We start from the raw sequence: 57671 nt of genomic DNA, 5'->3' as shown, positions 1-57671 counted from the left end.
TCAGCACGGTGTTGTTGCCGCCCTGCACTGCCGAACGCAGCTCGGCGTTGGCCAGCGCGTCGACGAACTTCGACGGGGCAACGATCTGCTTGCCGGCGACACTGAAGGCGAAGTCGAAGTCCACCGGATTGACGACGTGGATCTTCGCGCCCTTGGTGGTCTGCGCCTTGCGCAGGCGAGCGTGCAGCAGCGGCAGTTCGTGGCGGATGTTGCTGCCCAGGACCACGATGCGGTCGGCGCCCTCGATCTCGGCCAGCGGCAGGCCGAACACTTCGGCGGTTGCGGCGTCGGAGAAATCGCGGTTGTTGATGCGGTGGTCGATGTTGCCCGAGCCCAGGCCCTTGGCCAGGCGGGCCAGCAGTGCGCCTTCCTCGTTCGAGGTCGACGGGTGCACCAGCACGCCCAGGTTGTCGCCCTGGTTGGCCTTGAGGATTTCGGCGGCCGCGGCCAGGCCTTCGGCCCAGCTCACTTCCTTCCACTCGCCGTTGACCTTGCGCAGCGGCTTGACCGCACGGTCTTCGCTGTACAGGCCCTGGTGCGAGTAGCGGTCACGGTCGGACAGCCAGCACTCGTTCACGGCTTCGTTGTCGCGCGGCACGGTGCGCAGCACTTCGCCGCGACGCACGTGCAGGAACAGGTTCGAACCCATCGCGTCGTGATAGCCCAGCGACTCGCGCGCGGTCAGTTCCCACGGGCGGGCGCGGAACTGGAACACCTTGTTGGTCAGCGCGCCGACCGGGCAGACGTCGACGACGTTGCCGGACAGCTCGGTGGTCAGCGGCTTGCCGTCGAAGGTACCGATCTGCAGGTTCTCACCGCGGTACATGCCACCCAGTTCGTAGGTACCGGCCACGTCGGCGGTGAAGCGGACGCAGCGGGTGCACTGGATGCAGCGGGTCATCTCGGTGGCAACCAGCGGACCCATGTCCTCGTCAGGCACCACACGCTTGCGCTCGTTGAAGCGGCTGACCGAACGGCCATAGCCCAGCGACACGTCCTGCAGCTCGCACTCGCCGCCCTGATCGCAGATCGGGCAGTCCAGCGGGTGGTTGATGAGCAGGAACTCCATCACCGAGCGCTGGAACTTCAGCGCCTTCTCGCTGCGGGTGGCGACCTTCATGCCGTCCATCACCGGGGTGGCACAGGCCGGCGCCGGCTTCGGCGACTTCTCCACGTCCACCAGGCACATGCGGCAGTTGGCGGCGATCGGCAGCTTCTCGTGATAGCAGAAGCGCGGAATCGGAATGCCGGCCTTGTCGGCCGCCTGGATGATCATCGAGCCCTTGGGCACGACCAGCGACTTGCCATCGATCTCGATGGTGACGTGATCGGGTGGGACGCTCGGATTTACGGGTTGCGCGCTCATGCAGCGGCTGCCTCCACCTTCTTGCCGTCAACCATCGAATGACCGTTGACGATGTAGTACTCGAACTCGTCCCAGAACTGGCGCAGGAAGCCCTGGATGGGCCATGCAGCCGCTTCGCCGAACGCACAGATGGTGTGGCCTTCGATCTGCCCGGCCACTGCCTTCAGCTGGTGCAGGTCTTCCATCGTGGCCTTGCCGGCGACGATGCGCTCCAGCACGCGGTGCATCCAGCCGGTGCCTTCACGGCACGGGGTGCACTGGCCGCAGGATTCCTTGTGGAAGAACTGGCTGATGCGGCAGGCGAACTTGACGCAGCAGACGCTGTCGTCGAGCACGACGATCGCACCCGAGCCCAGGCCGGAGCCCAGCGCACGGATGGTGTCGTAGTCCATCGGCAGGCCCTTCAGCTCGGCCGCGGTCAGCACCGGCATCGACACGCCGCCCGGGATCGCGCCCTTGAGCTTGCGGCCCGGACGCAGGCCACCGGCCATTTCCAGCAGGTCGTCGAAGGTGGTGCCCAGCGGTACTTCGAAGTTGCCGCCGTTCTGCACGCAGCCGGACACCGAGAAGCACTTCGGGCCGCCGTTGGCGGTCAGGCTCAGGCCCTTGAACCACTCCGGGCCGTTGCGGATGATCGCCGGCACCGAACCGTAGGTTTCGGTGTTGTTGATCGTCGACGGCTTGCCGTACAGGCCGAAGTTGGCCGGGAACGGCGGCTTGTAACGCGGCTGGCCCTTCTTGCCTTCCAGCGATTCCATCAGCGCGGTTTCTTCGCCGCAGATGTACGCGCCGGCGCCCAGCGCGCCGTAGATGTCGATGTCCACGCCGCTGCCGAGGATGTTCTTGCCCAGCCAGCCGTTCGCATAGGCGTCGGCCAGGGCCTGCTCGAAGTGCTCGAACGGCTCGTGGTGGAATTCACCGCGCAGGTAGTTGTAGCCCACGGTCGAACCGGTGGCGTAGCAGGCGATCGCCATGCCTTCCACGACCGAATGCGGGTTGTAGCGCAGGATGTCGCGATCCTTGCAGGTGCCCGGCTCGGATTCGTCCGAGTTGCAGAGGATGTACTTCTGCATGTTGCCCTTGGGCATGAACGACCACTTCAGGCCGGTCGGGAAGCCGGCGCCACCGCGGCCGCGCAGGCCCGAGGCCTTGACCATCTCGATGACCTGCTCCGGCGGGATCTTCTCTTCGAGGATCTTGCGCAGGGCGGCGTAGCCACCGGTCTTCAGGTAGCTTTCGTACGACCACGGGGTGTCGTAATGCAGGGTGGTGTAGACCACCTGGTGCGGCAGCGGCGCGGGGCCGACCGGACCCTTGGATTCGTGGTGATGTGCCATGCCCTTACTCCAGCCCGTCCAGCAGCTCGTCGACCTTTTCCAGGGTCAGACGCTCATGGTAGTGACCGTTGATGACCATCATCGGCGCGCCACCGCAACCGGCCAGGCACTCTTCCTCGCGCTTGAGGTAGACGCGGCCGTCCGGGGTCGATTCACCGTGTTTGATGCCCAGCTTCTTCTCGCAATGGCGGACGATGTCCTCGGCGCCATTGAGCCAGCAGCTGATGTTGGTGCAGATGGCCACGTTGTTGCGGCCCACCTTCTCGGTCTCGAACATCGAGTAGAAGCTGGCGACCTCGTAGGCCCACACCGGCGGCAGATCAAGGTACTTGGCCACGCCGGCGATCAGCTCGTCGGTCAGCCAGCCCTCGTTCTGTTCCTGGGCCGCATGCAGGCCCTGCAGCACGGCAGAGCGCTTGCGGTCCGGCGGGAACTTGGACAGCCAGTGATCGATGTGAGCGCGGGTCTTGTCGCTCAGCACCACCATCGGGTCGACGTCGCGCGCCGCCTCGAAATTACCTGTCGCCTTCATCGGCCGACCTCAGCGAAATGCATAACGTGAAATTCCAGAAACTGCGGCGCCGGCTTGCGCCGGCTGCCTGCAGCGGGCGTTGGCGTGGCGGACGGCATTACCGGTCAACCTCGCCGAACACCAGGTCGTAGGTACCGATCATCGCCACCACGTCGGCCAGCATGTGGCCGCGCACGACCGAATCGATCGAGGACAGGTGGGCGAAGCCCGGTGCGCGCAGGTGCACGCGGAACGGCTTGTTGGCGCCATCGGAGACCAGGTAGCAGCCGAACTCGCCCTTGGGCGCTTCCACTGCCGCATAGGTCTCGCCGGCCGGCACGCAATAGCCTTCACTGAACAGCTTGAAGTGATGGATCAGCGCTTCCATGTCGTCCTTCATGTCCTCGCGCTTGGGCGGAGCGACCTTGAAGTTCTTCACCATCACCGGGCCCGGGTTGGCCTTCAGCCACGCCACGCACTGCTTGATGATGCGGTTGGATTCGCGCATTTCGGCAACGCGGACCAGGTAACGGTCGTAGCAGTCGCCTTCCTTGCCCAGCGGGATGTCGAAATCGACGGCATCGTACTTGGCGTACGGACGCTTCTTGCGCAGGTCCCAGGCAATGCCCGAGCCGCGCAGCATCACGCCGGTCATGCCCCACTGGTGGGCCAGTTCCGGAGTGACCACGCCGATACCGACGGTACGCTGCTTCCAGATGCGGTTGTCGGTCAGCAGGGTTTCGTATTCGTCGATGCGCTTGGGGAACTCGACGGTGAAGTTCTCCAGGAAGTCCAGCAGCGAGCCTTCGCGCGAAGCATTGAGCTGCTTCAGCGCCTTGCCCTTGTGCCAGCGCGATTCCTTGTACTTCGGCATGTGGTCCGGCAGGTCGCGGTAGACACCGCCCGGACGGTAGTACGCCGCGTGCATGCGCGCGCCGGAGACCGCTTCATAGCAGTCCATCAGCTCTTCGCGCTCGCGGAAGGCGTACAGCATCACCGCCATCGCACCCAGGTCGAGCGCGTTGGAGCCCAGCCACATCAGGTGGTTGAGGATGCGGGTGATTTCGTCGTACATGGTGCGGATGTACTGCGCACGCTCCGGCGCCTCGATGCCCATCAGGGTCTCGATCGCGCGCACGTAGGCGTGCTCGTTGCACATCATCGACACGTAATCCAGGCGATCCATGTAGCCGATCGACTGGTTGAACGGCTTGGACTCGGCCAGCTTTTCGGTACCACGATGCAGCAGGCCCACGTGCGGGTCGGCGCGCATGATGGTTTCGCCGTCCATTTCCAGGATCAGGCGCAGCACACCGTGCGCGGCCGGATGCTGCGGGCCGAAGTTCATGGTGTAGTTGCGGATTTCCTGCCGGCTTTCGGCGGCGTTGCTGGCGAATGCTTCGCCGGCCTGGTGTACGTGGCTCACTTCACTGCCTCCTGCGCGCGCTCACCTTCTGCGGTCTGCAGACGGGCGTCGTCGCGGATCACGCGCGGCACGCCGACGCGCGGCTCCACCGAGGTGACCGGTTCGTAGATCACGCGCTTCTTTTCTTCGTCGTAGCGGACTTCGACATTGCCGATCAGCGGGAAGTCCTTGCGGAACGGATGGCCGACGAAACCGTAGTCGGTCAGGATCCGGCGCAGGTCCGGGTGGCCTTCGAAGATCACACCGTACAGGTCGAACGCTTCGCGCTCGAACCAGTTCAGGCCCGGCCAGATGCTGGTCAGCGAGGACACCACCGGCAGCGCTTCGTCAGGGGCGAAGCACCGCAGGTGCATCATCAGGTTGTGCTGGTACGAGCGCAGCTGGGCGACCACGGCGAAGCGCTGGGTCGGCATGTGCTGAGGGCGGGCACCGTCGGCGCCGTTTTCCTCGGTGGGGAACTCGCCCCACGCGAAGCGGCCCTGGGCCTTGCCTTCGACGCCGCGGCTGAAGCCCTGAGAAGACACGTCGGCGGTGTCCCATTCGTCGGAGCCATAACCAAGGTAGTCGACGCCGCAGAGATCCACGGCCTGTTCGAAACCAAACTCGTCACGCAGCGCCAGGGCGGTGGCGTGCCACTCGGCGGCAGGCACTTCCAGCGTCACTTCGCCGCGGGGTTCGACCACGATGACTTTCGCACCAGCGAAACGTGCGGACAGTCGGTCGATGAAGGATGCTTGCTCTGCCATGGGGGCTTGGCGCGCTCTTGTCAGGTGAAGGGGTCAGCGGGCGATGGTCTGTGTACGCCAGATCTTCTTCTGCAGCTGCAGGATCCCGTACACCAGCGCCTCGGCGGTCGGCGGGCAGCCCGGGACGTAGACGTCCACCGGCACCACGCGATCACAGCCGCGCACCACAGAATAGGAGTAGTGGTAATAGCCGCCACCGTTGGCGCAGCTACCCATCGAGATGACCCACTTCGGGTCCGGCATCTGGTCGTAGACCTTGCGCAGCGCCGGGGCCATCTTGTTGACCAGGGTACCGGCCACGATCATCACGTCGGACTGACGCGGCGACGGGCGGAACACCACGCCGTAGCGGTCAAGGTCCAGGCGCGCGGCGCCGGCGTGCATCATCTCGACCGCGCAGCAGGCCAGACCGAAGGTCATCGGCCACATCGAGCCGGTGCGCGCCCAGTTCAGCAGTGCATCGACGCTGGTGGTGACGAAGCCCTTTTCCAGCAGCGGGTTGTCGCCTTCCGGCCGCAGGATGTCATCAACCCGGCCTTCCGGCGTGGGGTTGTTCATGAGGCCATCGAGAGTCTGAATCACTCCCATTCCAGCGCTCCCTTCTTCCAGACGTAAATGAAACCGAGGAACAGCATGCCGACGAACAGGCCCATGGTGATGAGCGAACGGGCACCCAGCTCCATGAAGACCTGGGTCCACGGCACGATGAAGATGATTTCCAGGTCGAAGACGATGAACTGGATCGCGATCAGGTAGTAGCGCACGTCGAACTTCATGCGCGCGTCTTCGAAGGCCTCGAAGCCGCACTCGTACGGCGACAGCTTTTCCAGATCGGGGCGGCGGGGACCGAGGAATCGACCAACCAGCATCAGCGTAACGCCGATACCGGTGGCAACGATCAGAAACAGCAGAGACGGCAAATATTCGGCCAGCACAGCGATTCTCTCTTGCCTCTGCCGCCGCGCCTGCAGGCGCTTTGGCATGGGGGAGTGGACGGGAATCTGCCTGGCGCCTTGCGCGCCAGACGAACCCGCTTTACTTACAAATGGTGCCCAAGAGGGGACTCGAACCCCTACGACTTGCGTCGCTACCACCTCAAGGTAGTGCGTCTACCAATTCCGCCACCTGGGCAAACGATCACATCAGACTATCTTCCCGATGCGCCGCGTATTGTAACCGGCTTCAGTCTTTCTGGGAGCCTTCCGAAGGCTTTTCTTCACCAGAAACCGAAGATTCCGCCTGAGCCGGCACATTCGCGGCCGGAACCGGGGCGACCGGGACCGCATCGGCCTTCGGAACGGCCGGCAGCTCGCCCGCCGGAGCCGCCGGAGCGACGGCCGCCGGAGCGGACATCAGGCCCAGATCCTGGTCGGCCGCCGGGCGGCTGCCATGACCGGCATACCAGGCCATGAAGAGGCTGATGCCGAAGAACACGACAGCCAGCCACTTGGTCGATTTGGACAGGAAGTTCGAGGCGCCACGCGCACCGAACACCGTACCCGAGGCACCGGCACCAAAGCCCGAACCCGCCGCCGCACCCGAACCACGCTGCATCAGGATCAGCGCGATCATGGCCACAGCGACCAGCACGTAGACGACATTGAGGATCAACATCAGCATTGGAAACCGCCCTCGGACAAAACTTCTAGGATTAGTTCGCGGCCGCCGCCCTTGCGATGGCCAGGAAGTCCGCGGCCACCAGGGAGGCGCCGCCGACCAGCCCACCATCGACATCCGGCTGCGCGAACAGTTCCCCGGCATTGTCGGGCTTCACGCTACCGCCGTAAACAATGGGCAGTGAATCAGCGATTCTAGCATCGATGCGCGCGACTTCGCCACGGATGAACGCGTGCACCTGCTGCGCCTGCTCCTTGGTGGCGGTACGGCCGGTACCGATGGCCCAGACCGGCTCGTAGGCGACCACGGCCTTGGCGAAACCGGCCGCGCCGACCAGCTCCAGCACCGGCGCCAGCTGGCTGGCGATGACCGCTTCAGTCTGCCCGGCCTCGCGCTGTTCCAGGGTCTCGCCCACGCACAGCACCGGCACCAGGCCGGCGTGCTGGGCGGCGGCGAACTTGCGTGCGACCAGCTCGCTGCTTTCATGGTGGTACTGGCGACGCTCGGAATGGCCGACCAGGCCATAGCGGGCCCCGACCTCGACCAGCATGGCCGCGCAGACTTCGCCGGTGTAGGCGCCCTTCTCGTTGCTGCTCACGTCCTGTGCGCCAAAGGCCAGGCCGGCCTCGCCGAAGTCCTCGACCAGCTCCCCCAGGTAGGGCAGCGGCGGCAGGATCACCACGTCCACTCCCTCCAGCGGCAGCCCAGCGGCCACCTGCCCCAGCAGTTCATTGGCGAATTGACGGCTGCCATGCAGCTTCCAGTTTCCGGCGACGATCTTGCGGCGCATGAGCGGGTGGCTCCTGTGTGAAGTCAGCCGGTCATGATACCCGTTGCGGCAAAAATCCGTTTCCTTGTAAGCGGTTACATGGATTTTCAGCCAACGGCGCGGCCCCTCGTGGCGGGGCTTGGTTAGGTTGGTCGCCGAGAGCCCGGTTGGATGGGTGGGCTTGGCCGGGCGGGTGGGGATGGCGGGGGACGCCGTAAACCCTTCCCTGGGGGCTTGTCCGCGGCATCCATGCCGCGGACACCCCCGCCAGCCCCGCCCGCCCGGCCCCTGACACATTCCGGCGGTTCCGCCCGCCACGGAAAGAAAAAGAAGATCAAAAGCAAAAGCGGCATTGCGGGTGGCTGCCGGGCTGGACCAGCCCCCTACCCCGCTTCGATCTGACAGATCTCCTCCACGCATGGCGTGGATCTACCGTGTCGACCAAGGTCGACACCTACCCACCGTCACCGGGAGACTGTCGAAGGCGGGGCGGTGTGGGTTGGCAGGACCGTTGGCGCCATGGATGGCGCCGTCGAGCCCCCATGGACGGGTTCACGGCGTGTCCTGCCAACCCACGCCGCCCCGCCCAACACACAGAAACCCAGAGCCGATTTGGCTTTGGGCCTTGGCTTTGGCTTTGGCCTCGGCGGGTGCAGCGCGCAGCCCTGCAAAGAAGAAGGCCGCCTTTCGGCGGCCTTACTTCTCTTTACTTCAGCTTGATCTCGCGCAGGCGCTCTTCGAGGAAGCCGTGGGCGGTGATCGCCTCCGGGTACCGGCTCGGGTTCTCCGGGGTAATGCAGGACGGCAGCACGTCGATCAGGAAGTCCGGGTTCGGGTGCAGGAAGAACGGCACCGAGTAGCGCGGCTGGCGCGCCAGCTCACCCGGAGGATTGACCACACGGTGGATCGTCGACGGATACACGTGGTTGGTCAGGCGCTGCAGCATGTCGCCGATGTTGACCACGATCGTGTCCGCGTCTGACGTAAACGGCACCCACTCGCCCTCATGCGACTGCACTTCCAGGCCCGCGGCGCTGGCACCGACCAGCAGGGTGATGAAGTTGATGTCGCCATGGGCACCGGCACGCACGTTCGGGATGTCGTCGGTGGTGATCGGCGGGTAATGGATCGGGCGCAGGATCGAATTGCCGAAGTTGGTCTTGTCGGCGAAGAAGTCTTCCGGCAGGCCGATGTGCAGGGCCAGCGCCGACAGCACGCGCGAACCCAGATTATCCAGCGCCTGGTACAGCCCGTAACCGCGCTCACGGAAGCCCTCGACCTCGGTCGGCCACAGGTTCGGCGCCATCACGTCACGATACTTGGAGTCGTCGGCGATCTCGCGACCGATGTGCCAGAACTCCTTCAGGTCGAAGTGCTTGGAGCCCTTGGCGGTCTCCACGCCGAAGGGGGTATAGCCGCGGGCGCCGCCGCTGCCGGCCACGTGGTACTTGCGCTTGACCTCCTCCGGCAGGGCAAAGAAGGCCTTGAAGGCATCGTAGGCAGCGTCGATGTCGGCCTGCGGGATGCCGTGGTTGCGGATGCCCGCGAATCCCCATTGGCGGTAGGCCGCGCCCAGCTCGGCCACGAAGGCCTCGCGGTCGCTGTCAAAACGGGTGATGTCGAGGGTGGGGATCTGGCTCACAGCGGTTCCTGGCTTGTCGTTGGGTCTGGGAGGGCCAGCGCATTCATGGCCCACCTGAACATTGTGACAGATCGCCCCGGGGACGCCACTCGATACGAAGAAACAAACCGATACAATGCGCAACCCGCGCGCGGATTAACGATTCCGTCACAACCGGGACTCCCGCCCTGTTCCACCTGCCCCCTCCGTCCTTCATGCGTCCTGCTGCTCCTTCTGCCGACACCTCCCTGCCCTCCGGCCCGGCACGCCATTGGCAACGACTGGCCTGGTGGTCGCTGTTCGTGGCCGGCAACGCATTGCTGGCCATGGCGATCACGCTCGGCAACGTGCCGTTGGCCGACAACCCGGGTGGCAGCGTGGGCCTGGCCTATCTGGCCGTCGCCCTGCCCGGCCACCTGCTGGCCTTCGGCGCCCTTGCCGGCCTGCTGCCTCTGCTGCTGGGCCTGTGGCCGCGCAGCGCACGCACGCTGAGCATCAGCGCCGTGCTGCTGCAGGGCCTGTGGCTGTGCCTGTTGCTGGTTGATGCGAAGGTTTTCACTCTGTATCGGTTCCACCTCAATGCCATGGTCGTGAACATGGTGTTCGGCGGTGCGCTGCAGGACCAGGTCGCGTTGTCGTGGAAAACCTGGCTGCAGGCCGGACTGCTGGTAGCCGCCATCTTCGCTGCCGAAGGCTTGTTGGCCTGGGCCTGCTGGAAGCTGCTGCCTGCCCCGCCGCACCGCCGCCGGGTCCTGCAGGCCTGGGCCGTGGTTGCACTGCTGATGGCCGGCGGCCAGGTCGCCACGGCCTACTACGATGCCCGCGGCGACCGCGACGTCATCGCGCAGTGGAACTACCTGCCCTGGGCACAGCCGATCACCGCCAAGAGCTTCATGCGCAGGCTCGGGGTCATCAGCGAACAGCAGGCCGGCCTGCCCGACCCGCGCCATGCGCAGCTGCTGTATCCGCTGCACCCCCTGCGCTGCCAGAACCCACACCGGCCGAATGTGCTGATGGTGGTGCTGGAGTCGCTGCGTCAGGACGCCATGACCCCCGAGCTGATGCCCAACACGACGGCACTGGCCCGGACCGCGCGCGTGTACGACCAGCATTTCAGCACCGGCAATGCCACCCGCTACGGCCTGTTCGGCCTGCTCTACGGCCTCCCCGGCGGCTACTGGCAGAGCATGCTGGACGAACAGCGCGGCTCGCAGCTGTTCCAGGTGCTTGGCCAGCAGGGCTACGACCTGCACCTGTACGGCAGTGCACCGCTGTACAGCCCGGAGTTCGATCGCACGGCCTTCGCCGACGTGCGCGACCAGCTGCACCAGGGCCCCTCCGCCCTGACGCCCGACAAGCGTGACGCAGCCATCGTCGCCGCACTGCAGACCGACATCCGCACCAGCCAGGCCGCGCAGCGCCCGTGGTTCGGCTTCGTGTTCCTCGACTCCACCCACGCCGGCTACCACCTGCCCACCGGCTACCCGCCGGTGGCCACACCGATGGCCAAGGAGATCGACTTCCTGTCCTTCGGACCGGACCACGACCCGACGCCGGAGCTCAACCGCTACCACACCGCCGTGCACTACGCCGACAGCCTGATCGGCTCGCTGCTGGACGACCTTCGCGCGCAAGGCCTGGCCGACGACACCATCGTGCTGGTCACCGGTGACCATGCCGAAGAGTTCAACGACCTCAAGCTGAACTACTGGGGCCACAACGGCAATTTTTCCGACTACCAGTTGCAGGTGCCGTTCGTGCTGCACTGGCCCGGCCAGGCCAGCGGCCATGAGGCGCGCACCAGTTCGCATGAGGACTGGGTGCCGACGTTGATGCGCCACGCACTGGGCTGCGAGAACGCATTGAGCGACTTCAGTACTGGCCAGGACCTGCTGGCGGCACCCACCACCGGCAAACGTGCGCTGGTGGTGGAGAGCTGGTCGCAGCGCGCGGTACGCCATGGCGATGCCATCTACGTGTTCGACAAGTTCGGCAACGCCACCGCGCTCGACCGGCACTACCGCCCGCTGCCGCAGCAGGCTCCGGACGCTGCCGCCATCCGCTCCGCATGGGAAGCGCTGACCCGCTTCCGCAACCGCTGATCTTCAAGGACCGATCCTGCATGAACCGTCCGCTGCGCATCCTGCACACCGAAGCCGCCAAGGGAATGGGTGGGCAGGAGATCTACATCTTCCGGCACATGCAGGTGATGCGCGCGCGTGGCCATGAGGTGTCGTTGCTGTGCCAGCCCGATGCGCGCCTGGCCACACTGGCACGCGACGACGGCTTCACCGTGCATACGCTGCGCATGGGAGGCCTGGCGCGCCTGCTGCGTGGCGTGTGGTCGGTATCGAGACTGGTGCGCCGCGAGCATTACGACGTGGTCAACACCACCAGCCGCCGCGATGCGCTGATCGCCGCCGCCGGTGCACGCCTGGGCGGCACGCCGCTGGTGGTGCGCTCGCGCCATCTGATGAGCCCGGTCAATTCGCTGCTGACCTATACCGGGCTTCCACACCGGGTATTGACCGTCAGCAGCTTCGTCAAGCAGCTGCTGGCCGACCGCGGCATTCCGACCGAGCGCATCGGCATCGTGCCGCCGATCGCGGTTCCGCCGCGCTGGAGCGAGATCCGCAAGGCCGATCCCTGGCAGTGCCTGCAGGAGGTGCGCACGCAAGTACGTGCCGAGCTCGGCTTCGGCGAACAGGACATCGTGGTCGGCTGCGTGGCGGTGCTGCGCGAGCCCAAGGGCCACGCCGACCTGATGCAGGCGATGGTGCCGTTGTGCAAGGCCAACCCGGACCTGCACCTGGTGATCGTCGGCGATGGCCAGGCCGTGACGGAACGACTGCAGGCGATGTGCGCCGAGCACGGGCTGCAGCGCCAGGTGCACCTGCTCGGCTACCGCGATGGAGCCTGCCGGCTGATGGCCGGCTTCGACATCTTCGCACTGGCCTCGCACAAGGAAGCAGCCGGCACCGTGTTCCTGGAAGCGGCTTACGTGGGCGTACCGATCGTGGCCACGCGAGTGGGTGGCGTGCCGGAGATGGTGGTCGATGGCAGCAATGCGATCCTCACCCGTTTGGGTGACAATGCCGCCCTGACAGGTGCATTGCGCCTGCTGGTGGACGACCCGGAACGGCGGCGGCAGATGGGGCGCGCTGGCTGGGACTGGATGCACGGCGCACATCGCTTCACGCCGGACGGCCACGGTGAAGCCACCGAACACTACTACCACCAGTGGCTGAAGGAGCTGGGACATGGCTGATGCGCGAACCGTTCCGGTGCTGATGCACCACCATGTCAGCCCCTCGCCGGGCATGATCACCGTGTCGCCGGAAAACTTCGAAAGCCAGATCGCGTGGCTGGCAGGCAATGGCTGGACCTCACTGACGCTGGACCAGTACGCAGGCTTCCTGGCCGGCAAGCCGGTGCCGCGCAGGTCGATCGTCATCACCTTCGACGATGGCTACCTCGACAACTGGGTGTATGCCCATCCGATCCTGCAGAAGTACGGCATGCATGCGGTGGTGTTCGTGGTCACCGGCTGGATGGGCGAAGGCCCGGAACGTCCGCACGCGGGCATTGCCGGGGCGACGCTGCCGCCGACGCCGGACCATCGTGGCTGCGAAGCAGCGATCTACGAGCAGGACCGCAGTGACGATGTGATGATGCGCTGGAGCGAAGCACGTGCGGCCATCGCCGCCGGCACCTTCGAAGTGCATTGCCACACCCATACCCATACCCGCTGGCTGCGCCGCGACGATCTGGACCGTGCGCAGCGCCGCGCAGGCCTCAGCCGGGATCTGGCGATCTCGCGCGAAGTCCTGCAGGACAAGCTCGGCGACGTGTCCGATACGCTGTGCTGGCCGTACGGTGATTTCGACCAGGATCACATCGAAGTGGCGCGCGAGCAGGGCTTCCGCTACCTGCACACCACCCATCCGTTCGGCCGCAACGTGATCGGCGGCGACCCGGAACGCATCTATCGTTTCGCGATCCGCAACCGGCCGGCCAACTGGCTGCGCAAGCGCATCCGCCTGAGTTACAACCCGCTGATCGCGCCGCTGTTCAATGGGTTCAAGGCACGCCAGAAAAAGATGGTGCCGGGGCCGTAGGCGCGACACAGCCCTGCCCGCAAACAGAGAACGCCCCGGGATTTCGGGGCGTTTTTTTTTTCCTGTACCGACGAGCAGGCGCCTCAACTGGCGGCATCACGCACCGCAGCGGACAAGCGGTCCAGCGTCTGCTGCATCAGCGTGGCGTCATCGGCCTCTACGGTGACCCGCACCACCGGTTCGGTACCGGACGGACGCAGGAACGCGCGGCCACGGCCGGCTACGGCCTGCTGCGCCACAGCCAGCGCGGACTGCACGCTTTCAGACTGCACCGTGGCCTTGGCCGAGACATTGCCCAGGCGCACGTTGACGGTCTTCTGCGGCACCCGTACCAGGCCCTTCAGTGCCTGGCGCAGGGTCTGCCCACTGTTGCGCAGCGCGACCAGCACCTGCAGGGCGCTGACAATGCCATCGCCGGTGGTGGCCCGGTCCAGGCACAGCAAGTGGCCCGAGGCTTCGCCACCGAGTACACCACCGCCCTCGACCAATGCCTGGTGCACGTAGCGGTCACCGACGTTGCTGCGCACGAACGGGATCTGCAGATCGGCGAAGGCCTTCTCCACACCGTAGTTGCTCATCAGCGTGCCGACCACCGGGCCGCGCAGGCGGCCTTCGTCCTTCCAGGCGCGGGCCAGGATGTACAGCAGGTCATCGCCGTCGACCGGGTTGCCCTGGTCGTCGGCCATCAGCACACGGTCGCCATCACCATCGAAGGCGATGCCAAGATCGGCGCGGGTCTCGCGGACCTTGGCCGCCAGGTTGTCGATATGGGTGGAGCCCACGCCGGCGTTGATGTTGACGCCATTGGGCTCGGCCCCGATGCCGATCACTTCGGCACCCAGTTCGCGGAACAGCAGCGGTGCGATCTGGTAGGTGGCGCCGTGTGCGCAATCCAGTACCAGGCGCACGCCACGCAGGTCGAACGCGCGCGGCACGCTGGCCTTGCAGAACTCGATGTAGCGGCCGACCGCTTCGCGCGCGCGCGACGCCTTGCCCAGCTTCTCCGATTCGGCGGTGGTGAACGGAATGTCCAGCGCCGCTTCCAGGGCCAGTTCGGTGGCGTCGTCGAGTTTCTCGCCCAGGGCGGAGAAGAACTTGATGCCGTTGTCGTAATGCGGGTTGTGCGAGGCGCTGATGACGATGCCGGCGTCCACACCCAGCGTACGGGTCAGGAACGCCACCGCCGGGGTCGGCATCGGGCCGAGCAGCTGCACGTCGGCACCGGCGGCCACCAGGCCTGCTTCCAGAGCCGCTTCGAACATGTAACCGGAAATGCGGGTGTCCTTGCCGATCACCACGATCGGCCTGCGCCCGTCCTGGCCGCGCTGGGCGACCAGGACACGGCCCAGGGCGTTGCCCAGGCGCAGCACGAAGTCGGCCGAGATCACGCCCTGGCCGACCCGCCCACGGATGCCATCAGTACCGAAGTACTTGCGGCCTCCCATCAAGCCACCTCCGGCGCCGGCTGACGGCCCAGCATCGCCAGCAGATCGGACAGGCGGTCGCGCATCTCGCGGCGGTCGCAGATCTGGTCGATGGCACCGTGCTCCAGCAGGAACTCCGAACGCTGGAAGCCTTCCGGCAGCTTCTCGCGCACGGTCTGCTCGATCACGCGCGGGCCGGCGAAGCCGATCAGCGCCTGCGGTTCGGCGATGTTGATGTCGCCCAGCATCGCGAACGAGGCCGACACGCCACCGGTGGTCGGGTGGGTCAGCACCGAGATGTACGGCAGGCCAGCTTCACGCAGCTTGCCCAGCGCGGCCGAGGTCTTGGCCATCTGCATCAGCGAGAACAGGCCTTCCTGCATGCGCGCGCCGCCACTCTGCGAGAAGCACACGTACGGGGCACCGATCTCGACTGCGGTTTCGGCGGCCAGCGCGAAACGCTCCCCCACCACCGAGCCCATCGAGCCGCCCATGAAGGCGAAGTCGAACGACGAGGCCACCAGCGCACGGCCCTTGAGCAGGCCGCGCATGGCGATCAGCGCGTCATATTCGCCGGTGTTCTTCTGCGCGATCTTGATGCGCTCGCTGTACTTCTTCTGGTCCTTGAACTTGAGCAGGTCGGTCGGCCCCAGGCGCGCACCGATCTCGGTGGTGCTGTCGGCGTCGAACAGGGCGGCCAGGCGCGCGCGCGCGCGGATCGCCATGTGGTGGCCGCACTTCGGGCAGACCTCCAGATTCTCTTCCAGTTCCGGACGGTACAACGCGCTGCCGCAGTTGCTGCACTTTTCCCACAGGCCCTCGGGGACACTGCGCTTCTTGCTGGGGGTGTTGTCGGTGCGGATGCCGGACGGCATCAACTTGCTGAGCCAACTCATGCGGGAGGACACTTCCGTTCAGGGCGGCCCAAGGGCCGCAAAGGCAGACAGTCTAGCTCCGCTTTCCCCGCCCGTGCACCCCCTTGCCGGCCACGGGGCAGCCTGAAAAAACCATGCTGGGACGTACGTTTAGGTGCTGGGTCGTGCCGGCCGCTGGCCGGCAGCCCTTGCATGCGAGCCGTCAGGAGGATGCCGGCCAGCGGCCGGCACCACCGTTACGCATCCAGCGCCTGCCGCAGCGGGGCCAGGAAGGCTCCAGCGCGCTGCGCGGCCTCTTCAGCCGAGCCCGCTTCGGCCAGCACCGCCACCAGTGCACTGCCGACCACCACGCCATCGGCCTGGCGCGCCATCGCCGCCGCACTGGCCGCATCCTTGATCCCGAAGCCAGCCACCACCGGTACCGAAGCGCGCGCACGCAGGGCCTGCAGGCGGGCGCTGGCAGCATCACTGTCCAGCCGCTCGGACGCGCCGGTGACACCGGCAAAGCTGACGTAATAGAGATAGCCACGGGCCAGCGCCAGCAGCTTGTCGGCACGTGCCTCGCTGGTGGTCGGCGAGGCCAGCAGCACCAACGCCAGGCCGGCCGCATCGAAAGCCTGCTGCGCTTCACCGGCTTCTTCCGGCGGCAGGTCGACCAGCAGTACTCCATCCACACCGGCCTCCACGGCCGCCTTGGCGAAGGCGGCGTAGCCGTGGATCTCCACCGGGTTCAGGTAGCCCATCAGTACTACCGGCGTCTGCGCGTCACGCTCTCGGAACTGCGCCACGGCCTGCAGCACGTAGCGGCTGCCCGCCCCGCGTGCCAGTGCACGTTCGGAGCTGCGCTGGATGGTCGGGCCATCGGCCATCGGGTCGGAGAACGGCACGCCCAGTTCGATCACATCGGCGCCGGCATCGACCAGTGCATGCATGACCGGCACGGTGGCCTCCAGCGAGGGATCACCGGCAGTGATGAAGGGAATCAGCGCCTTGCGCTGCTGCTCGCGCAGTCGCTGGAAACAGGCATCGAGTCGGGATACAGGCATCTCAGGCACATCCTTCAATCAGTTCAATCGCATCGCTGGTCCCCCAGTACATCCGGGTGACCTTCCCTTCAAACAGTTCCAGGCGGATGCCCAGGTCCGAACCCGGGTCCTGCCAGGTGAGGTACTCGCCCTGGTCACCGTCGTAGGCATGCGGGCTGGACACCGGCGGTTTCGGGAACTGGGCCACGGCCTGGGCTCGGGTCATGCCGATGCGCAGGCCGAACGGCCCCGGCTGTTCGACCGGCAGTTCCGGCTCATCGCCCGGCTTAAGATCAAAACGGACCACGCGGTCGTCGTCGGTCATCATCGACACGCCCGGCGGCAGCCCCTTGCCGTCGTAGTACTCGCAGTCGCCTTCGAAGAATTCCTTCGCGCCCTGCGCCTTCCAGGGACCCAGCGCCTTCAGGTCAGTCATGTGCTGGCCAACCAGCACGTCACCGGCATGGTCCAGTGCCACCGAAGCCACCGCAGGCGCGTCATCGCCGCTCGTCCCTTCTTCGGAGGGGGCATCGACAATGGGCGTACGCGCCATCGGGTCAAGATCATCGTTGGCAGCCTGCTGCACAGGCTGCGTGGTGGCCTTGGCGGCCGGTGCCAGCACCGGCGGCTCCGGCGGCTGGCACGCGGCCAACCCCAGTGCCAGCAGCAGCACGCCACTGTTCCGCAGCAGCGCGCTCACAGCACCAGCCCTTCGCGCGCGGCGATGGTATGCACGTCCTTGTCGCCACGGCCGGACAGATTGCAGAGCACGATCTGGTCACGCGGACGCTCACGTGCCAGCTTGATCGCCTGCGCCAGCGCATGGCTGGATTCCAGTGCCGGCAGGATGCCTTCGGTGTGCGCAAGCAGGTGGAAAGCCTGAAGCGCTTCCTCGTCAGTGATGCCGAGGTACCGTGCACGACCGGTATCGGCCAGGAATGCGTGCTCCGGGCCGACGCCCGGGTAGTCCAGGCCGGCCGACACCGAGTGGGTCTCGATGATCTGGCCGTCGTCGTCGCACAGCACATAGGTGCGGTTGCCGTGCAGCACGCCGGGGCGACCCGCCGCGATGGAGGCGGCATGGCGACCGGTGCTGATGCCATCACCGGCAGCTTCGGCGCCGACGATATCGACCTGGCGATCGTTGAGGAAGGCATGGAACAGGCCGATGGCATTGCTGCCACCGCCCACGCAGGCGGTGATCGCATCGGGCAGGCGACCGTATTCGGCCAGCATCTGCTCACGCGCTTCGCGGCCGACGATGGCGTTGAAGTCACGCACCATGCGCGGGTACGGATCGGGGCCGGCCACGGTGCCGATGATGTAGAAGGTGTCCTGCACGTTGGTCACCCAGTCGCGCATCGCTTCGTTGAGCGCGTCCTTCAGGGTGGCCGAGCCGGAAGTGACCGGTACCACCGTCGCGCCCAGCAGCTTCATGCGGTAGACGTTGATCTTCTGCCGCTCGATGTCGGTGGCGCCCATGTACACCACGCATTCCAGGCCCAGGCGCGCGGCAACCGTGGCACTGGCCACGCCATGCTGGCCGGCACCGGTCTCGGCAATGATGCGCTTCTTGCCCATGCGCGCGGCCAGCAGCGCCTGGCCGATGGTGTTGTTGATCTTGTGCGCGCCGGTGTGGTTTAGGTCCTCGCGCTTGAGCAGGATCTGCGCGCCGCCGACGTGATCGCTCAGGCGCTGGGCGTGATAGATCGGGCTCGGCCGGCCCACATAATGCGCCAGGTCGCGGTCATAGGCCGCCTGGAATTCGGGGTCCTGGCGGGCCTGGTCATAGGCCTGGGCCAGTTCCTGCAGCGGGCCGACCAGGGTTTCGGCAACGAAGCTGCCGCCGTAGCGGCCGAAGTGGCCCTGGGCATCCGGGAAGGCGTGGTAGTCGGCAATGGGGGAGGCAGACATGGATACGACCGGTGGTTCAGACAGGTGGATACTCTAGCGCACGGGTCGTGACCGGAAAATGGATATTATCTGGCGCATATCGTCAGGAAATCTCACATGAGCCGTTCCCTGCTTCCGCCGCTCAATGCACTGCGCGCGTTCGAGGCCACCGCACGCCTCGGTGGCGTGGGCCGCGCCGCACAGGACCTGCACGTCACCCACGGTGCGGTCAGTCGGCAACTGAAGCTGCTGGAGGATCACCTGGGCCTGGCACTGTTCCAGCGTGCCGGCCGCGGGCTGCGCCTGACAGCGGCTGGCACCCGCCTGCAGGCGGCGTGCAGCGAGGCCTTCGGCGGGATCGAGGACTGCGTGCGCGAACTGCGCCGGCCAGCGGCCTCCCCAGCACTGGTACTGGGCTGCAGCGGCAGCGTGCTGGCGCGCTGGATGATTCCGCGCCTGCCCGTGCTGCAGGCCGCCCTGCCCGGCGTGCGCCTGCAGTGGTCGGCGCTGGATGGCAGCTTCACCGAAGCACAGGCGGCGCTGGACGCCGTGCTGCTGCTGGCGCAGGGTCCGTGGCCACGGGGCTGGCAGGTCCGCGAGCTGGCACCGGAGCGGGTGGGCGTGGTGGTGGCCCCGTCACATCCGGCGGCGCAGCGCCTGCGGCAGGCACCGCCCTCGGCACTGCTGCAGGAAACAGTGCTGCACACCAGCTCGCGGCCACAGGCGTGGCCGGCATGGGCGCAGGCACATCGCCTGGACCCAGCAAAGCTGCAGCTGGGCACCGCTTTCGAACATCTCTATTACCTGCTGGAAGCAGCAGTCGCCGGGCTGGGCCCGGCGATCGCGCCCGAGCCGCTGGTAGCCGAAGATCTGGCAGCAGGCCGGCTGGTCGCACCGTGGGGGTTTGCCGCCACCGGCGGCTTCTGGGTGCTGGCGCGGCCGGATGGCCCGGCCGATGCACGGGTGGACGCCCTGGCCGAGTGGGCAGCAGCGCAACTGCGATGAGACGAGGCCCCGGGCGGCATTCACCTCCCGGAGCCGGCAACGCAGGCCTCAGCGACCGCCCATCGCGACCCGCTGCTGCTCCTCATGCACCTGCTGCTGGTGCGACGGATCTGCCAGCAGCTTGGCACTGGTCTGCTCCAGCGACGGCGGCGCCTGGGCCAGATCGACAGCGGTGCGGAAGCCCGGCGTCGTGCCCATCACGAACGCCTTGCCATCCTGCACCGTGATGCTCTGCAGCTTGTCGGCCGCGTCGATACCGTTCTGCTTTGCATGCAGGGTGATATTGGCCGCAGCCTCTTCGGAAAACACGCTGGGAAGCTTGCTGCGGACGGCGTTGTGCAGTGCGTGGTCCGGATGCGATGCATCGTTCAGCGACGGCCCCTTCGGCGCAGCCGCTGCAGGTTCATGGCCCTGCGCACGGCCCGCCGCCAGTGCGGCAGTGGTCTGGCGACCGACAATTCCATCGGCCGCCAGCCCCTGCTGCTTCTGGAACGCGATCACCGCTTCGCGGGTGTGGTCACCGAAACGGCCATCCTCCGACAACCGATGGCCCTGCGCATCACGCACGCCGAGCTGATTGAGGGTCTGCTGCAACGCCTGCACGTCGGTGCCACGCTGCCCCTGCTTCATCACCTCGCTGGCCGCAGGGTGTGATGCAGCCGGCTGCACGGTGGCGCCAGGCCGGGACAGCGCAGGTTCGCCATTGCCATGCAGCGGCGCGCGCACCTGGAATTCCGGCTTCGGTGTCAGCGCACCAACGATGCGGGTGCTTCCGCCATCCCAGTACCCACCCGGCCGGATGGTGACTTCGGCCGGCCCCGTGCTTCCCTGCGAACCGATGAACTGGATGTTTCCCTGCGCGTCGTAGCCTTTGAAAATACCGACATGCTGGCCCTGCGACGAGGAGAACATCAGGATGTCGCCCTGCTTCAGCGATCCGTTCGGCTTGCGTGCTTCGGCAGCCGAGGTCACGTCGAAATGCTCGCGTGCGTAAGCGGTCGTGTTCGCGCCATTGAACAGCGTCGAGGTAGTGAACCCTGCGGCGTTCTCGCCACGCACGTCGTAACCCGCGTTCTTCAGGCCACGCCATACGAATGCCGAGCAATCCACGCCCAAGCGTCCGTCACCATCGAGATCACGCTCCAGCCGGCTGCTGTCGCGACCGGGACGCGGATGGTCGGGGCGCCCGTATTCGTACTGGCGGCCCGAGGCCATGAAATGCTGATAGGCCTCGTTGTAGAGCGCGGCACTGCCGACTGCAGCCGCGGTCTGGCCCGCCGCGGGCGCAGCTGCCGAAGGCGTCTGTACCTGCGTTTGGGCCTGGGCCTGCACGGGCGTGGCCGCCTGTGCGCGCGTGGGTGGCTGCTGCGTGGCAACCTCACCCGGCTGCCAGCCCTCGAAACGGCGAATGCCGTCGGCCAGCACTTCACGCTCGCGCACGCTCATCTGGCCGACGGTCTTCGAACGCAGATCGACTCCCTGGCGATCGCCTTCGGCATAGATGGTGGCCGCCTGCTCCTTGTGGTGGGTGGTGCCGCTGTAATCCTTCGTGGAGTAGCTCGGCAGCATTTCCTCCACGGTCTTGTCGCCGAACCGGCGTTCGAGCAGCTGGATCTTCGCCACCCGGCCCGCTTCATAGCTTTCGAAGACCGCGTTGCCCCATTGGTCGAGATCGACCACGCCCTTGTAGCGCCCCTGCGCCGATTCCAGCGCCTGCTCGCGGGTACGCGGATTGGTCACCGTCTTGTCCGCGCTGCCGGCGAATTCAAACTTGAGATTGCCAGGATTGTTGTTGCGCCACGAGACGCTGCCACCTGATCGTTCGATGACACTGCCATCGTCCATTTCCAGCGTGCGCGTGGTACCTACGCTGCTGACCAGCCGGGTGATTTTTGGATCCGACATGAGCTGTTCCTTTGCCAGTGGTTGATTGGACCGCTCCCCTGGCGGTGATTACATTCCGTTGGAAAACACGTCGAGCACGTCCGCACTGACCCAGCCCTGTGCGCAGTTCCCGGCGTAACGTCCCGGCGCCGCCGCATGGCAGGCCTCGCCCCCTGTGCTGGCCAAGCCAGTGATCGGCCTGTCGCCATAGGTGTCACACAACGTGTTGCCCTTGCACTTGCCGACCGTCGCGGCGGGAACCGCAACGACGTAATAGAACAGGGGATTCTGTCCGGTGCGCCCGATGCCCTGCACGCAGACCAGCTGCCCCTTCGACAGCTTCGCGGTCACGCTGGCCTTGCTGCCGGTGGATGGCACCGCATTCAACGTTTCCACGCCTTTGGCGTCGGCTACGCCGGCGAAGAAACCCTTGTCGCCACAGTCCGGCGACAGTTCAACATCGTAGAAATCGCCGCTGTCCACATCACCGGCCGTGCAGCCGCTGCCCGTACTGGCGTTGCTGCATTTCACGCCACTGGCCTGGATCAGCGCAGCCAGGCCGTCGGCAGCCGGAGCCGTGGCCGGCGCTGCGGCAGGTGCGGCCGCCGGTGTTGCAGCGGCCGGTGCCGACGCTGTCGGGACGGATGAGTCACCGGCCGCACATGCGCCCAAGGCGAGCAGCAGGCCGGGCACGAGCGTCAGGCGGGCCAGGCGGAGACGGTGGGAAGAAAGATGGGGCATATCCATTGCGTCCTCGTTCGAAAGGTAGGGCATATCTCAAGGGTGCGGCCAGCGACACGCACACGGCATCGCACCCGGCCAGGTAAGGCTGGGCGCATTGTGTCCGATCAGATGTTCGGGGGGTGTCGACTTTTTGGCGCTGGAACCTGAATTACCCGGAAGCGTGACTCCCATCACACTCAGGTGACGCGGATCACTCCAGAACGGTGCAATCCGCGCGACGCACTTCCTCGACGAAGGTGCGCATCCTGTAGCCGTCCTTGATGCCCGGCTCCAGTTCGATGCCACTGGAGACGTCCACGCCCCACGGCAGCGTCGCCAGCACGGCGTCGTAGACATTTTCCGGGTTCAGGCCACCGGCCAGCAGGAACGGCCGGTGCAATCCGGTCGGAACGCGGCCCCAGTCGAATGCCACGCCGGTGCCGCCGCCACCACCCGGGGCGTGGCTGTCGAACAGGAAGCCGGCAGCGCTGGGATAGCGTAGCTGCAGGGTGCGGGCGTTGACCTCTTCACGGCCCCCCATGGCGATCGCCTTCAGGTAAGGCATGTTGAAGCTGCGGCAGAAGCTCTCGTCTTCCTCACCGTGGAACTGCAGCAGGGTCGGCCGCACCGTGCGCAGGACCTCGCGCACTTCTTCCTTGCTGTTGTTGCGGAACAGCGCCACCACGTCGACCATCGGTGCGATCGCCTGGCGCATCGCGCGGGCCTCAGCCGGTGCGACCCGGCGGCTGCTCTCGCGGGCAAAGATGAAACCCACTGCGTCCACGCCCAGCTCACCGGCCAGGCGGACGTCGCCAGCACGGGTCATTCCACAGAACTTGATGCGCGTACGGTAGTAGGAACGGCTCATAGCGTGACCTCGGCGGGCAGATGCCAGTTGTCGGGGTACAGGGGCCCAAGGAACACCAGGCCCTGCGGCGGTGCGGTGGGACCAGCTACGGTGCGGTCGCGCCCGGCCAGCAGTTCGGCGATCCATTCCACCGGTTTTTCACCGCTGCCCACCAGGATCAACGATCCGACGATATTGCGGACCATGTGATGAAGAAATGCATTGCCACGTACTGCGACTTCGATCACTTCGCCATCGCGGCTGACCTGCAACGACTGCAGTTCACGCCGCGCATGCAGCGCCTGGCACTGCACCGAACGGAACGCGCTGAAGTCGTTCTCGCCAAGCAGGGCCTGGCCGGCGGCGTGCATCAGGGTCTCGTCCAGCGCCCGGCGCTCCCAGCTCAGGGTCTGCCGGTCCAGTGCCGGCCGTACCTCACGGTTGAGCAGCCGATAGCGGTAGCGGCGCGCACGTGCGGAGAAGCGGGCGTGGAAATCATCGGCCACCGGCACGCACCAGCGCACCGCGATCGAGCGCGGCAGGCGGGTGGTGGTGCCGAGCATCCAGGCGCGCGGATCGCGCACCACGTCGGTATCGAAATGCACGACCTGGCACTGGCCATGCACGCCGGCATCGGTGCGGCCGGCGCAGACCACCTGCAGCGGCGCATCAGCCACCGATGACAGGGCCTGCTCGAGGCTGGCCTGCACGCTGGGACCACCCTCGCCCAGGTTCTGCCAGCCCCTGAAATCGCTGCCGTCGTACTCGACGCCAAGCGCATAACGCATGTGCTACCTCGATGTTGCGGATGGGGCGGCGCTCAGGCCGGATCGCGTTCGGACCAGACCGCCAGTTCGTTGCCACCGGGCTCGACGAACTGGAAGCGGCTGCCACCGGGGAAGGAGAACACCGGGCGCACGATCTCGCCGCCGGCGTCGCGCACGGCGGCCTCGACCGGTGCCAACTGGTCGGCATACAGCACCAGCAGCGGTGCACCGCTGTCGCTGGCCCGCTGCGGCTGGCCACGGAAGAAGCCGCCTTGCAGGCGGCCATCGTCGAACGCCGTGTAGTCGCTGCCGTAGTCGACGAACGACCAGTCGAACACCTTCTCGAAGAAGGCGCGGCTGGCGGCCGGGTCGCTGGACGCGAATTCAACGTAGTCGATGCGGCGTTCGCGGCTCATGGCAAGGCCCTTGTCGGCAGGTTCGGTCACGGCAGGCGCGCCAGCAGTTCGCGGGCCTGGGCCTGGCTGTGCAGGTCGCCGCCTTCGGCGACTTCCAGCAACAGGGTGCGCGCGGTCTGTGCGTCGCCCAGATCGAGGTAGGCAATGGCCAGTTCCAGGCGCTCCTGGCCGGCACGTGGCGACCAGCCCGCGTCGCCGGCAGGCGCAGCCGCGCTCGACGCGATGTCGTCGGAATGAGAGGCCTCGACGGCGCCATGGTCGATGCCGTCGATGGCTTCGCGACGGGCGGCGTCCACCGGAGCCTCGTTCTCATGCGCGTCGGCCGGCAGATCGAACACGCCGCGGAACTGCGGCTGCTGTTCGGCATGCAGTGCGTAGTCCGGCACCACCACTTCGACCGGCGCCTGCGGTGCAACGCGCTCGTCCTGCAGCGGCTCGGCGACGACACCCTCGTCGCCGGTGGTTGCGGGATCGTCCCAGCGCGGCAGATCGGTCACCGCTTCGGGCAATGCCACCGCGTCCTCCTCGCGCAGCGTGTCGGTCTGCCAGCCGGCCCGCGCCAGGTCCTCGGCAACGGGTTCGGCGACCACCACGTCATGCACTTCGGTTTCGGTGGCCCAGGCGGGCATCGCCGGTTCCTGGCGGCCATTGTCGGCAACAGCCGACGACCATGAGGACTGCTCGGCCAGCGTATCCAGCGCCGCACCCGCCGGCACCGCCGCGGTCAGGCCGGCGGCATCGTCTTCCTCACGCAGCGGCGGCAGCGGCGACGGCTTGCGACGACGCAGCAGCCAGGCCGCGCCCGCCGCCAGCAGCAGTACCGGCAGCCCCAGCCAGTACCACGGCGTTGCCGCATCGCGGGCATCCGGTGCCTGCGCCAGGCGCTGCTGCGCGGCGGCCAGGTCGTTGTCCTTCATCGCGATCAGCGACTGCTGCTGTTCCTTGAGTTTCTCAAGGTCGGCCACGCGCTGCTTCAGCTCGCCGATCTCGGCATCGCGGGTGGCGATGTCCTCACGCGCCTGGCGCAGTTGTTCGTTGCCCAGCATGTCACCCTCGCTGCCGGCAGCGGTGCCGGTGGTTGTGCCCGCGTGCGCGGCGTCGGACGCCAGCGCCGGAGCGATCTCAAGTCGTGCCCCGTTGGCGGCAGGCGGGGAAGAAGCGTTCGTGGTTGCGGCCTTGGCGACCGGGGCGACGGTACCCGCGGGTTGCGGCACGGTACGCGCCTGCCGCCATTGCGCAGCGTGCTCGCGCACGAGCGTCGCCGCTTCGGCAGCGTCGACCGCAGCAAGCGCATCGCTGCCTGGCATGCGCAGCACCGCCCCCTGCTTGAGCAGGTTGACGTTGCCCCGGATGAAGGCTTCGGGATTGGCACGCAGCAGGGCGATCATCGCGCGGTCGCGACTGACCTGGTTGCCACGTGCCACTGCACTGGCGATCTGCGACAGGGTCTGCCCGCGCTGCACGGTGATGCTGCCATCGGCCGCCGGTGCAGCAACCGGCGCGGAGGCCGCACGCGGGCGTGCCGGTGCAGGCACCACCGCAGATGGCGGCGTAGTGGGCGTCTCTGCTGCCGGCACCGTTGCCGAAGCCGGTGCAGGTTCGCGCACGATGGTATTGGAGAGCGTGCCGGCCGGTGCGACGATCTCTGGCTCGGCCACGGCCAGCGCACTGGGCGGCGCATCGACCAGCGCCGAGTACTCACGCACCAGGCGGCCCTGACCCCAGTCGGCTTCGATCAGGAAGCTCAGCGACGGCGTCTCCACCGGCGCCTGCGAGGTGACGCGCACCACTGCCCTGCCCTGCGTGTCGCGGGTCAGTTCGAACTGCAGTTCACTGACCAGTCCGGTTGGCCGCTGCAGGCCGACACGTTCGAAGGTGACCGGTGAGGCAAGCGCCACGCGCAGGTTTTCCAGCTCGGACGGATCGGCCGAGACCACCGGGATTTCAGCCAGCAGGGGCTGGCCCGGCTTGGACAGGACCCGGATGTCACCCAACCCCAGGGCGAGCGCCGAACTGCTGGCCAAGGCGAGCAGTGCGGCGGACAGATAGGTGAGCGGGCGCTTTGCGCCCTTGGCCCGTTTATTCATGGGCGACACTATAAAGCGTGCGGACCGGGGTCCGCATCCATGTAGAGCCGAGCCCATGCTCGGCTGCATGGCCTGAGCCGAGCGTAGGCTCGGCTCTACAGAAAAGGCCGGGGATTGCCCGGCCTCTCCATCAGCGCGGCTCGGCGGCGACCAGCTCGGCCAGCTGCACGGCATTCAACGCCGCGCCCTTGCGCACGTTGTCCGACACGATCCACAGGTTCAGGCCGCGCGGATGCGACAGGTCTTCACGGATACGGCCGACATACACCGCATCGGTGCCCGAGGCATGGGTGACCGGAGTCGGATAACCACCGGCTTCATGGCGGTCCACCACTTCAACGCCCGGCGACTGTTCCAGCAGCGCGCGCGCTTCGGCCACGGTCACCTTGTCGCGGGTTTCGATCGCCACCGATTCGGAGTGGCCGTAGAACACCGGCACGCGCACCGCGGTCGGGTTCACCAGGATGCTGTCGTCACCGAGGATCTTGCGGGTCTCCCAGATCAGCTTCATCTCTTCCTTGGTGAAACCGTTGTCCTGGAAGTCATCGATGTGCGGGATCAGGTTGAAGGCGATCTGCACCGGGAAGCGCTGCGGATCGATCTCCTGGAAGCTCAGCAGCTGGCCGGTCTGCTTGCCCAGTTCCTCGGTTGCCGAACGGCCGCCGCCAGACACCGACTGGTAGGTGGAGACGTTGATGCGCTCGATGCCGTACTTGCGGTGCAGCGGTGCCAGTGCCACCAGCATCTGCATGGTCGAGCAGTTCGGGTTGGCGATGATGCCGCGCGGACGGTTGGCGACCTGCTCCGGGTTGACCTCGGACACCACCAGCGGCACGTCATCGTCGTAACGGAAGGCCGAGGAGTTGTCGATCACCACAGCGCCCGCTGCTGCGAACTTCGGCGCGTATTCCTTGGACACGCTGCCGCCGGCCGAGAACAGGGCGATCTCGACGCCGCTCGGATCAAAGGTAGCCAGGTCCTGGACCTTGACCTTCTGGCCGTTGAACTCGATCTCGCCGCCGGCCGAACGCTCGGAAGCGAGAACGCTCAGGGTACCGACCGGGAAATCACGCTCGGCCAGGATCGACAACATGGTCTCGCCGACCGCACCGGTGGCACCGACGACGGCGACGTGGAAACTGCGCTGTGCATTGCTCATGGGGGAAACTCTCACGAAAACGGGAATGGGGAAGAAACACGCACGACAGCTGGGTTCGGGGAACCTCCTCAAGCGGGGCGCGCGGAGGTTCCCTATCGTTTCCCGGTTTTTTTGCCCAGAGTCACGCGCGCGGCCATCGCCGCGTCAGCGTTGATCGCGCTCGGCATGCGCGACAGGCCGCCGTCCAGGCCGAGCCCGGCAACCAGATTATCCACGGCCAGCTGTACCATCGCCGTGCGCGTGGCCAGCGAGGCGCTGCCGATATGCGGAGTCAGCACGACATTGCGCAGCGCCAGCAGTTCGGGGCGCACCTTCGGCTCGCCTTCGTACACATCCAGGCCCGCTGCGGCAAGGCGACCGTTGGCCAGCGCATCGGCCAGCGCGATCTCATCAACCAGGCCACCACGGGCGATGTTCACCAGCGTTGCCGACGGCTTCATCTTCGCCAGCGCGACGGCATCGATCAGATGGTGCGAGGCCGGCGTGTACGGCAGCACCAGCAGCAGGTGGTCGGACTGTGCCAGCAGCGTATCCAGGTCCACATAGGTGGCGCCCACTTCCGCTTCGGTCGCGGCCGGCAGCTGCGAGCGGTTGTGGTACAGCACCTTCATGCCGAACCCGTGTGCACCGCGGCGGGCAATGCCCTGGCCGATGCGGCCCATGCCGAGGATGCCCAGCGTGCTGCCGTGGATGTCGGCACCGAGCATGGTCTGGAACGACCACTGCTGCCACTGCCCTTCGCGCAGCCAGCGCTCGGATTCAGTGATGCGGCGTGCAGTGGCCATCAGCAACGCGAAGCCGAGATCGGCGGTGGTCCCGGTCAGGACGTCCGGCGTGTTGCTGGCGAGAATGCCGGCGGCGCTGAGCGCGTCGACATCCAGGTTGTTGTAGCCGACGCCGACATTGGCGATCACCTGCAGCTGTGCGGCGTCGGCCACCTGGGCCGCACCAATGCGCTCGTTGAGCGTGATGATGGCGCCGTCGGCGCTGGCCAGCTGTTCGGCGATCTGATCGGGCGACCAGGCGGTGACAGTGTCGGTGCTGCGCAGCTGTACGCGATCGCGCAACGGCGCGATGGCCGCGTCGATCAGCGGCTGGCTCACCCACACCGTCGGCCGCGTGTCAGCCATCGATCTGCCCGGGAATGCGCGGGGTGATCGTGCCGACATCGCCACACTGCGCGCGATGACGCAGCGCCTGGTCCATCAGCACCATCGCCACCATCGCCTCGGCGATCGGGGTGGCACGGATGCCGACGCAGGGATCATGGCGGCCGGTGGTGACCACCTCGACCACGTTGCCGGCCGTGTCCAGCGACGGGCCCGGCAGGCGCAGGCTGGAGGTCGGCTTCAACACGATCGAGGCGACCACCGGCTGGCCGGTGGAAATGCCACCGAGGATGCCGCCGGCATGGTTGCTGGCGAAGCCCTGCGGGGTCAGCAGGTCACGGTGCTCGGTGCCCTTCTGCGCTGCGCTGGCGAAACCGTCGCCGATCTCCACCCCCTTCACCGCGTTGATGCTCATCAGCGCAGCGGCCAGTTCGCCATCGAGCTTGCCGTAGATCGGCTCGCCCCAGCCCGGCGGCACGTTGTCGGCGACCACGTCCACGCGCGCACCGACCGAATCACCGGACTTGCGCAGCGCATCCATGTACGCCTCCAGTTCCGGCACCTGTGCGGCGTGCGGCCAGAAGAACGGATTGTCTTCCACCGCCGACCAGTCGAAACCGGCCGGCGTGATGTCGCCCAGCTGCGACAGGTAGCCACGCACGGTCACGCCGAAGCGCTCGGCGAGCCACTTCTTGGCGACCACGCCGGCGGCCACGCGCATGGTGGTCTCGCGTGCCGAGGAACGGCCGCCACCGCGCGGGTCGCGGATGCCGTACTTGTGCCAGTAGCTGTAGTCGGCATGACCCGGCCGGAACTGCTGGCCGATGTTGGCGTAGTCCTTGCTGCGCTGGTCGGTGTTGCGGATCAGCAGCGCGATCGGCGTGCCGGTGGTCAGGCCCTCGTACACGCCGGACAGGATCTCGACCTCATCGGCTTCGCGACGCGCCGAGGTGTGCCGGCTCTTGCCGGTTGCGCGACGCTGCAGGTCGTGGGCGAATTCGGCCGCGTCCAGCGCCAGCCCCGGCGGGCAGCCATCGATCACGCAGCCGATGGCCGGCCCGTGCGACTCGCCGAACGTGGTGACGGTGAACAGCTTGCCGAACGAATTGGAGCTCACGGGCGCTGCGCCGCCAGTTCGGTGATGCGGGCGCTGTGGGCGATCAGTTCGCGGCACTCGACCGCGAAGATGCCCATCTGGCCAACCTTGAACTCGATCCAGGCGAAATCGACTTCCGGCAGCAGCTTGACCAGATGCTGTTCGGACTCGCCCACTTCACAGATCAGCAGACCGTCTTCGCTCAGGTGCAGCGGGGCATCGCGCAGGATCTTCAGCACCAGGTCCAGGCCGTCATCGCCGGCACGCAGACCCATCTCCGGCTCGTAGGAGTATTCCTGCGGCAGGGCATCGGTCTCGTCGTTGGTGACGTACGGCGGGTTGGTGACGATCAGGTCGTAGTGGCGGCCGGTCAGGCCGTTGAACAGGTCCGACTTGAGCAGGGTGACGTTGTGCGCCTGCAGGCGTTCCTTGTTCTCTTCGGCCAGCGACAGCGCGTCGTCGCTCAGGTCGACGCCATCCACTTCCCAGTTCGGGTAGTAATGGCCCATGGCGATGGCGATGCAGCCCGAACCGGTGCAAAGATCCAGCGCGCGGCTGACATCGCGGCCGGCCAGCCACGGCTCGAAGCCGCATTCGATCAGTTCGGCGATCGGCGAACGCGGCACCAGGGCGCGCTTGTCGCTCTTGAAGCTCAGGCCGGCGAACCAGGCCTCACCGGTCAAGTAGGCGGCCGGGATGCGTTCATCGATGCGACGCTGGAACAGTTCCAGCACGCGCAGCTTTTCGGCCTGCAGCAGGCGCGCCTGGCCATAGGCCGGGCCCAGATCGTGCGGCAGGTGCAGGCTGTGCAGCACCAGCTGGGTGGCCTCGTCCAGCGCATTGTCGTAGCTGTGACCGAAGGTCAGCCCGGCTTCGTTGAAACGGCTGGTGCCGTAGCGGATCAGATCGATGATCGTGTGGAGTTCGGCGGCCGTTTCAGCGGTCATGGCGGTACTGCGGGCAAAGTGGCCCCCGATTATAGGGGCTGGCGCCCGTGGCGGCATCCGTTGCGGCAGAAACGATCGGGCCGCAGCCGGTATGATGGAGCCCACTTCGCGCGGGGGCTCCCATGTTCAATCGCAACGCCGGCATCATCCTGCTGATCGCCCTGGCGGCGGGCCTGGGCCTGCTGGCCGCCCAGCAGGTGTTCGCGCCGAAGCCACCGGCCAACGCCCCGGCCACCGAAGCGATCACGCTGTACCCGCAGCCGCGCGAACTGCCCGACTTCAACCTGGCCCAGTCCGACGGCACCCGCCTGATTCCGGGCGAGCTGAAGGGCCACTGGACCCTGGTGTTCCTGGGCTTCACCTTCTGCCCCGACGTCTGCCCCACCACTCTGGCCGAGCTGGCCGGCGCGCAGAACCAGTGGGAGGCCCTGCCCGACAGCCTGCGCCCGCGCGTGCTGTTCATCTCGGTCGACCCGGACCGTGACAGCGCCACACGCCTGGGCGAGTACGTGCACGGCTTCCACAAGGACACCCTGGCCGCCACCGCCGATATCCCGTCGCTGGAGCGCTTTGCCACTTCGCTGGGTTTCGTGTTCCAGAAGGTGCCGGGCAAGCACTTCGACGAGAACCCTGAGGATTACACCGTCGAGCACTCGGCCAGCCTGGCCGTGCTCGACCCGCAGGGCCGCCTTGCCGGCCTGGTGCGGCCCCCGTTCAACGCGCCGGCCATTGCCCGCGACCTGCAGAAGCTGACCGAGAAAACCGCCCCATGAGCCTCACCACCGCCCTGACGTACGCCCTGCCCCACCGCCTGCTGTCCTCGATGGCGCGTTCGCTGGCGTACTCGGACGATCCGCGCGTGTCGCGCTGGCTGATCGACACCGTCACCCGCAAGTTCAACGTCAACCTGGACGAAGCGGCCAACCCGGACCCGCGCAGCTATGCCACCTTCAACCAGTTCTTCACGCGTGCGCTGAAGCCGGGGGCGCGCGTGGCCGATGCCGATCCGCGCAGCCTGGTGATGCCGGCCGACGGCCGCATCAGCCAGCTGGGGAAGATCGAGGCCGGCCGGATCTTCCAGGCCAAGGGCCAGTCGTTCACCGCCGCCGAACTGCTGGGCAGCGACGAAGACGCCAAGCCGTACAACGACGGCCTGTACGCCACCGTGTACCTGTCGCCGCGCGATTACCACCGCGTGCACATGCCGTGGACCGGCACCCTGCGCGAGACCGTGCACGTGCCGGGCCGCCTGTTCAGCGTCGGCCCGGCCGCGGTGAACGGCGTGCCGCGCCTGTTCGCCCGCAACGAGCGCCTGGTCTGCCACTTCGATACCAGCTTCGGCCCGATGGTGAGCGTGATGGTCGGTGCACTGCTGGTGTCCGGCGTGGAGACCGTATGGAGCGGTGAGGAGATCCCGGCCTACGGTGACCGCATCACCCGCAAGGATTACCGCGGCCAGGGCATCCAGCTGGAGCGCTTCGCCGAGATGGCGCGCTTCAACTACGGTTCGACCGTGATCGTGCTGCTGCCGCCGGGCGTGGCCGAGTTCGCGCCGCAGCTGGGCGCCGAAAGCCCGGTGCAGCTGGGCCAGGCGCTGGCGACGCTGCGCTGAGGTACATGTAGAGCCGAGCCCATGCTCGGCTGCTGGCTGCAACCGGTCATGCATTTCTGTGGGCAAAGGAAGCCGAGCATGGGCTCGGCTCTACAGCCAGAAGCGCGCTACTGCAGGGCCGGGGCTGGACCTACGTCCATGCCGTCGTAGTCTTCCACGCCCTTCTCCGCGGCCAGCGCCGCGAACTCCTGGTTGCGACGGTCCAGCGAGGCTTCGTCGTGAATCTCCACACGCTCCACATGCAGCACGTGGAACGGCGCGTCGCCCTCTTCCGGCTCCTGCTCGAACAGTTCCACGAAGGAGTAGCCCTGCGCCTGCAGATGGTCAGCCAGTACCTGCAACGGCTCAGCAGTGGAATGCACGAAGAAATACCCCCACAGCAACGGGCCGGTGATGTCCCAGTCGGTGTTTTCGCGGAGGTTGGCGAACAGGTTGCGGGTGTCTTCGAGGTCCATGCGGATTCCAGGGGTCGGGAGGATTACTTGTCGCAGCCCTGCAGCTTCAGCGTCTGGCCGTGGCGCAGGCTGTAGGCCGGGGCCTTCAGGCCGTTGGCGCGGGCCAGGGTCGGCACGTCGCACTGGAATTTCGCGGCGATGGCGCCCAGGGTCTCACCCCGGCCCACCTTGTGGCTGCGCACCGGCTTCGGCCGTGCCTGCGGGCGCGGCGTAGCTACCGGAGCGGCCGGTGTGGTCGGCACGCTGGTGGACGCGGCGGCATCGGCCACCGGCACCACACCGCCCACGGCCACGCTGCCGGTGTAGCTGGCAGCGGTCGGACGCTTGATCGCTGCGTTCAGATCGGCGGTGATCAGCGTGCGGGCCAGATCGGCACGCGGGCCGCTGACGCAGTTGCGCTGGTACAGGCCGGCGATGCGGGTGGTGGCATTGATCAGCGTGCCGGCCGGAATCCAGCCGTCGGCTTCATAGCGCGGGTTGAGGTTGCGCAGCGCGCGCATGTAGCCATCGCGGGTGCCGTGGCTGCCCAGGCAGATGGTCAGTTCGTAGATGGTAGTGGACTTGGCCAGGCGCAGCGTGGCCGGCTGCGCGCTGATCTTCGGGAATTCCACGCCGTACTGCTGCGGGTGCAGGAAGATCCAGGCGGCGGCGATCACCATCGGCACGTAGTCCTTGGTCTCGCCCGGGAACTGGTTGTAGACGCTGTCGGTCCAGAAGCTCTGGCCAGCACTCTGCTTGAACACGCGCGCGGCACGGCCTTCACCACCGTTGTAGGCGGCCACCGACATTTCCACGTTGTTGTTCAGCTCGCGTAGACGCTCGTTGAGGTAACTGGCGCTGGCCTCGGCGGCGCTGCGCGCGTCAAAGCGCGTATCGAAGCCGGTGCCGTCCGGGCCGAGGCCGAAGCGGCGACCGGTGGCCGGCATGAACTGCATCAGGCCGGCGGCGCCGGCGCGCGAGGACGCATGCACGCGGCCGTTGGACTCCTTGGCCATGATGCCGAACAGCAGCGCCTCGGGCAGGCCGCGCTTCTCCCACTCCGGCCACATCACCGCACGCAGGTTCTGGTAGTTCTCGTAGCTGGTCAGCAGCGCGGGACGCATGTCGGTCAGCCAACGGCGGATGCCGGCCTGCACGGCCGGGTTGTACTCGACCATGCTGTCGAAGGCATGCCGCTTGTCGTTGAGCAGCGCGGCGGCGCGCGCGGCCTCCGGCACGTCGGCGGTGAGCGGGCCGATATGGTCGGGGTCGGCTTCCAGGCGGTCACCGCCCTCGTCGGCCACGTCGTCGCTGGCAGCGGCATCAGCGTCGTGCTTGAGCAGGCGCTTGTAGCTGGCAAGCAGGGTGCCCATCTGGCAGCCCTTCTGCTTCACGCAGTCGTTGAGGACATCTTCCATGTCTTCCAGCGCGGCATCGGCCTCGTTGCTGCCCTTGGGGTCGGCATTGGCGACCAGCAGCAGGGCGTCGCTGTAACGCTTTTCGGCGACGGTCATGCGCTGCTGCAGCGCATCCACCTTCACCTTGTCCCGGGCCGAAACCCGCTGCGCATGGGCGTCGGGCGCCAGGGAAACCAGGCCGGCCAGGGCCAGCAGCGGCCAACCGCGGGAAATCAGGACAGGAACGGGCATTGATGGCACTGTGTGCGAAACAGGCAGGCAGAGTAGCGGCGCCGCCAAGGTCCGGGCAAGCCGACCTTCGGCCCGTCACCGCCGGCGGTTAACATTGGGCTATTCACCACAAGGGCTGGACCATGGATCCGATTCTGCTCGGCAAAGGCATTACCGACGATATTGCCGTCACCCTGCTGCCGAAACTCGGCAACCGCCACGGCCTGGTGGCCGGCGCCACCGGCACCGGCAAGACGGTCACCCTGATGACCCTGGCCGAGGGCTTCTCGCGGCTGGGCGTGCCGGTGTTCCTGGCCGATGTTAAGGGCGATGTGTCCGGCCTGGCTGTTCCCGGGACCGGTGCCGAGAACCTGCTGACGCGTGCTGCCGAGATCGGCGTGGCCGACTATGCGCCGGCCGCCAGCCCCACCATTTTCTGGGACCTGTACGGCAAGCTCGGCCATCCGGTGCGCACCACGGTCAGCGAGATGGGCCCGACCCTGCTGGCGCGCATCCTCGAGTTGAACGACACCCAGTCCGGCGTGCTCGACATCGTGTTCAAGCTGGCCGACGACCGTGGCCTGCTGCTGCTGGACATGGACGACCTGCGCGCCCTGCTCGGCCTGGTGGCCGAGGAGCGCAAGGACATATCCACCGAGTACGGCCTGGTCAGTGCGCAGTCGATCGCCGCGATCCAGCGTTCGGTGCTGCGCCTGGCGCAGGATGGTGGCGAGAATTTCTTCGGCGAACCGGCGCTTGAGCTGGCCGACATCATGCGGGTCAATCACGACGGCCGCGGCGTGATCGGCATCCTCGCCGCCGACCAGCTTGTGCTCAAGCCCAAGCTGTATTCCACCTTCCTGCTGTGGCTGCTGTCGGAGTTGTTCGAGCAGCTGCCGGAGGTGGGCGACCTGGACAAGCCGAAGCTGGTCTTCATCTTCGACGAGGCCCACCTGCTGTTCGACGACGCACCGCCGTCGCTGGTGCAGCGCATCGAGCAGGTGGTGCGCCTGATCCGCTCCAAGGGCGTGGGCGTGTATTTCTGCTCGCAGTTCCCCGACGACGTGCCGGGCAACATCCTCGGCCAACTGGGCAACCGCGTGCAGCACGCGTTGCGTGCGTTCACCCCGCGCGACCAGAAGGCAGTAAAGACCGCTGCCGAAACCTTCGTGCCGAACCCGAAGCTGGACGTGGCCAAGGTGCTCAGCCAGCTCGGCACCGGCGAGGCGCTGGTGTCCACGCTGCAGGACAAGGGTGTGCCGATGCCGGTGCAGCAGACGATGATCGCGCCGCCGCGCTGCCGGATGGGACCGATCACCGAGACCGAGCGTACCCAGGTGCGTGCCGGCAGCCCGGTCGGCAGTCGTTACGACACGGCGATCAACCGTGAATCGGCCGCCGAACTGCTGGCCCAGCGCGCGCAGAAGACGGTCGAGCAGGCGCAGGCGCCGGCCGCCCGCAGCCGCGAGCAGGACGAAGCGCAGGAAGGCGGTTTCGGCCAGGCGATCAAGGATGCGATTTTCGGCACCAAGCGCCGCCAGGGCATGATCGAGACGATGGCCAAGCAGACCACGCGCACGGTCGGCACCAAGCTGGGCAACCAGATCGTGCGTGGCCTGCTGGGCGGCATCTTCGGCGGCAAGCGTTGATTCACCGCCACTGGCGGTCAGAGCTCTTTCCACGGGAAAGGGCTCCGACCCCATCGTTCCCCTGAAAAGAAGTCTTACCGCATGTCCCGTTGGCGTCCCCCCGCAGAAAAAAGCACTGCCCTGATCACCGCCTCCGGCCACGCACGGCTGAAGGCCGAACTGGATGACCTGTGGCGGGTGCGCCGCCCCGAGGTGGTGAAGGCACTGGCCGCAGCCGCCGCAGAAGGCGATCGTTCGGAAAACGCCGAGTACACCTACCGCAAGAAGCAGCTGGGCGAGATCGACCGTCGCGTGCGCTACCTGACCAAGCGATTGGAATCGCTGCGCGTGGTCGACACCACGCCGACTGATCCGCAGGCGGTGTTTTTCGGCGCGTGGGTGGAACTGGAGAACGTGGACAGTGGCGACACCAGCCGCTATCGCATTGTCGGCCCGGACGAGACCGATGCAGGCCTGGGTTGGATCAGCATCGATTCGCCGCTGGCACGTGCGCTGCTGAAGAAGCGGCTGGATGATGAGTTCTCGGTAGAGCTGCCCGGCGGGCAGTTCACCTTTGCGGTGATCGGGGTGGAGTACGAGCCTGTGTAGCGTCGAGCATGGCTCGACTGCCTGCCCTTTGTAGAGCCGAGCCCATGCTCGGCTGATGGGCAAACGCAGCCGAGCATGGGCTCGGCTCTACAACGGCAACCCCACCAGCGGCAACGGATACTGGCGACCGGCACGCAGCGGGCGGAAATAATCGGCATTGCGATAGAAGGCGGAATCCTGCACGCCATGCCAGCCGGGAATACCGGCCAATGGCAGGGGCCGCAGCTGCAGCGGATCGGTCACTGCCCTGCCCTCGGCGATGGCCGCGGTCACTGCGTCAACGCAGGCATCATCGACTTCGTCGCGCACCACCACGCACTTGCCCACCAGACGGCGTTCCGGCAGCAGCGCCTGCTCCATCAGCGCGTGCCCGAATACCGCAGCGATGGCGATGTCTCCGCTCAGCCAGTGCGCTGGCTCGAACAATGCATGCCAGTCATGCCCATCCCACGCACGCATAAACGAGTCATCGCGCACGCGCACGATCACGCCGGTCTCGTCGAACTGGGTCAACGCGGCCTGCGCACGGTTGCGCTGGCCCGGCGGCATCGCCTCGATATGCCGGCACTGCTGCACATTGAGGGCCTGCTTGAGCTGCGGGTAACGGGCCCACACCAGTGCATTGAACAGGTCGTGCCAGTTGTCGGCGCGGGTGGCGATAAGCCCCTGCGCGATGCGGGCTTCGTAGTGCAGGCCGTCAGCCAGCAGCGCGGCATCCTGCTCGACCAGGTGCTTGCCGGGCAGCGTGAGGCGTGCCTCGAGCGCTGCAATGGACGGCCACTCCGGGCCTTCCAACAGATCACGAACGTCGCGCAATCCGGCAAACACCGGGTGCGCGAACACCTGCGGATCGACCGCCGCACGCGGCGGCGGCACGAAGCGGCGGACACCGCTGCCGTCACCGGCGGCGGTCGTCGCGGTGGTCACAGCATCTTGAGATCGAATGCCGGGCGGGTAGCGGCCGGCAGCGCGTCACCGTACAGGTCGTGCTCGTCGCTCTCGGTGATTTCCACGTCGACGAACTCACCCACGCGCAGCGGCACCTGGTCGGCATTCTGGATGTGCACCAGGCCGTCGATCTCCGGGGCATCGGCCTTGGAGCGGGCCACGGCGATATCGCCTTCGATGGCGTCGACCAGGCACTGCTGCACGGTGCCGATTTTGGCTTCCAGGCGTGCCGCGGAAATCCGCGCCTGCTTTTCCATGAAACGGGCCAGGCGCTCCTGCTTCACTTCCTCCGGTACCGCATCGGGCAGGTCGTTGGCGGTGGCGCCTTCCACCGGCGAATAGGCGAACGCACCGACGCGGTCCAGCTGCGCTTCGTCGAGGAACGACAGCAGCTCTTCGAAATCGGCCTCGGTCTCGCCCGGGAAGCCAACGATGAAGGTCGAACGCACGGTGATGTCCGGGGCGATACGGCGCCAGTTCTGTACGCGCTCCAGGGTCTTCTCGACCGCGCCGGGGCGCTTCATCAGGCGCAGGATGCGCGGGCTGGCATGCTGGAACGGAATGTCCAGGTACGGCAGGATGCGGTTCTCGGCCATCAGCGGCACCACCTCGTCCACGTGCGGGTACGGGTAGACGTAGTGCATGCGCACCCACGCATCCAGCTCGGACAGGCCTTCGCACAGCGCCTTCAGGCGGGTCTGGTAGGCCTTGTTGCGCCACATCTTCTCGGCGTACTTCACGTCCACGCCATAGGCCGAGGTGTCCTGCGAAACCACCAGCAGCTCGCGCACGCCGCCCCGCACCAGGCGCTCGGCTTCGCGCAGCACCTCATCCACCGGGCGCGAGACCAGCTTGCCACGCATCGACGGGATGATGCAGAAGCTGCACTTGTGGTTGCAGCCCTCGGAAATCTTCAGGTAGGCGTAGTGGCGCGGGGTCAGCTTGATGCCGTAGTCGGGCACCAGGTCCACGAACGGATCGTGCTTGGGCGGCAGCGCTTCATGCACCGCTTCCATCACGCTCTGGTAGTCCTGCGGGCCGGACACCGCCAGCACGTTGGGGTACGCCTCGCGGATCTGCTCCGGGCGCTTGCCCAGGCAGCCGGTGACGATGACCTTGCCGTTCTGGTTCATCGCCTCGCCAATCGCGTCCAGCGATTCGGTCACTGCCGAATCGATGAAACCGCAGGTGTTGACCACCACCACGTCGGCCGAATCGTAGGACGGCACGATGTCGTAGCCTTCCGAGCGGAGCTGGGTAAGGATGCGTTCGGAATCGACAAGGGCCTTCGGGCAGCCAAGGCTGACGAAGCCGACTTTGGGGTTCAGCTGGGACATGGAATCGCGGGACTCTGGGGGCCTGGGCCCCTGCCGTCGTGGCAGGGGTTCCTGGGGGCCGGGGCCTGAAAGGGCGCCAGTATACCGGGGTTGGCGGCCGCGCTCTGAATGGCCAGCCGCCCGATCCCGCACAGCCGCTGACATCGCGCTAACCCACGCTGCACCGACAATGCCGTTCTGTTCCCCACAACGAGATGGAAACGATGGCCGAGTGGATCACCCTGGATACGCATCACGGCCCGGTACGGGCCTGGCAGGCCCTGCCGGAGGGCACCCCGCGTGGCGGGCTGGTGGTGGTGCAGGAAATTTTCGGCGCCAACCCGCACATCCGCGGCGTAGCGGAGCGCTTCGCGGCCGAAGGCTACGCGGTGCTGGCGCCGTCGTTCTTCGACCTGGTCGACGGTGCAGAAGCCGATCCGGATGCCCTGCCCTATGACGCCGAAGGCGTGAAGCAGGGCCTGGAACGGGTGACCGCACTGGGCATGGAGAAGGCGCTGGAGGTCGTGCGTGCAGCCGCCACCCGGCTGGCGCCCCAAGGCAAGGTCGGCACGGTGGGCTACTGCTGGGGCGGCACGGTGGCGATGCTGTCGGCCCTGCGCCTGGGCCTGCCCTCGGTCAGCTATTACGGTGCGCGCAATGTCCAGTTTCTGGATGAGACGCCCAAGGCCCCGGTGATCTTCCACTTCGGCGCCCAGGACAAGAGCATCCCGCCGGAGGCGGTCCAGGCCCATCGCGAGAAGCTGCCGCAGATGGCCACCTTCGTCTATCCGGCCGACCACGCCTTCAACCGGGAGGTCGGACATGCGTATGATCCAGACAGCGCCACCCTGGCGCTGCAACGCACCCTGGACTTCTTCTCGGAGCATCTTGGATGAGCGATTTCGAACTCGATTCACGCCTGGCCACCGATAGCGTGCTGGTGGCCGAAGGACCGTTGTCGCAAGTGCGGCTGATGAACGACGAACGATTCCCCTGGCTGGTGCTGGTACCGCGTCTGGCCGGGGTGACCGAGTGGATCGAGCTGGACGGCGAGCAGCAGGACAAGCTGCGCACCGAGCTCAACCGCGCCTGCAAGGCCCTGAAGGGCGCCGACGGGGTGGAGAAGATCAATATCGGTGCGCTGGGCAACATCGTGCGCCAGCTGCATTTCCATGTGATCGGCCGCCATGACGGCGACCCCGCGTGGCCGGGCCCGGTCTGGGGCAGCGGCCCCGCGCACCGCTACGAGCCGGGTGCGCTGGACCAGCATGTCGCCTACTGGAAGGAACGGCTAGGATATCCAGCCCAGTCCTGAGCGTTTGCCGACCCGATGCGATTCAACCTCGTTGCCGCCGTCCTGCTGATCCTGATCGGCCTGTTCATGCTCGCCAGCAACCTGGGCTGGACGCACCTGAACCTGTCCAAGCTGCTGCTGACCTGGTGGCCGGTGGCATTGGTGGGTGTCGGCATCGCGATGCTGTTCGGTCGCGGGAAATAAAGAAGGCGGCGCATTGCGCCGCCCTCCTTCATGTAGAGCCGAGCCATGCTCGGCTTCACAAATCGCCTGCAATCTTCAGGTCCGCGGCAGCGTCACGCCGGTCTGGCCCTGGTACTTGCCGCCACGATCGCGGTACGACGTCTCGCAGATGTCGTCGGCGGCCGCCTGGAAGAACAGCATCTGCGCTACGCCTTCATTGGCGTAGATGCGCGCCGGCAGCGGCGTGGTGTTGCTGAATTCCAGGGTGACGTGCCCTTCCCATTCCGGTTCCAGCGGGGTCACGTTGACGATGATGCCGCAGCGCGCGTAGGTGCTCTTGCCCAGGCACACCACCAGGGTGTCGCGCGGGATGCGGAAGTACTCCACGGTGCGCGCCAGCGCGAAGCTGTTGGGCGGGATGATGCATTCATCGCCGACGATATCCACGAAGCTGCCCGGATCGAAGTGCTTGGGATCGACGATGGTCGAGTTGATGTTGGTGAACACCTTGAACTCGCGCGAGCAGCGCACGTCGTAGCCGTAGCTGGAGGTACCATAGCTGACGATGCGCTCGCCGTTGGCCTGCTTGACCTGCCCGGCCTCGAACGGCTCGATCATGCCGTGCTGCTCGGACATGCGGCGGATCCAACGGTCACTCTTGATGCTCATGCTTTGTCCTGGGGTGCGAGGGGGCGCGAGGATTCTAGCAGGGGGCCGGGCGTCGCCGGCGGCCCCTGCCCGGGCACTTACAGCAGCGACGACAGGATCGGGATCGAGGCACGCGGACGCTTGCCAACCTCCTCGATCAGGCGCTGCGCGGCATGGCGGTAGGCCTGGGCCGGGACCGAATCCGGCTGGGCCACGGTGATCGGGGTACCGGAATCGCCCTGCTCGCGGATGCCGATCTGCAGCGGCAGCGAACCGAGCAACGGCACGCCGTACTGCGCGGCCATTCGCTCGCCGCCGCCCTCGCCGAACAGGTGCTCGACATGCCCGCAGCTGCTGCAGGTATGCACCGCCATGTTCTCGACGATGCCCAGCACCGGCACCTCGACCTTCTCGAACATCTTCAGCGCCTTCTTCGCGTCCAGCGTGGCGATGTCCTGTGGCGTGGTGACGATCACCGCACCGGCCAGCGGGATCTTCTGGGTCAGGGTCAGCTGGATGTCGCCGGTGCCCGGCGGCAGGTCGATCAGCAGGTAGTCCAGGTCGTCCCACAAGGTGTCGTTGAACAGCTGGGTCATCGCCGAGGTGGCCATCGGCCCACGCCAGATCATCGGCGTGTCCTCTTCGATCAGGTAGCCGATCGACATGGTGTCGACGCCGAACGCACGCAGCGGCTCGATGCTCTTGTTGTCCGGGCTTTCCGGACGGCCGGACAGGCCCAGCATTGCCGGCACGCTGGGGCCATAGATGTCGGCGTCGAGCACGCCCACGCGCGCGCCGAGCTGCTGCAGCGCCACGGCCAGATTGACCGCGGTGGTCGACTTGCCGACGCCGCCCTTGCCCGAACCAACCGCGATCACATTGCGGATGCGGGCATGCGGCGTGAGTCCCTTCTGGACCTGGCTTGCATGGGGACGGCGGGGAGAACTGTTCACAACGAGCACCGGCGGGGTCAGGGGGAATAACCGAGCATCATACAAGCTGGACGTAACCTGACTGAAATTCAGGATTGCTACAGATTCGTGCACAGATTGTTAAGTTCATGTTACGTTCGACCCGCACTGTTTTGGGCTGCGGAGCTGGCATTTCCAGCCCGCGCGATGGCGCATGCGCAGTGCCGTTTTTGTTTTTGCTCTCCAATGGAACTACATGAACTACGTAAGCAACACCGCACGTCGCAACACGCTCGCCGTCGCCCTGATTTCCGCTCTGATGGCCGCCGCCCCGGCAATGGCGCAGGACAAGGCGACCAACCTGGACAAGATCACCGTCACCGGTTCGCTGATCCCGCAGACCCAGGTTGAAACCCAGACCCCGGTGATGTCCATCACCGCCGAAGACATCCAGACCCGCGGCTTCAGCAGTGTTGCTGAAGTGCTGCAGCAGTCGTCGCTGACCACTGGCGGCCTGCAGGGCGGCCAGACCTCGGGTTCGTTCACCCAGGGCGCCGAAGCCGCCGGCATGTTCGGCCTGAATCCGGGCTACACCAAGTACCTGATCAACGGCCGCCCGATGCTCTCGTATCCGGCGCTGTACAACGGCAGCGAAACCTTCAACAACATCAGCGGCATTCCGATCGACATCGTCGAGCGGATCGAAGTGCTGCCGGGCGGCCAGTCCTCGCTGTACGGCTCGGACGCGATCGCCGGTGTGGTCAACATCATCCTGAAGGAGCGCATGGACGGCGGCACCATGACCCTCCGTGGCGGCACCTACACCGAAGGCGGCGGCAGCAACATCCGCTTCAGCGCTGCCAAGGGCATCAACGCCTTCGACGACCGCTTCCATGCGCTGTTCAACGTGCAGATCGAGAACGGCAGCCCGATCTGGGGCTACCAGCGCGACATCACCCGCCAGAACAACCCGGTCGGCTACACCGCCCAGGTTCCGTCGAACGACTTCGCCGTCATCACCAACGCTGACAACAAGCTGCTGATGATGGACCCGAGCCGTTGCGCCAACGTCGCTGGGCTGTATGACGGCACCACCGTGGTCGGCCAGCGCGCGTCGGGCGAGTCCTGCGGTTCGGTGTACAGCGCCGGCTACAAGACCCTGAAGAACGGCAAGAACAGCGGCCAGTTCTACTCGTCGATGACCTTCGACGTGAACGACAACTTCCAGCTGTTCGCCGACGTGCTGTACAGCAAGGAAAAGACCGAGTTCACCTCCGGCTCGAGCGCCCTGTGGTGGGGCACCAAGTCGGTCATGGGCGGCTTCTACGACCAGGGCCTGGGCAAGGTCGTGAACCTGCAGCGCGCCTTCGCGCCGGAAGAAATCGGCCCGGGCCACTACAACAACATCATGAACTCCGACGAAAGCCGTGCCTACCAGGTCACCCTGGGCGGCAAGGGCATGGTCGGCGACTGGGACTACAGCGCCAGCTTCACCCGTGGCGAGTACCGCCTGGACCAGAATCGCTTCGTGCGCTGGAAGGACAAGATCGAAGACTTCTTCGGCCAGACCGTGCTGGGCCCGCGCCTGGGCACCTCGGCTGGCGGCTTCGGCATCTACAACCCGGACTATGCGGCCTTCTACTCGCCGATCACCCCGGACCAGTTCGCCAGCTTCACCGGCTACGGTACCCACCGCAGCAAGACCTGGCAGAACCTGGGTCGCGTGCAGGTGACCAACGGCTCGCTGTTCAGCCTGCCGGGCGGTGATGCCGGCCTGGCCGTCGTGCTGGAAGGTGGCAGCGAAGGTTGGGATTACTCGCCGGACCAGGCGTTCGTTGATGGCAATGTGTGGGGCACCACCGCCGTCGCCGGCGCCGGCCACCGCAGCAACTACGCGGTCACCAGCGAACTGCGCATGCCGCTGCACGACACCCTGACCGTCAGCGCCTCGGGCCGCTATGACGCCTTCAAGATCGCCGACAAGACCGTCGACAAGGCCACCTACAGCATCGGCCTGGAATTCCGTCCGATCGAGAGCCTGCTGCTGCGCGGCAAGTACGGTACCGCCTTCCGCGCACCGACCCTGTCCGATGCCTTCCAGGGCATGAGCGGTTCGTACTCGTCCGGCCAGAACGACTACTACCGCTGCAGCCAGATGGGTTATGGCCTGCGTGATGAGGCCTGCTCGTTCTACAAGAACACCTCGGTGTACAGCGAAAAGTCCGGCAACCCGGACCTGAAGCCGATCACCGCCGATGTCTGGAGCGCAGGTGTGGTGTGGGCCCCGGTCAGCAACTTCTCGCTGTCGGCCGACTACTACAACTGGAAGATCAAGAACGAGGTCAAGACCCTGAGCTCGGACCAGCTGCTGCTGGCCGAGTACCAGTGCCACAACGGCCTGCCGAACAACACCTCGGCCAGCTGCGGTGACGTGACCAACTGGATATCCCGCGACGCCGGTGGCAACCTGACCCGCGTATACACGCCGAAGCTCAACGTTGCCAGCCAGAACCTGGAAGCGGTGACCGTGGCGGCCAAGTACCAGCAGGATATCGGCCGCTTCGGCTCGCTGATGTTCTCCGGCAACTACACCAACATGCTGAAGCGTGAAGTGCAGCCGATGCCGGGCGCCGCCAAGCTCGACCTGCTGAGCGACCCGTACAACATGTGGTACTACGACAACTTCGCCAAGGTCCGCGGCGATCTGTCGGTGGCCTGGAACATCGCCAAGTTCACCACCACTGTGTACGCCAACTACGTCGGCAGCACCCCGAACTACCTGGCCTACACCGGCCGCAGCTACGGCTACGTCCACTCCTCCGGCGCCAAGGCCGGCAAGTGGGGTTCGTACACCACGTACAACCTGAGCATGAACTACCAGGCACAGGAAGATCTGGTCCTGTCGCTGATGGTCAACAACGTGTTCAACAAGCTGCCGGAAGGCCAGCGCTACAACTACCCGGGCAACGAATCGACCCCGTTCAACGACGGCTTCTACAGCGTCTACGGCCGCCAGATCTCGGCCCAGGTCAAGTACAACTTCTGATCCCGTCGTTTTCCGGACTCCGTGTCTGGACCAGGCCCCGCTTCGGCGGGGCCTTTTTTTTGGTTCCAGGAAGCCTTCGGTAAAGCACTGATGCAGAAGCAGCAAATGCACTACGACAGATTGACCTTCATATCGCCATCTTTTGAAACACACCAAAACAATTGGCGTTAACCATTGATCTGCCGACATTTTTCAGGCCAAACGCCGATTGACGAAATGACGATCGTGTGCACTCTGCGTTAAGTGCGTGTTACGGTCCGGCTGAATGGAATGCAACTGAACAGATCGTTAAACCGACATGGAAGCCGGTCGCCAAGACATCTCACTACGGGGATTTTCCATGTCTCGCCATCGTTCCATACTCTCGCGCCACCCACTGACCCTCGCCCTCCTCGGCACGCTGCTCGCCTCCGGCACGGCCCTGGCGCAAAGCAACAATGCGCCGACCCAGCTTGACCGCGTGACGGTCACCGGGTCGCTGATTCCGCAGACCGAGATCGAGAACCACACGCCGGTCCTGACCGTGACCGCCGAGGACATCCAGACCCGCGGCTTCACCAGCGTTGCCGATGTCCTGCAGCAGTCCTCGCTGTCCACGGGTGGCCTGCAGGGCGGCCAGACCTCGGCCTCGTTCACCCAGGGCGCCGAAGCCGCCGGCATGTTCGGCCTCAGCCCGGGTTACACCAAGTACCTCATCAACGGTCGCCCGATGCTTTCGTATCCGGCGCTGTACAACGGCGGCGATACGTTCAACAACATCAGCGGCATTCCGATCGACATCGTCGAGCGCATCGAGATCCTGCCGGGCGGCCAATCCTCACTGTATGGCTCCGATGCGATCGCTGGCGTGGTCAACATCATCCTCAAGGAACGCATGGATGGTGGCGTCCTCAACGTACGTGGTGGCGCCTACAGTGAAGGCGGCGGCAACAGCTTCCGCCTCAGCGGCGCCCGCGGCTTCAATGGCGTGGATGATCGCTTCCATGCGCTGGTCAACGTGCAGTATGAGAAGACCAGCCCGATCTGGGGTTACCAGCGCGACCTGACCAAGGTCAACAATCCCGACGGCTACAGCCCGCAGTACGTCTCCAACGATTTCCTGGTGCTGTTGCCGGCCAACAACAACCGTTACGCGATGATGGACCCGAACCTGTGCGCCAATGTGGCCGGGCAGTTCGATGGCACCACGGTGCTCGGCACCCGGCCCACCGGCCAGGCATGTGGCTCCACCTATGGCACCGGCTACAAGACCATCAAGAACGGCAAGGAAAGCGCGCAGATCTACAGTTCTGCCACCTTCGACGTGAATGACAACTTCCAGTTGTTCGGCGATGCGCTGTACAGCCTGGAAGAGGTCAAGTACGCGACGGGTTCCGGCTACACCTGGTGGGGCACCTCGTCCGGCTGGGGCCGCTTCTATGACCAGGCCAGCGGCCAGTACATGAACCTGCAGCGGGTGTTCGCCCCGGAAGACATCGGTGGCGCCGGCTACCGCGACATCATGAACACCGACCGCAACAAGGCCTACCAGGTAACGCTGGGCGGCCGCGGCACGGCCGGCAACTGGGACTACAGCCTCAGCTTCACCCGCGGCGAGTACAAGCTGACCGAGCGCAACTTCGTGCGCTGGAATGACCCGATCAACGATTACTTCGAACAGCGCGTGCTCGGCCCGGTGCTGGGCACCACCAGCACCGGTTACGACATCTACAGCCCGAACTGGGAAGCCTTCTACGCGCCGCTGCCGGCCGGAGACTTCCAGACCTTCACCGGTTACAGCTACAGCCAGAGCCGTACCTGGCAGAACCTGGCCCGTGCACAGGTCACCAACGGCTCACTGTTCAAGCTGCCGGGCGGCGACGCCGGCCTGGCCGTGGTCGTTGAAGGTGGCAGTGAAGGCTGGGACTACAGCCCCGATCCGGGCCTGATGGATGGCAGCGTCTGGGGCACCACGGCGGTCTCCGGCGCCGGCCACCGCAGCAACTATGCGGTGACCGGTGAGCTGCGTCTGCCGCTGCATGACACGCTGACAGTCACCGGCTCCGGCCGCTACGACGCCTTCAAGATCGGCAGCAACACCGTCGACAAGTCCACCTACAGCATCGGCATCGAGTTCCGCCCGATCGAGAGCCTGCTGTTCCGCGGCAAGTACGGCACTGCCTTCCGCGCGCCGACCCTGTCCGACGCATTCCAGGGCCGCAGCGGCTACTATGCCAACGGCTCCACCGACTACTACCGTTGCGGCCAGCTGGGCTACGACCCGGCCAACACCACCGGTTGCCCGTATGACAGCGTCTCGGTGTTCGGCACCCGCGCCGGCAATCCGGACCTGGAACCGATCACCGCCGACGTCTGGAACGCAGGTGTTGTGTGGGCACCGATCAACAACCTGTCGCTGTCGGTGGACTACTACAACTGGAAGATCAAGAACGAGGTCGATACGCTCAGCTCCGACCAGCTGCTGCTGGCCGAGTACTACTGCCGTGGCGGTCAGGCCAACAACACCTCGGCCAGCTGCCAGAACGTCGACGACTGGATCACCCGCGATGCGTCCGGCGTGCTGGACGAGATCTACACCCCGAAGATGAACGTCGCCCGCCAGAACCTGGAAGCGCTGACCGCCAGCTTCAAGTACGTGCACGACATGGGCCGCTTCGGTTCGTTGCAGTTCTCGGGCAACTACACCGACATGCTCAAGCGCGAACTGCAGCCGCAGCCGGGCGATGAGTTCCTGGACCTGCTGCGTGACCCGTACGCGATGTGGGTATACGACTCGTACGCCAAGGTGCGTGCCGATGGTTCGGTCGGCTGGGCCAAGGACAAGTGGACCACCACCCTGTATGCCAACTACATCGGCAAGACGCCGAACTACATGGCCTACGTGGGCAATGGCTACGACTACGTCCACAGCTCCGGCTACAAGGCAGGCAAGTGGGGGTCCTACACCACCTACAACCTGAGCGTGAACTATCGCGCGCTGGACAACCTGACCCTGTCGCTGATGGTCAACAACGTGTTCAACAAGATGCCGGACAACCAGCGCTTCAGCTTCGCCGGGACCAGCGGCCAGCCGTACAACAATTACCTGTACAACGCCTACGGGCGCGCCATCTACGTGCAGGCCAAGTACGAGTTCGGCGGCAACTGATTTCCGCCCTCGCCACACCGAAGACCCCGCCCCGGCGGGGTCTTTCTTTGGGCTTACTCCCCCGGCAGGACAAATCCACAGGGCTTTCACGCCAAGTTGACTAACCCCACGCCTTCGTTCATCTTCAGGTCATGTTGATGTGCCCGCCACAAGGACCCTGCCGACCATGGAACTGCGCTTGACCCCCGCCCGCCTTGGCGCCGCCGCTCTGGCGGCGCTGTGCATTGCCCCTGCCCTCGCAAGCCCTCTGCCAGCCGAGGATTTCGCCAGGATCCCAACCATCCAGTCGGTCACCATGAGCGCCGACGGCAAGCAGTTGGTGGCCATCGTCGCCGCGCCTGGTAGCAACAACAGTGATACCGCTCTGGCCAACTGGAACCTGGACAACCTCGGCGCCGGTCCAGTCGCCATCACGCCATCCGGTGACCGGATGAAGTTCATCGCGGCAAGCGCACTGAAGGCGGGACGCAACCTCGTCATCGGACGCCAGGAATGGACAGGAAAACTCGGCGGCTGCGGTGAAGGCAACAGTACGGGAGCCACCAAGACCTTCCTGACCAAGGCCTACCTCACCGACGCCACCCAGACCAAGTTCGACGAGGCTTTCGCCAACAACACCCGCACGCTCGGGGTCAGCCCCGAGACCCTTCGCTGCCTCGAACTTGCGGGTACCGCCTCGCTGGTCCATGGACTGCCGCTGGATGCAGACAGGGTCATCATCAGTCAGCTCAACGAAGCCACGCTGCAGGCCAACTACTACCGCTTCAACCTGCGCACCGGCCAGACCGAACTGCTGTTCAAGGGCAGCTCGCGCACATCACCTGGCCTGTTTCACCCCCGGACAGGTGAAGTCCTGACGCAGACCCAGGTCGAATCCGCCGGCTCCGACGATTTCGAACAGCGCATTCTGATCAAGAACAGCGCCGGCCAGTTCGAAGTGCACGCCCCCCTGACCACCCGACTGAGCGAACGCTATACGGTGGAAATCGTCGGCATAGACGATGACAGCGGCAAGCTGTACGTGCTGACCGACCAGTTCTCTGACCTGGTGCAGGCGCGACTGTACGATCCCGCCAAGAAGGAGTTCGACAAGGAGCCCCTGGCCGCCCATCCATCCTTCTCGATCAGTTCACTGATCCTGGGCACGCGCAAGAGCAACTTCAACCAGGTCCTCGGCTTCTATATAGACGGCCCCCAGCGGCAGGCCGTGTACGTGGATCCGCAGATGAAAGCCCTGCAGGAGGGCCTGCAGAAAGCCTATCCCGGCCTGAGCGTCTACATCACCGGTTACAACGACGACCTTTCGCGCGTCCTGTTCACCACGGAGAGCAACCGCAACCCGAAGAGCTACTTCATCCTGGCCGATCGCAAGGATGTCGTGCCGCTCGGCAATGAGCGCCCCTGGGTGGACAGCAAGCAGATTGGCGAACAACGCTGGGTGACCTACACCGCACGCGATGGCCTGCAGATTCCGGCGATTCTGGACCTCCCGCCGGGCTGGAAGCAGGGCGACGGCCCGCTGCCGGCACTCATGCATCCGCACGGCGGGCCGTGGGCGCGCGACTACACCGGCTGGGATGCATCAGGCTGGGTACCGTTCTTCACTTCGCGCGGCTATGCCGTGTTGCGTCCGCAGTACCGCGGCAGCTCTGGCCTTGGCCGCAAGCTCTGGCTGGCAGGTGACGCCGAGTGGGGCCAGAAGATGCAGGACGACAAGGACGACGGCGCTGCCTGGCTGGTCTCGCAAGGCATCGCCGCCAAGGACCGGATCGCGATCTTCGGCTATTCCTATGGCGGTTTCGCGGCTGCCGCTGCGACGGTCCGGAGCCCGTCGCCCTACCAGTGCGCCATCGCGGGTGCCCCGGTCACCGATCTTGGCCGGCTGGGCACCTCCTGGAGTCAGAACCGCCTGCAACGCATCCTGCAGGGGCGCACGGTGAAGGGCATGGACCCGATGCAGAACACCGCGAAGGCCACGATTCCTCTGCTGACGTTCGTCGGCGACCGTGACGTACGCACGCCGTCCTTCCATGCGAAGAACTTCTACAACGGCGTACAGGGCAAGGTGCCGGCCCGGTTCGAGCTGATCCCCGACATGCCGCACAGCATGCCCTGGTACCCCGTGCACTTCCGGACGACATTGACGCTCATGGCCGACTACCTGAGCAAGGATTGCGGCCCCGGCGGCCTCTGATCTCTCCCCCGCATCCAGCGTCTCCCTCCAAGCCCCTGCCCGCACGGCAGGGGCTTTTTCATGCGTGAACCCCTGAATTTCCCCTTACTAACAACAAGTTAAGCATCCTTATCATTCATGTTGCATTTACTTTACGCGACACATACACTCCATTAACCGAAGCATAACAAGTGGGGATCAAAACGAAATGCGCACCGCCAACCGCCAAACCAAGCCAAGCCGCGTCCCGTTGACTCTTGCTGTGCTGGCCTGCCTGCAGGTCGCACCGGCTCTGGCCCAGGAATCCACCCAGCAGGAAGCAAAGGCGTCAAGCACTTCAAGCGCTTCCACTCGCGCAACCGACCTTGACAAGGTCACAGTCACCGGCTCACTGATCCGCCGCGCGGACTACGAGACCACCTCTCCGGTGTTTACCATCAACGCCGAAACCAATGCCAAGCAGGGCCAGGTCAACGTGGCCGAGTTCCTGCAGAAGTCGGCCATCGGTTCGGCCGAAACCCAGATCACCCACCAGTTCGGCGGCTTCGTCGTGGACGGCGGTACCGGCGTGCAGACGGTTTCGCTGCGTGGCCTGGGCGCCAACCGCACCCTGGTGCTGCTCGATGGCCAGCGCCCCGGCCCGGCCGGTACCCGTGGTGCTGTCGGCGCCTTCGACCTGAACGTCATTCCCACCGCCATCCTGCAGCGTGCCGAGATCGTGAAGGACGGTTCGTCCTCCATCTATGGTTCCGACGCCGTGGCCGGTGTGGTCAACCTGATCACCAAGAAGAACATCGAGCGCCCGGAGCTGACCGTCACCGGCCGCGTGCCGACCGAAGGCGGCGGCGAAGTGTTCTCGGCGTCGCTGGCCAATGGCTGGAACTTCGAAAAGGGCAGCATCATCGCTGCCGTCGAGTGGTATCAGCACAACGAGCTGACCCGCGGCGACCGCGACTTCCTCAACTGCAGCAATGACCTGGTAAAGGACGCCGACGGCAACCGCATCGACCGCGAAGACCGTTCGCTCAACGCCGGTACGCCGCTGGCCAACTGCAACAACATGCTGCACAACGTGGTCGACATCGGCAGCACCCGCTATGTGCCGTCGGGTGATGGCACCACTGTCGGCCCGCTGCCGGGTTACCGCCCGCGCAAGACCCAGAACTACACGCGCGGCCAGGCCTTCTACGATGAGCCGGTGAACTTCGCGCGCTGGGGCCAGGGCCACATCATCAACAAGCAGGAGCGGAAGACCGCCTACGTGGCCACCGACTTCGGCTTCGATTCGGTCAACTGGAAGACCCAGTTCCTGTTCAACCGCCGTGAAACCGAGACGTTCTCCTGGCGCCAGTTCTTCCCGTACGCCTACATCCCGGGCACCGAGATCGTCGCCAACCCGGTGATGCTGTTCAAGTCCCAGCAGGATGTCACCGTCGATTACTTCTACGCCGCCACCAAGCTTGACGGCCTGTTCAAGGGCACCGACACCTGGGCATGGGAAGTCAACGCGAACTTCAGCCACTCCAGTGGCAAGTACGGCAATCTGGCCATCCAGGCTTCCAAGAGCGGCGACCTGGACTACACCGACGCTCCGCCGGCGGTGAACTACTTCGACCCGGACTACCTGAGCGGCCGCAAGGTCGACGAGCTGGTCGACAAGCTCGGTGCGTGGGACTGGGGCAAGACCACCTACAAGCAGGCCACCATCAACGCGATCGTCAGCGGCGACCTGTTCGAGATGCCGGCCGGTGCGGTCGGTTTTGCCGGCGGCCTGGAATACCGCTATTACTCGCTCAACGACCAGCCGAGCGAACTGTCCCGCACTGGCGACATCTGGGGTTCGTCCTCGGCTGATGTGACCAAGGGCAACGACAAGGTCAAGGAAGCCTTCGTCGAACTCGACGTGCCGCTGCTGAAGGGCCTGCCGGCGGTGGAATCGCTGAGCATCAATGCTTCGGGCCGCGTGTTCAAGTACGACAACGTTGCCGATTCGGACAATGTCTGGAAGATCGGCGTGAACTGGCAGGTCATTCCGTCGCTGCGTCTGCGCGGTTCGATCGGCACCTCCTACCGCGCACCGGGCCTGTATGAGCTGTACCTGGGCAACGAGACCGGTTTCTTCTCACAGGCGAACGATCCGTGCGTACGCTGGGGTGAAAGCTCCAATACCAACTACCAGGCCAACTGCGCGGCCGCGGGTATCCCGGCCAACTACGCGGGCGGCGGCAGCAGCGGCACGGTGTACCGCCAGGGCGGTGGTGACTCGCTGATTCCGGAAACTTCGCGCGCGAAGACCGCCGGCATCGTGTTCACCCCGACCTTCGCCAACCTGAGCGTGGCCATCGATTACTTCGACTATGAAGTGAGCGATGAAATCGCACAGCTGGGCAGCACCAACGTCCTGCGTGGCTGCTACGGCGGCACGGTGTACCCGAACAGCTACTGCGATCTGCTGACCCGCAATCCGGCCAGTGCTACCCAGCCGTATGCGGTGACCCAGATCCAGAACAAGTTCATCAACATCAACAAGCAGCGCACCCGTGGCTACGACCTGACCGCGAACTTCGACCACGATTTCTCGTTCGGCAAGTTCTCGGCTGAGACCCAGGTCACCTACACGATCGAAGACACCCAGGAAGTGTTCTCCAGCGCAGCTGCAAGCGGCCTGGAATCCGCTGAGCTGCTGGGTGACATCGGCCGTCCGAAGGTGGTGGGCAACCTGGCGCTGAGCCTGACCCGCGGTGACTGGTCGTACAACTGGCTGACCACCTATATCCACAAGACCGAAGACATCGATCTGAGCCCGGTGTTCACCTACCAGGGCCGTCCGAACTCCTATCGTGACATCGTGGCCGACTCGCGCATCTACCACACCGCTTCGGTCAGCTACGCGCAGGCCGATTGGGAAATCCTGGTCGGCGTCAGCAACATCTTCAACAAGACCCCGCCGTTGGTTTCCACCGGTGTCGCCGATTCCCGCTACGGCAACGTACCGGCCTTCGCCACCCAGTACGACTACTACGGCCGCACCCCGTTCGTGCGTCTGAAGTACAAGTTCTGATCCACGCCTGATCGCAGTACCCCGACAGACCCGGCTTTTGCCGGGTCTGTCTTTTCCGGGCCACCTAACGCCCCCCTTGCGCCCGCCCATGACCTTCGACACCCTTGCAGGGCAGGCCGGCGGCGTATTGTTCGGCCCACGGCCGTCCCGCGGCCCTTCCCTGACTCACTCGGCCTGGAGGCCATCAAAGTGACCCGTACTCCCAAGATCGTGCTGCTGACCCTGGCCGTTTCGGCCGCGCTGGTCGGCTGCGGCAAGAACGAAACCCCGGCCAAGGACGCCACCGCCTCCACGCCGGCTGCGGCCGAAGCCACCCAGTACACCCTGGACGAGAGCAAGCTGCCGGCCTACAACGCCTTCCAGCCCAGCGATCTGGATACCAGCAAGGACGCCTGCGGCGCCTTCGGCGACTACGTCAACAGCAAGTGGCTGGCCGCCAATGAAATTCCGGGCGACCGCACCAGCTGGGGCGCGTTCACCATCCTCGACGAGCGTTCGGTGGCCGTGCAGCACCAGCTGGCTGAACAGGTCGCGCAGGTCAAGAACCCGAACCACATCGAGAAGATCGTCGGCGACCTGTGGGCCACCGGCATGGACGAGGCCAAGATCAATGCCCAGGGCATCGAGCCGCTGAAGGCCGACCTGACGGCGATCGACGGCCTGCAGGACAAGGCGGCCATCGCCGACTACCTGCGCAGCAGCGCGGCCAAGGGTGACAACGTCCTGTTTGGCTTCGGCGCCGAAGCCGACTTCAAGAACTCGGCCGTCAACCTGGCCTACGCCAGCCAGGGCGGCCTCGGCCTGCCGGACAGCACCTACTACACCGATGCCAAGAACGCCGACAAGCTGAAGGCCTACCAGGCGCACGTCGCCAAGGTGCTGGAGCTGTCCGGCGTCGCCGCTGCCGACGCTGCCAAGCAGGCCGAGGACGTGGTCAAGTTCGAGACCCGCCTGGCCAAGGCCTCCAAGTCGCGCGTCGAGCTGTCGCGCAACGTCGAGCTGTACTACAACCCGGTCACCCTGGCCGACGCCGACAAGCTGACCCCGAACTTCAGCTGGACCGAGTTCTTCAAGTCGCAGGGCGTGGCCGCACCGGAGAAGTTCTCGCTGGCCATGCCGGCCTTCCATGAGGAAGTGAGCAAGGCACTGGGCGACACCGATCCGTCGGTGTGGCGTGCCTACCTGCGCTTCCACACCGTGGACAGCGCCTCGCCGTACCTGGCCGACGCCTTCGTGCAGGAGAACTACGAGTTCTACGGCAAGACCCTCAACGGCCAGAAGGAACAGAAGCCGCGCTGGAAGCGCGTGCTGGGCACCATCGAGAACGATGCCGGTGAAGCCTTCGGCCAGCTGTACGTGAAGGTTGCCTTCTCGCCGGAAGCCAAGGCGAAGATGGAAGAGCTGGTGAAGAACCTGGCCGCCTCGCTGAAGGAACGCATCCAGGGCCTGAGCTGGATGAGCGATGAAACCAAGGCCAAGGCCATCGCCAAGTGGGAAACCTTCACCCCGAAGATCGGTTACCCGGACAAGTGGCGTGACTGGGCAGGCCTGCAGACCCAGCGCGACAGCTACCTGGGCAATGTGCGCGCGGCCAGTGAGTTCAACTACAAGTTCAACCTGTCCAAGATCGGCAAGCCGGTGGACAAGACCGAGTGGGGCATGACCCCGCAGACGGTCAACGCCTACTACAACCCGCTGCAGAACGAGATCGTGTTCCCGGCCGCCATCCTGCAGCCGCCGTTCTTTGACCCGAAGGCCGATGACGCGCTGAACTACGGCGGCATCGGTGCGGTGATCGGCCACGAGATGACCCACGGTTACGACGACCAGGGCGCACGCTTCGGGCCGACCGGCAACATGGAAGACTGGTGGACCGCCGCTGACAAGAAGAACTTCGAAGGCCTGACCGGCAAGCTGGTCAAGCAGTTCGACCAGTACAAGGTCGACGGCCAGGCCGTGAACGGCCACCTGACCCTGGGCGAGAACATCGCCGACCTGGGTGGCCTGGCTACCGCCTACGACGCGCTGCAGAAGGCCTCCGCCGGCAAGGAAGATGCAAAGGTCGATGGCTTCACCCGTGACCAGCGCTTCTTCTTCAACTGGGCTACCGTGTGGCGCACCAAGTACACGCCGGAAAACGCCAAGGTCCGCCTCGCGACCGACCCGCACGCGCCGGCGCAGTTCCGCGCCATGGGTGCGCCGTCGAACCTGCCGACCTTCGCCGCGGCATTCCAGTGCAAGGCCGGTTCGCCGATGGCCCGCACTGGCGAGCAGCAGGTGGTGATCTGGTAAGCCACGGCTGACGCCAAGGCAGACCTGCAGAGGCCCGGGAATTCCCGGGCCTTTGTTTTTCTGGGGTGTCTTTCATCCACGCATGGCGTGGATCTACTGATCCCGGCGTTCCCCGGTAGCTGCCGACCTTGGTCGGCGAATGCACCGCGACGCGTGCATGCCGCGTCGATGCCCGGCTTGCTATAGTGCGCGCGCCCTCAATCCATCACGGATTCGTTCCACATGCCCAACTTCCGTCCGCTTGCCATCGCCCTGGGCATCAGCCTGGCGACCCTGGTCCCGACCCACGACGCGTTCGCTGCCAAGAAAAAGGCTGCGCGTGCCCCGGCTGTCAGTGCCCAGTGCAGCGACTTCTATGACGCCACCAATGCAGGCTGGCTGAAGGCCAACCCGGTGCCGCAGACCGGCGCCACCACCGCGCTGGGCCAGCTTGTCGACCGCAGCCGCCAGCAGCAGCGTGAACTGCTCGACGCCGCGATGAAGGCGCCGCAGGGCAACGTGCAGAAACTGCTGGGTGACTTCTGGGCCAGCGGCCTGGACGAAGCCGCCGTGGAAGCAGACGGCTCCAACCCGATCGCCCCGCTGCTGACCCGCATCAATGCCATCAAGAAGGCCAAGGATGTGCCGGCCTCGATCGCCGCACTGCACCAGGTCGGCATCCCGGTGGCATTCAACTTCGGCCCGGACGTGGACCTGAAGGCGCTGGACCGCCACATCGGCTACTTCATGCAGGGCGGCATGGGCCTGCCGGACCCGGCGTTCTATACCCGCAGCGACGCCGACACCGTGGCGCTGATGGGCCGCTACCGCAACTACGTCAAGCAGATCCTGGCGCTGACCGGCACCCCGGCTGCCAAGCTGGATGCCGAGTCGCAGGCGGTGATCGCGCTGGAAACCGAGCTGGCACGCAATGCGCAGTCGCTGGCCGGCATCAACAACCCGTTCAACAACTACGCGCCGATCTCCACCAAGGAGCTCAACAGCCGCTACCGCAACCTGCAGCTGGATGCCTTCCTGAAGGCACAGGGCGTGGATGACGACCTGGTCTCGCTGGCCGACCCGGGCCTGTTCAAGCAGCTCGACGGCATGGTCACCAAGCTCAAGCCGGACCAGTGGAAGGCCTACCTGCGCTGGCGCGTGGGCGACTCGATGGCACCGTACCTGTCCAAGGCCTATCGCGACGCCGAGTTCGAATTCCGCGGCCGCGTGCTGCGTGGCGAAACCCTGCCGCCGCAGCGCTGGGAAGATGTGCTGGAGGCGATCAACGTGGCCGCCGGCCCGATGGTCGGTCGCGAGTACGCTGCCCGTTACCTGTCCGCCGAAGATCGTCGCCAGGCGGCGTGGATCGTCGACAAGGTGCGCGAAGTACAGATCGAGGCGGTCAAGAACAGCAGCTGGATGAGCGCCGAAGCCAAGACCGAAGCGCAGGCCAAGCTGGCCGCGCTGAAGATCGAGATCGGCACCCCGCTGCGCGACCTCGACTACAGCGTGCAGCCGATGGGCCGCGGCTCGTTCGGCGGCAACATGCTGATTGCTTCGACCTGGCGCCATCGCGAAGAAATGAAGCGCATCGGCAAGGGCAACGCCGACCGTCGCTGGGACGTGCTGCCGCAGCAGCCGTCGCTGGCCTACGACCTGGCGCAGAACCGCCTGATCGTCACCGCCGCGATCCTGCAGGGCCCGGTGTTCAACGCCAAGGCCGATGCCGCCGACAAGTTCGGCAGCTTCGGTGGCCTGGTCGGCCATGAGCTGACCCGCGCGATCGATGCCAAGGGCGCGCTGGTCGACGCCAAGGGCGAGCTGCGCAGCTGGTGGACCCCGGCCGACAAGACCGCCTGGACCCTGCTCGGCAGCCGCGTGGCCGCGCAGTACAGCGCCTACGACTTCCCGGGCGTGAAGGGTGCCAAGGTCAACGGCACGCTCACCCAGGAAGAGAACCTGGCCGACATCGCCGGCCTGGAACTGGCCTGGG

General features: G+C 65.8%; 48 protein-coding genes and 1 tRNA gene (2 of these 49 only partly in view). 17 read left to right on the top strand and 32 right to left on the bottom strand.

What is annotated here, in order from left to right; all coding sequences use genetic code 11:
• The 11 genes from nuoG to RI032_RS14895 all read right to left on the bottom strand — a co-directional run.
• On the bottom strand, positions 1 to 1366 hold the 5' portion of the coding sequence (gene nuoG, locus RI032_RS14945) for an NADH-quinone oxidoreductase subunit NuoG (protein ID WP_322547206.1). 869 nt of this gene lie to the left of the window's left edge; 1366 of the gene's 2235 nt are visible here — the first part of the coding sequence; the start codon lies at positions 1364 to 1366; its stop codon lies off the left edge, out of view.
• Positions 1363 to 2703: an NADH-quinone oxidoreductase subunit NuoF gene (nuoF, locus tag RI032_RS14940; RefSeq protein ID WP_005417934.1), complete on the bottom strand. Its 1341-nt coding sequence runs from the start codon at positions 2701 to 2703 to the stop codon at positions 1363 to 1365. Before nuoF ends, nuoG begins: the two co-directional genes overlap by 4 nt.
• A gap of 4 nt (positions 2704 to 2707) precedes the next feature.
• The gene (gene nuoE / locus RI032_RS14935; RefSeq protein WP_006381132.1) at positions 2708 to 3235 is read right to left on the bottom strand and encodes an NADH-quinone oxidoreductase subunit NuoE; all 528 of its coding nucleotides are present in this window, start codon (positions 3233 to 3235) and stop codon (positions 2708 to 2710) included.
• Positions 3236 to 3332: 97 nt separating this feature from the next.
• Positions 3333 to 4640: an NADH-quinone oxidoreductase subunit D gene (locus RI032_RS14930; RefSeq protein ID WP_010486430.1), complete on the bottom strand. Its 1308-nt coding sequence runs from the start codon at positions 4638 to 4640 to the stop codon at positions 3333 to 3335.
• On the bottom strand, positions 4637 to 5386 hold the full coding sequence (locus RI032_RS14925; RefSeq protein ID WP_010486428.1) for an NADH-quinone oxidoreductase subunit C: 750 nt from the start codon (positions 5384 to 5386) through the stop codon (positions 4637 to 4639). The genes RI032_RS14930 and RI032_RS14925 overlap by 4 nt, the downstream gene beginning before the upstream one ends.
• A 33-nt stretch (positions 5387 to 5419) precedes the next feature.
• Complete coding sequence (locus tag RI032_RS14920; protein WP_005410463.1) at positions 5420 to 5974, bottom strand: NuoB/complex I 20 kDa subunit family protein; 555 nt, start codon at positions 5972 to 5974, stop codon at positions 5420 to 5422.
• Positions 5965 to 6321 (bottom strand): NADH-quinone oxidoreductase subunit A, encoded by a 357-nt coding sequence (locus tag RI032_RS14915; protein ID WP_010486426.1) that lies wholly within the window; start codon positions 6319 to 6321, stop codon positions 5965 to 5967. The genes RI032_RS14920 and RI032_RS14915 overlap by 10 nt, the downstream gene beginning before the upstream one ends.
• Positions 6322 to 6432: 111 nt before the next feature.
• Positions 6433 to 6517, bottom strand: a tRNA-Leu gene (locus RI032_RS14910).
• 51 nt (positions 6518 to 6568) lie between these two features.
• The gene (gene secG / locus RI032_RS14905; protein WP_180836630.1) at positions 6569 to 7006 is read right to left on the bottom strand and encodes a preprotein translocase subunit SecG; all 438 of its coding nucleotides are present in this window, start codon (positions 7004 to 7006) and stop codon (positions 6569 to 6571) included.
• Positions 7007 to 7037: 31 nt separating this feature from the next.
• On the bottom strand, positions 7038 to 7793 hold the full coding sequence (gene tpiA / locus RI032_RS14900) for a triose-phosphate isomerase (protein ID WP_010486422.1): 756 nt from the start codon (positions 7791 to 7793) through the stop codon (positions 7038 to 7040).
• A 685-nt stretch (positions 7794 to 8478) separates the two neighbouring features.
• Entirely contained in the window at positions 8479 to 9414 is a 936-nt protein-coding gene (locus RI032_RS14895) for an isopenicillin N synthase family dioxygenase (RefSeq protein WP_010483082.1), read from the bottom strand.
• Positions 9415 to 9608: 194 nt separating this feature from the next.
• Between RI032_RS14895 and RI032_RS14890 the strand changes: the two genes are divergently transcribed.
• The 3 genes from RI032_RS14890 to RI032_RS14880 are packed head-to-tail and all read left to right on the top strand — an operon-like array spanning position 9609 to position 13511.
• Positions 9609 to 11495, top strand: coding sequence for a DUF3413 domain-containing protein (locus RI032_RS14890; protein ID WP_322547205.1), 1887 nt, complete (start codon positions 9609 to 9611; stop codon positions 11493 to 11495).
• Between the two features lie 20 nt (positions 11496 to 11515).
• A complete protein-coding gene (locus tag RI032_RS14885; RefSeq protein WP_053443339.1) occupies positions 11516 to 12661 on the top strand; it encodes a glycosyltransferase family 4 protein in 1146 nt (381 codons plus the stop codon).
• Positions 12654 to 13511, top strand: a complete 858-nt coding sequence (locus RI032_RS14880; RefSeq protein WP_010483075.1) for a polysaccharide deacetylase family protein — start codon at positions 12654 to 12656, stop codon at positions 13509 to 13511. Before RI032_RS14885 ends, RI032_RS14880 begins: the two co-directional genes overlap by 8 nt.
• A gap of 83 nt (positions 13512 to 13594) precedes the next feature.
• On the opposite strand, the gene glmM is transcribed toward RI032_RS14880, so the two are convergent.
• The 5 genes from glmM to trpB form a co-directional block, all read right to left on the bottom strand.
• The gene (gene glmM / locus RI032_RS14875) at positions 13595 to 14956 is read right to left on the bottom strand and encodes a phosphoglucosamine mutase (RefSeq protein WP_134959008.1); all 1362 of its coding nucleotides are present in this window, start codon (positions 14954 to 14956) and stop codon (positions 13595 to 13597) included.
• Positions 14956 to 15831 (bottom strand): acetyl-CoA carboxylase, carboxyltransferase subunit beta, encoded by an 876-nt coding sequence (gene accD / locus RI032_RS14870; RefSeq protein ID WP_005410473.1) that lies wholly within the window; start codon positions 15829 to 15831, stop codon positions 14956 to 14958. The genes glmM and accD overlap by 1 nt, the downstream gene beginning before the upstream one ends.
• A 215-nt stretch (positions 15832 to 16046) precedes the next feature.
• The gene (gene trpA / locus RI032_RS14865; RefSeq protein ID WP_010483070.1) at positions 16047 to 16856 is read right to left on the bottom strand and encodes a tryptophan synthase subunit alpha; all 810 of its coding nucleotides are present in this window, start codon (positions 16854 to 16856) and stop codon (positions 16047 to 16049) included.
• 1 nt (position 16857) lies between these two features.
• Entirely contained in the window at positions 16858 to 17535 is a 678-nt protein-coding gene (locus RI032_RS14860) for a hypothetical protein (protein ID WP_043400989.1), read from the bottom strand.
• Positions 17532 to 18749: a tryptophan synthase subunit beta gene (gene trpB, locus RI032_RS14855; RefSeq protein ID WP_010483065.1), complete on the bottom strand. Its 1218-nt coding sequence runs from the start codon at positions 18747 to 18749 to the stop codon at positions 17532 to 17534. Before trpB ends, RI032_RS14860 begins: the two co-directional genes overlap by 4 nt.
• Before the next feature lie 96 nt (positions 18750 to 18845).
• On the opposite strand from trpB, the gene RI032_RS14850 reads away from it, so the two are divergent.
• Complete coding sequence (locus RI032_RS14850; RefSeq protein ID WP_019336661.1) at positions 18846 to 19733, top strand: LysR family transcriptional regulator; 888 nt, start codon at positions 18846 to 18848, stop codon at positions 19731 to 19733.
• Positions 19734 to 19781: 48 nt separating this feature from the next.
• Here RI032_RS14850 and RI032_RS14845 read toward each other — a convergent pair whose 3' ends face one another.
• The 10 genes from RI032_RS14845 to prmB all read right to left on the bottom strand — a co-directional run bounded on the left by RI032_RS14845 (position 19782) and on the right by prmB (position 30768).
• Complete coding sequence (locus tag RI032_RS14845; RefSeq protein WP_010483061.1) at positions 19782 to 21638, bottom strand: C40 family peptidase; 1857 nt, start codon at positions 21636 to 21638, stop codon at positions 19782 to 19784.
• Between the two features lie 48 nt (positions 21639 to 21686).
• Positions 21687 to 22364: a hypothetical protein gene (locus RI032_RS14840; protein WP_082587873.1), complete on the bottom strand. Its 678-nt coding sequence runs from the start codon at positions 22362 to 22364 to the stop codon at positions 21687 to 21689.
• A 187-nt stretch (positions 22365 to 22551) separates the two neighbouring features.
• A complete protein-coding gene (locus RI032_RS14835; RefSeq protein WP_010483057.1) occupies positions 22552 to 23208 on the bottom strand; it encodes a phosphoribosylanthranilate isomerase in 657 nt (218 codons plus the stop codon).
• Positions 23205 to 23975, bottom strand: a complete 771-nt coding sequence (gene truA / locus RI032_RS14830) for a tRNA pseudouridine(38-40) synthase TruA (RefSeq protein ID WP_010483055.1) — start codon at positions 23973 to 23975, stop codon at positions 23205 to 23207. Before truA ends, RI032_RS14835 begins: the two co-directional genes overlap by 4 nt.
• 32 nt (positions 23976 to 24007) lie before the next feature.
• Positions 24008 to 24370 carry a VOC family protein gene (locus tag RI032_RS14825; protein WP_032952441.1) on the bottom strand — a complete coding sequence of 121 codons (363 nt, stop codon included), beginning with the start codon at positions 24368 to 24370 and terminating at the stop codon, positions 24008 to 24010.
• Between the two features lie 26 nt (positions 24371 to 24396).
• Positions 24397 to 26457, bottom strand: a complete 2061-nt coding sequence (locus RI032_RS14820; protein WP_049482135.1) for a FimV/HubP family polar landmark protein — start codon at positions 26455 to 26457, stop codon at positions 24397 to 24399.
• A gap of 130 nt (positions 26458 to 26587) precedes the next feature.
• Positions 26588 to 27616, bottom strand: coding sequence for an aspartate-semialdehyde dehydrogenase (locus RI032_RS14815; RefSeq protein WP_180865662.1), 1029 nt, complete (start codon positions 27614 to 27616; stop codon positions 26588 to 26590).
• Positions 27617 to 27708: 92 nt separating this feature from the next.
• Complete coding sequence (locus RI032_RS14810) at positions 27709 to 28746, bottom strand: 2-hydroxyacid dehydrogenase (protein ID WP_010483047.1); 1038 nt, start codon at positions 28744 to 28746, stop codon at positions 27709 to 27711.
• Positions 28739 to 29842, bottom strand: a complete 1104-nt coding sequence (aroC, locus tag RI032_RS14805; protein ID WP_010483045.1) for a chorismate synthase — start codon at positions 29840 to 29842, stop codon at positions 28739 to 28741. The genes RI032_RS14810 and aroC overlap by 8 nt, the downstream gene beginning before the upstream one ends.
• Positions 29839 to 30768, bottom strand: a complete 930-nt coding sequence (gene prmB / locus RI032_RS14800) for a 50S ribosomal protein L3 N(5)-glutamine methyltransferase (protein WP_010483043.1) — start codon at positions 30766 to 30768, stop codon at positions 29839 to 29841. The genes aroC and prmB overlap by 4 nt, the downstream gene beginning before the upstream one ends.
• A 122-nt stretch (positions 30769 to 30890) precedes the next feature.
• On the opposite strand from prmB, the gene RI032_RS14795 reads away from it, so the two are divergent.
• A complete protein-coding gene (locus RI032_RS14795) occupies positions 30891 to 31541 on the top strand; it encodes an SCO family protein (RefSeq protein ID WP_010483041.1) in 651 nt (216 codons plus the stop codon).
• A complete protein-coding gene (gene asd / locus RI032_RS14790) occupies positions 31538 to 32380 on the top strand; it encodes an archaetidylserine decarboxylase (protein ID WP_019336666.1) in 843 nt (280 codons plus the stop codon). The genes RI032_RS14795 and asd overlap by 4 nt, the downstream gene beginning before the upstream one ends.
• 107 nt (positions 32381 to 32487) lie before the next feature.
• Here asd and RI032_RS14785 read toward each other — a convergent pair whose 3' ends face one another.
• Together RI032_RS14785 and RI032_RS14780 are read right to left on the bottom strand one after the other, a co-directional pair.
• On the bottom strand, positions 32488 to 32835 hold the full coding sequence (locus RI032_RS14785; RefSeq protein WP_010483037.1) for a ribonuclease E inhibitor RraB: 348 nt from the start codon (positions 32833 to 32835) through the stop codon (positions 32488 to 32490).
• Positions 32836 to 32858: 23 nt separating this feature from the next.
• Positions 32859 to 34463, bottom strand: coding sequence for a transglycosylase SLT domain-containing protein (locus tag RI032_RS14780; protein ID WP_010483035.1), 1605 nt, complete (start codon positions 34461 to 34463; stop codon positions 32859 to 32861).
• Positions 34464 to 34585: 122 nt separating this feature from the next.
• Here RI032_RS14780 and RI032_RS14775 point away from each other — a divergent pair, with 122 nt between their 5' ends.
• The gene (locus tag RI032_RS14775; RefSeq protein ID WP_019336667.1) at positions 34586 to 36091 is read left to right on the top strand and encodes a helicase HerA-like domain-containing protein; all 1506 of its coding nucleotides are present in this window, start codon (positions 34586 to 34588) and stop codon (positions 36089 to 36091) included.
• A gap of 81 nt (positions 36092 to 36172) precedes the next feature.
• Positions 36173 to 36679, top strand: a complete 507-nt coding sequence (gene greB / locus RI032_RS14770) for a transcription elongation factor GreB (RefSeq protein WP_019336668.1) — start codon at positions 36173 to 36175, stop codon at positions 36677 to 36679.
• 87 nt (positions 36680 to 36766) lie between these two features.
• Here the strand turns inward: greB and RI032_RS14765 are convergent, their stop codons facing one another.
• Positions 36767 to 37606, bottom strand: a complete 840-nt coding sequence (locus RI032_RS14765) for a DUF3025 domain-containing protein (protein ID WP_191863469.1) — start codon at positions 37604 to 37606, stop codon at positions 36767 to 36769.
• Positions 37603 to 38964 (bottom strand): 30S ribosomal protein S12 methylthiotransferase RimO, encoded by a 1362-nt coding sequence (gene rimO / locus RI032_RS14760; protein ID WP_322547204.1) that lies wholly within the window; start codon positions 38962 to 38964, stop codon positions 37603 to 37605. Before rimO ends, RI032_RS14765 begins: the two co-directional genes overlap by 4 nt.
• Positions 38965 to 39167: 203 nt before the next feature.
• Between rimO and RI032_RS14755 the strand changes: the two genes are divergently transcribed.
• Genes RI032_RS14755 through RI032_RS14745 form a run of 3 tightly spaced genes read left to right on the top strand, consistent with a single transcriptional unit; the run spans position 39168 to position 40441 of the window.
• On the top strand, positions 39168 to 39839 hold the full coding sequence (locus RI032_RS14755; protein WP_019338605.1) for a dienelactone hydrolase family protein: 672 nt from the start codon (positions 39168 to 39170) through the stop codon (positions 39837 to 39839).
• Positions 39836 to 40258, top strand: coding sequence for an HIT domain-containing protein (locus RI032_RS14750; protein WP_010483023.1), 423 nt, complete (start codon positions 39836 to 39838; stop codon positions 40256 to 40258). The genes RI032_RS14755 and RI032_RS14750 overlap by 4 nt, the downstream gene beginning before the upstream one ends.
• A gap of 15 nt (positions 40259 to 40273) precedes the next feature.
• Positions 40274 to 40441: a LiaI-LiaF-like domain-containing protein gene (locus RI032_RS14745; protein WP_005418011.1), complete on the top strand. Its 168-nt coding sequence runs from the start codon at positions 40274 to 40276 to the stop codon at positions 40439 to 40441.
• Between the two features lie 75 nt (positions 40442 to 40516).
• On the opposite strand, the gene dcd is transcribed toward RI032_RS14745, so the two are convergent.
• Positions 40517 to 41089 (bottom strand): dCTP deaminase, encoded by a 573-nt coding sequence (dcd, locus tag RI032_RS14740; RefSeq protein ID WP_010483020.1) that lies wholly within the window; start codon positions 41087 to 41089, stop codon positions 40517 to 40519.
• A gap of 77 nt (positions 41090 to 41166) precedes the next feature.
• Complete coding sequence (gene apbC / locus RI032_RS14735; RefSeq protein ID WP_026347084.1) at positions 41167 to 42021, bottom strand: iron-sulfur cluster carrier protein ApbC; 855 nt, start codon at positions 42019 to 42021, stop codon at positions 41167 to 41169.
• 214 nt (positions 42022 to 42235) lie between these two features.
• Between apbC and RI032_RS14730 the strand changes: the two genes are divergently transcribed.
• The 6 genes from RI032_RS14730 to RI032_RS14705 form a co-directional block, all read left to right on the top strand.
• Positions 42236 to 45025 carry a TonB-dependent receptor plug domain-containing protein gene (locus RI032_RS14730; protein ID WP_010483016.1) on the top strand — a complete coding sequence of 930 codons (2790 nt, stop codon included), beginning with the start codon at positions 42236 to 42238 and terminating at the stop codon, positions 45023 to 45025.
• 340 nt (positions 45026 to 45365) lie between these two features.
• A complete protein-coding gene (locus RI032_RS14725; RefSeq protein ID WP_322547203.1) occupies positions 45366 to 48173 on the top strand; it encodes a TonB-dependent receptor domain-containing protein in 2808 nt (935 codons plus the stop codon).
• A 166-nt stretch (positions 48174 to 48339) separates the two neighbouring features.
• Complete coding sequence (locus tag RI032_RS14720) at positions 48340 to 50367, top strand: alpha/beta hydrolase family protein (protein ID WP_322547202.1); 2028 nt, start codon at positions 48340 to 48342, stop codon at positions 50365 to 50367.
• Between the two features lie 187 nt (positions 50368 to 50554).
• The gene (locus tag RI032_RS14715) at positions 50555 to 53407 is read left to right on the top strand and encodes a TonB-dependent receptor plug domain-containing protein (RefSeq protein WP_134958103.1); all 2853 of its coding nucleotides are present in this window, start codon (positions 50555 to 50557) and stop codon (positions 53405 to 53407) included.
• 189 nt (positions 53408 to 53596) lie between these two features.
• On the top strand, positions 53597 to 55699 hold the full coding sequence (locus RI032_RS14710; protein WP_019338610.1) for a M13 family metallopeptidase: 2103 nt from the start codon (positions 53597 to 53599) through the stop codon (positions 55697 to 55699).
• Between the two features lie 222 nt (positions 55700 to 55921).
• A protein-coding gene (locus RI032_RS14705) for a M13 family metallopeptidase (protein WP_010483006.1) crosses the window boundary here: on the top strand, positions 55922 to 57671 show its 5' portion. It continues 257 nt past the right edge of the window; only the first 1750 of its 2007 coding nucleotides appear in the window; its start codon is at positions 55922 to 55924; its stop codon lies off the right edge, out of view.

It is taken from the genome of Stenotrophomonas geniculata (assembly GCF_034508895.1).
Lineage (GTDB): Bacteria > Pseudomonadota > Gammaproteobacteria > Xanthomonadales > Xanthomonadaceae > Stenotrophomonas > Stenotrophomonas geniculata.
This window is presented reverse-complemented; position numbering and strand designations above follow the sequence as displayed.

Bases quoted from the DNA above. Each gene is read 5' to 3' on its own strand.
- RI032_RS14795 (WP_010483041.1), top strand. From the start codon at position 30,891: ATGTTCAATCGCAACGCCGGCATCATCCTGCTGATCGCCCTGGCGGCG.
- rimO (WP_322547204.1), bottom strand. From the start codon at position 38,964: ATGTCCCAGCTGAACCCCAAAGTCGGCTTCGTCAGCCTTGGCTGCCCG.
- prmB (WP_010483043.1), bottom strand. From the start codon at position 30,768: ATGACCGCTGAAACGGCCGCCGAACTCCACACGATCATCGATCTGATC.
- glmM (WP_134959008.1), bottom strand. From the start codon at position 14,956: ATGGGAGGCCGCAAGTACTTCGGTACTGATGGCATCCGTGGGCGGGTC.
- accD (WP_005410473.1), bottom strand. From the start codon at position 15,831: ATGAGTTGGCTCAGCAAGTTGATGCCGTCCGGCATCCGCACCGACAAC.
- RI032_RS14745 (WP_005418011.1), top strand. From the start codon at position 40,274: ATGCGATTCAACCTCGTTGCCGCCGTCCTGCTGATCCTGATCGGCCTG.
- RI032_RS14775 (WP_019336667.1), top strand. From the start codon at position 34,586: ATGGATCCGATTCTGCTCGGCAAAGGCATTACCGACGATATTGCCGTC.
- nuoF (WP_005417934.1), bottom strand. From the start codon at position 2,703: ATGGCACATCACCACGAATCCAAGGGTCCGGTCGGCCCCGCGCCGCTG.
- RI032_RS14810 (WP_010483047.1), bottom strand. From the start codon at position 28,746: ATGGCTGACACGCGGCCGACGGTGTGGGTGAGCCAGCCGCTGATCGAC.
- RI032_RS14840 (WP_082587873.1), bottom strand. From the start codon at position 22,364: ATGGATATGCCCCATCTTTCTTCCCACCGTCTCCGCCTGGCCCGCCTG.
- RI032_RS14920 (WP_005410463.1), bottom strand. From the start codon at position 5,974: ATGGGAGTGATTCAGACTCTCGATGGCCTCATGAACAACCCCACGCCG.
- dcd (WP_010483020.1), bottom strand. From the start codon at position 41,089: ATGAGCATCAAGAGTGACCGTTGGATCCGCCGCATGTCCGAGCAGCAC.
- RI032_RS14845 (WP_010483061.1), bottom strand. From the start codon at position 21,638: ATGTCGGATCCAAAAATCACCCGGCTGGTCAGCAGCGTAGGTACCACG.
- RI032_RS14780 (WP_010483035.1), bottom strand. From the start codon at position 34,463: ATGCCCGTTCCTGTCCTGATTTCCCGCGGTTGGCCGCTGCTGGCCCTG.
- tpiA (WP_010486422.1), bottom strand. From the start codon at position 7,793: ATGCGCCGCAAGATCGTCGCCGGAAACTGGAAGCTGCATGGCAGCCGT.
- trpB (WP_010483065.1), bottom strand. From the start codon at position 18,749: ATGTCTGCCTCCCCCATTGCCGACTACCACGCCTTCCCGGATGCCCAG.
- trpA (WP_010483070.1), bottom strand. From the start codon at position 16,856: ATGCCTGTATCCCGACTCGATGCCTGTTTCCAGCGACTGCGCGAGCAG.
- RI032_RS14815 (WP_180865662.1), bottom strand. From the start codon at position 27,616: ATGAGCAATGCACAGCGCAGTTTCCACGTCGCCGTCGTCGGTGCCACC.
- asd (WP_019336666.1), top strand. From the start codon at position 31,538: ATGAGCCTCACCACCGCCCTGACGTACGCCCTGCCCCACCGCCTGCTG.
- RI032_RS14825 (WP_032952441.1), bottom strand. From the start codon at position 24,370: ATGAGCCGCGAACGCCGCATCGACTACGTTGAATTCGCGTCCAGCGAC.
- RI032_RS14720 (WP_322547202.1), top strand. From the start codon at position 48,340: ATGGAACTGCGCTTGACCCCCGCCCGCCTTGGCGCCGCCGCTCTGGCG.
- RI032_RS14880 (WP_010483075.1), top strand. From the start codon at position 12,654: ATGGCTGATGCGCGAACCGTTCCGGTGCTGATGCACCACCATGTCAGC.
- nuoE (WP_006381132.1), bottom strand. From the start codon at position 3,235: ATGAAGGCGACAGGTAATTTCGAGGCGGCGCGCGACGTCGACCCGATG.
- RI032_RS14820 (WP_049482135.1), bottom strand. From the start codon at position 26,457: ATGAATAAACGGGCCAAGGGCGCAAAGCGCCCGCTCACCTATCTGTCC.
- RI032_RS14785 (WP_010483037.1), bottom strand. From the start codon at position 32,835: ATGGACCTCGAAGACACCCGCAACCTGTTCGCCAACCTCCGCGAAAAC.
- RI032_RS14750 (WP_010483023.1), top strand. From the start codon at position 39,836: ATGAGCGATTTCGAACTCGATTCACGCCTGGCCACCGATAGCGTGCTG.
- greB (WP_019336668.1), top strand. From the start codon at position 36,173: ATGTCCCGTTGGCGTCCCCCCGCAGAAAAAAGCACTGCCCTGATCACC.
- RI032_RS14890 (WP_322547205.1), top strand. From the start codon at position 9,609: ATGCGTCCTGCTGCTCCTTCTGCCGACACCTCCCTGCCCTCCGGCCCG.
- RI032_RS14715 (WP_134958103.1), top strand. From the start codon at position 50,555: ATGCGCACCGCCAACCGCCAAACCAAGCCAAGCCGCGTCCCGTTGACT.
- secG (WP_180836630.1), bottom strand. From the start codon at position 7,006: ATGCTGATGTTGATCCTCAATGTCGTCTACGTGCTGGTCGCTGTGGCC.
- RI032_RS14850 (WP_019336661.1), top strand. From the start codon at position 18,846: ATGAGCCGTTCCCTGCTTCCGCCGCTCAATGCACTGCGCGCGTTCGAG.
- truA (WP_010483055.1), bottom strand. From the start codon at position 23,975: ATGCGTTATGCGCTTGGCGTCGAGTACGACGGCAGCGATTTCAGGGGC.
- RI032_RS14725 (WP_322547203.1), top strand. From the start codon at position 45,366: ATGTCTCGCCATCGTTCCATACTCTCGCGCCACCCACTGACCCTCGCC.
- RI032_RS14925 (WP_010486428.1), bottom strand. From the start codon at position 5,386: ATGGCAGAGCAAGCATCCTTCATCGACCGACTGTCCGCACGTTTCGCT.
- RI032_RS14755 (WP_019338605.1), top strand. From the start codon at position 39,168: ATGGCCGAGTGGATCACCCTGGATACGCATCACGGCCCGGTACGGGCC.
- RI032_RS14730 (WP_010483016.1), top strand. From the start codon at position 42,236: ATGAACTACGTAAGCAACACCGCACGTCGCAACACGCTCGCCGTCGCC.
- RI032_RS14835 (WP_010483057.1), bottom strand. From the start codon at position 23,208: ATGAGCCGTTCCTACTACCGTACGCGCATCAAGTTCTGTGGAATGACC.
- RI032_RS14885 (WP_053443339.1), top strand. From the start codon at position 11,516: ATGAACCGTCCGCTGCGCATCCTGCACACCGAAGCCGCCAAGGGAATG.